A 56,887-nucleotide genomic window follows, 5' to 3' on the forward strand; every position below is an offset into this window, starting at 1 on the left:
GAACAGCGGGAAGACGATAAATGCGGCATCCGGCGTGACGGAAAGAAGCGCGGCCCAGACGCCGGTGAGCAGGGTGACCCACAGCACCGGGACCCAGCGGGACGATGCCACGAACTCCGGTTTGAGGTGGGCGACGAGCGCACCGCCGAGGTAGGTCGCGAGCATGAGCACCGCGAGACCGTGGATGAGCCCGGTCATGGGCGACTCGGCGATCACCGACCGAACGATGACGACGACGATGAGCGCGATCAGCAGCGAATGCAGCGACCAGCGCAATACGGCGAACACCGGGGTGAGGGCGGAGTGATTCATCGTCTCTCTTTCGTTCGAAATCCTACTTCGGCCACCTGTTAAGGGCATCATTCGAAAGTTCGAGGTGCCGATAGGATGAAAGCTCGCCCACCTCTGACAGCGGGGAGACATCCGTGCCCACAATCGTCGTTGACGTCATGCCGAAGGCCGAACTGCTTGATCCGCAAGGCAAGGCAGTCGCAGGAGCGCTCGCCCGACTCGGCAAGACCGAGTTCAGCGGAGTTCGCATCGGCAAGCGATTCGAGCTCACCGTCGATGGTCCGGTGACGGATGCCGTCCGCGCGGACGTCGAGAAGATCGCTGACGAAATCCTCTCAAACGGGGTCATCGAAGACGTCGTCGCCATCACATACCCCGAGGCGGAGTAACCGTGCGCATCGGCGTCATCACCTTTCCCGGGTCGCTCGACGAGCGTGACGCTCAGCGCGCGATCCGCATCGCCGGCGCTGAGCCTGTAGCGCTCTGGCACGGCGAACACGACCTTCACGGCGTCGATGCCCTCGTTCTTCCCGGCGGATTCAGCTACGGGGATTACCTGCGCGCCGGAGCGATCGCATCCGTCTCTCCGATCATGGCCGAGGTCATCGACGCGGCGAACTCAGGAATGCCCGTGCTCGGAATCTGCAACGGATTCCAGATGCTCACCGAAGCTCACCTCCTGCCCGGCGGACTCATCCGCAACGATCACGGTCTGTTCATCCGCCGCGACCAGGCACTCCGCGTGGAGAACACCGACACCGCGTGGTCCACGGGTTTTGAGCTGAACGACGAGATCGTCATCCCGCTGAAGAACGGCGAAGGCGGATTCATCGCCTCCGAAGACGAACTCGATCGACTCGAGGGCGAAGGACGCGTCGTCTTCCGCTACCTCGGCGTCAACCCGAACGGTTCGCTGCGCGACATCGCTGGCATCACCAACGAGCGCGGCAACGTCGTCGGCCTCATGCCGCACCCCGAGCACGCCGTTGAGCCCGGCTTCGGTCCTGACATGACGGATGCCATGCGGTCCGGCGTCGACGGACTCACCCTGTTCACGAGCGCGATCCAGGCGCTGCAGGCGGTCTGACCCCGCCACATCCCTACCAAAAACGGCTCCCTGCCGCGGATTTTTCCGCGGCAGGGAGCCTTTTTTGGTTGATCGGGACGCTACGCGCGCACCACCGGCTGCTGCAGCTCGGTCACCCACTCCTCCTGCGGCAGTGGCTCAGACACCAGGTACACCTCGCGGCACATCCCCACCGGCGTGTAGCCGTTCGCCTCGATCCAGCCGAACAGTGCTTCCCAGACGTCACCGATGGTTGCCATCACCCCGTGATGGACCCAGGTGACGGCGAGATCCGTACCCGGAACTTCGGTGACCGTGTACCCCGGCGCGGATACCGTGGCGGCGGGAACCGGGAACGCCGCGTACGCACGCGCGCCGGCTCCGTCGGTGTCAGGGTCGAGCTCCTCGTACATCGCGAGGGCTTCTTCGCCCGGCGTCACCCCGGCGGACGTGAGGTCGTCGAACAGCCTGTCGAACAACGGCCCGATCACCGGGCTCATGTTCTCGGGCCCGAGACCGGGCGCCGTCGCACTGACCTGGGCAACGACCTGGGGTGGCAGCGGCTTGAGTTCTGGAGACAGGACGGTCATGATCGGCTCTCTTCCGATAGCGAACGTTTGCCCCGATCATCCGCTTCGCCCCTCAGAGGGTCAAGGGGGCGACCGCCGGGTTCTGCCCGGCTCGCTAGGTAACGTCCCGCTTCCACGACACGAAATACCCAACGATCGTGAGCACGAGCGCGAGGGCGGCGAGGAGCAGCCCGCCCTGCCACCACTCGAGGGCCTCCCCCGTCACCCCCATGTTGAAGAAGCTCGGCGCACCCACGAGGGCATCGCTCGCCGCCCCCGGGAGGAACTTGCCGACAGCCGCTGCCCAGTCCGCGAACATGACGATCGCTCGGAGGGTCGGTTCGACCAGCTGGGTGAATACGAGAATGACGACGATCGCGGCCAGCTGGTTGGGGATGAGCGCGCCGAGACCGACCCCGATAACCGCCCACAGGCCGAGGGCGAGCACGCCGCGAGCCATGAGTGCCCAGGTGTCGCTGTCGCCCAACTGGGTTTCCATGCCGAACAGCGCGAGGGTCGCAGCCCCTGCGCCGACGGACGCCAGCACGCCGATCACGCCGTAGACCAGACCGAAGATCAGCAGAGCGACAGTCTTCGCGCCGAGCACGATGCCGCGCTTGGGCGTCGCGAGGAACGTGGGGGTGAGCATCTGGTGCCGATACTCACCGGTGACGGCGAGCGCCCCGAGCAGCACCGGGAAGACGTAGCCGAACGTCGAGACCGAACCGTAGAGCATCGGTGCGAGCACATCGGTCGGTGGCGCCGCGGCTGACTCGACTCCCGCCGCACGGGAGACGAACCCGAACACGACGCCGAGTCCGCCTGAGACGGTACCGATGTAGAGGAACAGGATAATGGCGAGGATCCACCAGATCCGGGTGGTGAGCAGCTTGGTGATCTCGGAGCGGAGTGCCGGCATGAACATGTTCACAGCGATCCCCCCTCTCCGACAAGCGCGAGGAATGAATCCTCGAGTCCCGACTTCTGTCGATGCAGCGAACTCACCTCCACTCCGGCGAGGTAAGCAATATGCCCGACCTCACCGGGTTCGAGGCCGGAAACGAGCACACCGGCCCGTGCGATTTCGAACGTGGCGGATGCCGCGGCGAGCGCCGCCGTCAGGGCATCCCGGTTCGGAGAATCAACGATCACCTTCGTCGCCGCTCCTTCGATCTCGAGACTGGACAGTGGACCACGGTGAACAAGAGCACCCTTGGCGATGATGACGACCTCGTCGACCGACTGCTGCACCTCGCTGAGCAGGTGCGACGACACGAGGACCGTGCGCCCCTCGGCGGCGAGGGTGCGAAGGAATCCGCGGATCCACTTGATGCCCTCGGGGTCGAGGCCGTTGATCGGCTCATCGAGAACGAGAACGCCCGGGTCACCGAGGAGCGCGAACGCCAGTCCGAGCCGTTGCCGCATTCCGAGCGAGTATCCGCCGACCCTGCGCGTCGCATATTCCGCGAGGCCGACGGTCTCGAGCACGATGTCGACGCGCTCCGGCGCGATCCGGCCGGCCTGCGCGTACACCCGCAGGTGGTCACGTGCTGACCGCCCCGGGTGGAAGCTCGCTGCCTCAAGTGCCGCACCAACGGTGGTCAGCGGTGAGGGAAGATCCGGGTACCGGACCCCGCCGATCGTCGCGGAGCCGGATGTCGGAGCAACGAGACCGAGCAGCATCCGGAGTGACGTCGTCTTGCCTGCGCCGTTTGGCCCGAGGAAGCCGGTGACCCGGCCGGGCTCGACGGTGAAGGTCAGGTCGGAAACAGCTGCGACAGGTCCGAACCTCTTGGTGAGGCCGGCGAATTCGATGGGGACTCCCGTTGGCATTCTGCTCCTGAAGTAGATGGGCGGGGGTACATCCCTACTCTGGCAGTTGCGCGCCAGCGGGGATATCCCCCGTGCGGTGGAGATGTCCCCGGATGCTCTCGCTTACGCCGTTCGGACGACGCGCGTTCAGGTTTGCCCTGACAGGATGGAGGCGTCCCTCATCACCCGGCCACTGGCATCCGTCCCCCGGAACGTCCGCTGCGTGCGCCGTCAAACCCTGGAGTGTCTCTGTGTCTCCCCGCCTGTTCTACCGCACCCTCGCGTTCGCCGAAGCGGTGACCTGGACCCTGCTCATTCTCGGCCTGCTCATGAAGTACGTCTGGGTGCCAGGTGAGGTTGGCGATCTCGGGGTTCGGGTCGGGGGCACGATCCACGGGTTCGTGTTCCTCGCGTACGCGATGACCGCCGTTCTCGTCGGGCTGAATCAGCGCTGGAGCATCGGCCTCATCGCCCTCGGCGTGGTCACTGCCGTTGTGCCGTACGCGACCATCCCGTTCGACCTGTGGGCCGACCGCACAGGAAAGCTCAACGGTTCCTGGCGCCGCACCGAGACCGACCACCCCGGCGACAAGACCTGGGTCGACCGTCTGCTGCGCTGGTTCCTCAACCACCCGGTCATCCTCATCGTGCTGTTCGTCGTTGCGCTCGTCGTGATCTTCGCCACACTGCTCCTGGTCGGCCCTCCCGGCGGGGATCGTTAGTCGCGAAACGACCGGGCTGGAGGCATCCGCGCGCCCGATAGAATGGCCCCATCCGGCATCCCTCGATCTAGGAGCCTCCCCTCGTGAGCATCCCCGCAACGTCTGTCGCCGACACTGTCTCGAACGCAATAGCCACTCCCGAGAAAGAGCAGCCGTACGCGGCTCTCGGGCTCAAGCCTGACGAGTACGAGAAGATCAAGGAGATCCTCGGCCGTCGTCCGACGTCGGGTGAGCTCGCGATGTACTCCGTGATGTGGAGCGAGCACTGCTCATACAAGTCGAGCAAGATCTACCTGAAGCAGTTCGGCCAGAAGGTCACCCCCGCCATGAAGAAGAACCTCATGGTCGGCATGGGCGAGAACGCCGGTGTCGTTGACGTCGGCGAGGGCTGGGCCGTCACCTTCAAGGTGGAGAGCCATAACCACCCGAGCTACATCGAGCCGTTCCAGGGCGCTGCGACGGGTGTCGGCGGAATCGTCCGCGACATCATCTCGATGGGAGCCCGCCCCGTCGCCATCATGGACCAGCTGCGGTTCGGCGCGATCGATGACCCTGACACCGCGCGTGTCGTGCACGGCGTCACGAGCGGCATCTCCTTCTACGGCAACTGCCTGGGCCTGCCCAACATCGGCGGCGAGACCTACTTCGACAAGGTGTACCAGGGCAACCCGCTCGTCAACGCGCTCTCGGTCGGTGTGCTCCGCCACGAAGACCTGCACCTCGCCAACGCCTCGGGCGTCGGCAACAAGATCGTCCTGTTCGGTGCGCGCACGGGCGGCGACGGGATCGGTGGTGCGTCGATTCTCGCGTCAGACTCCTTCGACGCTGCAGGCCCGACCAAGCGTCCGGCCGTCCAGGTCGGCGACCCCTTCGCCGAGAAGGTGCTTATCGAGTGCTGCCTCGAGCTCTACAAGGAGAAGCTCGTCGAGGGCATCCAGGACCTCGGCGCCGCCGGAATTTCCTGCGCGACCAGCGAGCTCGCGGCGAACGGCGACGGTGGCATGTTCATCGAGCTGTCGCACACGCTCCTCCGCGACCCCTCGCTTACGCCAGAGGAAATCCTCATGTCTGAGTCGCAGGAACGCATGATGGCCGTCGTCGAGCCCGACAAGCTCGAGGGCTTCCTCGCGGTCACCGCGAAGTGGGATGTCGAAACGAGCGTGATGGGTGAGGTTACCGACACCGGGCGGCTCATCATCAACTGGCACGGCGAGGAGATCGTCAACGTCGACCCGTCGACCGTTGCCGTCGATGGACCCGTGTACGAGCGCCCCGTTGCCTACCCGGCCTGGCTCGACGCGCTGCAGGCCGACACGGCATCCGCCCTCGAACGCCCGACGGATGCCGAGACGCTGCGTTCGCAGTTCTTCGCGCTGCTCGGTTCGGCGAACCTTGCCGACAAGAGCTGGATCACCAACCAGTACGACTACTACGTGATGGGCAACACCGCGCTGGCGTTCCCCGACGACGCCGGGATGATCCGCGTCGATGAGGAGTCCGGCCTTGGTTTCGCCATCGCGACGGATGCCAACGGTCGCTACTGCCAGCTCGACCCGTCGCTCGGCGCGAAGCTTGCCCTCGCTGAGGCGTACCGCAACGTCGCGTGCACCGGTGCAGTGCCCGCTGCCGTCACCGACTGCCTCAACTTCGGTTCGCCCGAGAACCCCGAGGTGATGTGGCAGTTCTCGCAGGCCGTCGAGGGCCTGTCTGACGGCTGCCTCGAGCTCGAGGTGCCCGTCACCGGCGGAAACGTGTCGTTCTACAACCAGACCGGCGACACCCCGATCTTCCCGACCCCGGTCGTCGGTGTGCTCGGCGTGATCGACGACGTCGCCCGTCGCGTTCCGAGCGGCTGGCAGGACGAGGGCGACAACATCTACCTGCTCGGCATCACCCGTGAGGAGCTCTCGGGCTCGGCGTGGGCCGGCACGATCCACGACCACCTCGGTGGCCTTCCGCCCGAGGTCGACTTCGACCGCGAGAAGGACCTCGCAGCGCTGCTGCACGCCGGTTCGCAGTCGTCGATCATCGCGTCGGCGCACGACCTCTCCGACGGCGGACTCGCCCAGGCACTCGCCGAGAGCGTGCTGCGCTTCGGCGTCGGTGCGCGCGTCTGGCTCAGCGAGATCGTCGAGCGCGATGGCGTCGACGTTGCGACCGCACTGTTCTCCGAGTCGACCGGGCGTGTGCTCGTGTCCGTTCCGCGCGAGGACGACGTCAAGTTCCGCGGACTCTGCGAGGGCCGCGACTACCCGGTGCTGCGCATCGGCGTCACCGACAAGGCGTCACCAGCGCTCGAGATCCAGGACCTCTTCACCGCGACGGTCGATGAGCTGCGTTCGGTGCACACGGCGACACTCCCGGCGGCGTTCGGCCCGACCGTCGGCTAGCGCTCCCTCGCTTTACCGACAATGGCTCCCTGAACCGGGTTTTCCCGGCACAGGGAGCCATTGTCGTTCCCAGACGTGCGGTCGGCACAGGGGTGCGACGATGTGACGAACGGATGCCGACAAACATCCGTTCACCCCGCCCCGCTGCTCGGTCACAAACGGTCGCTGACCGGGCCCATCCCACGCTGCTCGGCCAGAAACGGTCGCGATCCCCAAGAAACTCCAGCCGTTTATGGCCGAGCAAGAAGCATCCAGCCATTTCTGGCCGAGCAGTGCTCACGGGCATCCGCTCACCCCGCCTCCTTACTCGGCCAGAAACGGTCGCTGCCCGGGCCCATCCCACGCTGCTCGGCCAGAAACGGTCGCTGCTCGGGCCTATTCCACGCTGCTCGGCCAGAAACGGTCGTGATCCCCAAGAAACTCCAGCCAATTTTGGCCGAGGAAGAAGCATCCAGCCATTTCTGGCCGAGCAGTGCTCACGGGCATCCGCTCAGCCCGCCCCGCTGCTCGGTCACAAACGGTCGCTGCCCGGGCGCATTCCACGCTGCTCGGCCAGAAACGGTCGTGATCCCCAAGAAACTCCAGCCATTTCTGACCGAGCAAGAAGCATCCAGCCATTTCTGGCCGAGCAAGAAGCATCCAGCCATTTCTGGCCGAGCAACCGCGGCGGGTACGGATGCCGCGCTACAGCGCGCGGGTCAGCGACTGGATCAGAGGTGGGAGGGTGCCGAGCACGATGGGCGACCTCGCCATGTTGAGGTCGCCGCTTCCCTCGAGGATGGACTCCTGCATCGCTGCTTCGTAGACGTTGAGGATGAGCCGCGTGACGTCGACGGGATCGATGATGAACTCGAGCCCGACCGACCGAACGGCGTCGTCGAGCCTGGCGGCGAGCTGCGACTGGAAGTTGCGCTGGAACTCGAGGTACGACGAGGCAACGCTCGAGTCGCGCATGGCCAGCAGCCGGAACTCGGACTGCACGAGGCACCACCGCCGGTCGTCGCCCTGCAGCTCGAGGAACTGCATCACGATCTGGCTGAGCGTGCCCTCGGTCACCGCGGCGGCAACGTCGACGCCGGGCAGAATCGAGTCGACGCCCTCCTGCAGGCGCTCGAACCGCAGCCGGTTCTCCCGCTCCGCGAGCGCGAAGAAGAGTTCTTCCTTCGACTCGAAGTTCGAGTAGAAGGCACCCCGCGTGAAATTCGCGCGCTCGGTGATCATTTCCACTGATGCCGCGTGGATCCCGGTTTCGGCGAACACCTCGTATGCGGCGTCGATCAAACGATCCCGGGTTTTGCGACGGCGCGTGGATTCGCCCTGCGCTTCCGATTGTTCGACTGAAAGAGACACCCTGACACCTTACTGAGAGAGTTTTGCGATACACCAGTGTATCGGATACATTCGTGTATTGAATACGCCGGTGTATCTCACGCGTAACCCCACACACCCCGCCCTCCTAGGAGACCCGTGTCCTCACTGCTCTACTCACTCGGCCGCTGGGCGTTCCGCGCGCGCGGCATCGTCGTCGGTGCCTGGATCCTCATCCTTGCCCTCGTCGGCGGTGGCGCCCTCCTGTTCAACCAGGGACTCGACAACTCGATCTCCATCCCCGGCACCGAGTCACAGGAAGCACTCGACTCGCTGTCGACGACCTTCCCGCAGGTGAGTGGTGCATCGGCCCAGCTCGCGGTCGTGGCACCAGAGGGCGACAAGGTCACCGACGAGGAGATCGAGAAGGTCATTACCGAGGGGGTCGACGCCCTCAGCGAGATCGAGGGCATCGAGAGCGTCGTGTCTCCCTTCGATGAGAACATCACCGGCGCCGTCAGCGACGACGAGCGCGCGGCTCTCATCAGCATCCAGCTCGACGGCCCGCAGTACGAGGTCACCGAGGCGACCAAGGATGCCATGATCGCAGAAGCGGATGCCATCGCTGACGCACTCCCGGAAGGCTCCGAATCCGCGCTCGGCGGCCAGCTGTTCAGCGCGAGCTTCCCCGTCCTCACGGCGACCGAGCTCATCGGTGTCGGCGTTGCGCTGGTGGTTCTCCTCCTCACGCTCGGCTCGTTCCTCGCGGCGGGCATGCCCCTGATCACGGCGCTTCTCGGTGTCGGCATCTCTGTTGCGCTCATCTTTGTGGCAACGGCGTTCGGCTCGATCACGTCAACGACGCCGATGCTCGCCCTCATGCTCGGACTGGCGGTCGGCATCGACTACGCCCTGTTCATCATCTCGAGATACCAGGAGCAACTCAGGGACGGTCTGGAGACCGAGGAGTCTGCCGCACGAAGCGTCGCGACGGCGGGAAGCGCCGTCATCTTCGCGGGCCTCACGGTCATCATCGCGCTTGTCGGACTCGGCGTTGCCGGCATCCCCTTCCTCACGATCATGGGTGTTTCAGCGGCGGCCGGAGTCGCCATCGCCGTGCTCATCTCGATCACGCTCATCCCCGCGTTCCTCGGCTTCGCCGGCGAGCGACTGCGTCCAAAGCCCGCCAAGGCGTCGCGCAAGGCGCGCCGCGCGCACGCTGCCGCCCACGCTGAGGGCGGGGCTGCCCACGCAGAGGGTCGTACCGGTGCAACCGATGGGGCCGCGGGCGAACTGGAGCCGCAGGCATCCGCTCACCGTCCCAACCGATTCTTCTCGGGCTGGGTGAAGACCGCGACGCGATTCCCGATTGTCACGGTCCTCGCCGTTGTCGCCGTCCTCGGCCTGCTCTCGGCGCCGGCACTTGGCCTGCGCCTCGCGCTGCCGGATGCCGGTGGCCTGCCAGAGGGCGACCCGGCTCGCGTGACCTACGACATCGTCTCCGACAACTTTGGTGAGGGCTTCAACGGCCCGCTCATCGTCACGGGCAGCATCGTCACGTCGACTGACCCGCTCGGCCTCATGGACGACCTCAAGAGCGAGATCGAAAAGCTCGACGGCGTCGAAGCTGTTCCTCTGGCGACACCGAACGAGACGGCTGACACCGGCATCGTCCAGGTGATCCCGACCGGCGGCCCTGACTCCCCGGAGACCAAGGCTCTCGTCGCCGAGATCCGTGAGATGCACGACTACTTCCTCGATGAGTATGACGTCGACCTCTCGGTCACGGGCTTCACCGCCGTCGGTATCGACGTGTCGGACAAGCTCGGTGGAGCGCTGCTGCCGTTCGGTGCGATCGTCGTCGGCCTCTCCCTCATCCTGCTCACCATGGTGTTCCGCTCGATCTGGGTACCGATCAAGGCGACCCTCGGCTACTTGCTCAGCGTCTGCGCCTCGTTCGGTGTCGTCGCCCTGGTATTCGAGTACGGATGGTTCGCCGAGGCTCTCCACATCCAGCCGGGCAGCCCCGTGATCAGCTTCATGCCGATCATCCTGATGGGTGTGCTGTTCGGTCTCGCCATGGACTACGAGGTCTTCCTCGTCGCCCGCATGCGCGAGGACTACGTCCACTCGGGCAAGGCACGCGAGTCGGTCACGACCGGGTTCATCGGCTCAGCAAAGGTGGTCACTGCGGCCGCGATCATCATGTTCGCCGTGTTCGCTGCCTTCGTGCCTGAGGGTGACACCAACATCAAGCCCATCGCGCTCGGCCTCGCCGTCGGCGTGTTCGTCGACGCGTTCATCGTGCGGATGACCCTCGTCCCCGCCGTACTCGCCCTGCTCGGCGAGAAGGCGTGGTGGATCCCGAAGTGGCTCGACCGTGCGCTGCCGTCGTTCGACGTCGAGGGCGAGGGTGTCGCCAAGGAGATCGAGCTGCGCACCTGGCCGAGCCCGGAGTCGACGGATGTCGCAACGGCTGAGGGCCTGTCCCTCGACGCCGACAAGACCACCCTGTTCGAGAACGTCTCGTTCTCGCTGCCGCAGGACGGCACGCTCGTGGTCTCCTCCAGTCGCGACGCGAGCGTCACCGCGCTGCTGCTGACCCTGTCGGGTCGCATGACGGCGGACTCAGGCATTCTCAAGGTCGCCGGCTACGTAGCCGGCGTTCGTGGGGCATCCATTCGGTCGCGCGTCGCATTCGTTTCGCTCGGTGATGCAACCGACCCGGTCCGCGACCTCACCGATGCGCTCGGGGAGAACCCGCGCCTCGTGGTGATCGACGGCATTGACCAGGTGACGGATGCCGTTGCGCGCCGCAACATCTACGACGCTCTCGTCTCAGCACAGGGTGCGGCCACGAGGAGCGAAACCACTCTCGCGGTTGCCGTCGGCACCGCATTCCCCGAAGCGCTGGCAGACGCCGTTCCTGGCGTCGGAACAGCCGTTCGGGTCGACTTGACACACTCAGAACTCACGCACGAAGCAGAGGTATCCGCATGAGCACCCCACTCGCACGTTTCACGGCCTCACGCGCCACCGGTCGCATCACCTGGCGCTCGGTCCTCGGCATCCTTCTCGTCCCGCTCGTGGTGGCCGGAGTGCTCGTCTGGGCGTTCTGGAACCCGCAGGAGCGACTCGACACCGTGACCGCTGCCATCGTCAACCTCGATGAGCCGGTCGAACTCGACGGCCAGACCGTGCCGCTCGGCCGGCAGCTCGCTGCCGGACTCGTGGGTGGAGGCTCGAGTGACTCCTCGGCAAGTGCCGCCGGTGCTGACCTCGAAGACACCAACTACGACTGGGTTCTCACCGACGAGAAAGATGCCGAGGACGGGCTCAACTCGGGCCGGTTCACGGCTGTTGTGACGATTCCCGAGAACTTCTCCGCGGCGGCCACCTCGTTCTCCGGCGATGCCGCTGAGGCCGAGAAGGCCACCATCGACGTTGAGACGAGCGACAAGAGCCGCCTCGTGGATGACGCCATCAGCTCCGTCATCACGACCACGGCCGCGAGCGTCGTGGGAAACGAGCTGACGACCAGCTACCTCGAGAACATCTACATCGGTTTCAACACGCTCGGCGACCAGCTGGGGACGGCTGCCGATGGCGCGAGGGAACTGGCTACCGGCGCAACCTCGCTCGCCGATGGTGCGGCACAGCTCGCGGCGGGAACCACCGAGTTCTCCGGCGGAGTGTCGAGCCTGTCCACGGGAATCAACGAGTACACCGACGGTGTGTCGCAACTCTCGAGCGGGCTCGCAACGCTGCAGCAGCAGACCAGCGCGCTTCCTGGCGCGACGAGCCAGCTCGCCACCGGTGCAAGCGGAGTCGCTGACGGCATCGACGCACTCGTCGCCGGCATGGGCCAGCAGGGACAAGCGCTAGCTGCGCTCTCCAGCCAGTGCGCGTCAGCGGCCCTTCCAATGCCAGACGGTTCGGAAAATCCTTTCTGCACCAACCTCGCCGCCCTCGCGGCTGGCTCAACGGACCCGGCCGCCGCTGCACAGACGGCGCAGCTCCAGTCCGGCGCTCGTCAGGTCGCGGATGGCGCCACCCAGCTCTCCAGCAACATGCCAGCCCTCGTCTCCGGAATCGACACGATCGCATCCGGCGCGAGCGAACTCGCCGCGGGTGGAACCACCCTCAACGCCGGCGCACTCGAACTCGCTACCGGTGCAGCAGACCTCGCGACCGGTGCCACCGGAGTATCCGACGGCACTGCCGGCCTGGCCGGCGGTGTCGACTCCCTGGCGTCAGGGCTGGGAGAGGCGACCGAGGCCATCCCGAGCTACACCGAGACTGAGCGCGAGACGCTTGCCGATGTCGTCGCGACGCCGATCGTCGCTGAGGGCGAAAGCGGCGGCATCTCCTTCGGCGCGAGCGGTGTTCCGTTCTTCGCTGCTCTCGCCCTGTGGCTCGGCGCGTTCGCGAGCTTCCTGGTGCTCCGTGCTGTGCCGCAGCGCGTACTCGGTTCGACCCGCCCGTCGGCACTCCTCGCGTTCAAGGCGTGGCTGCCGGGAGCGATCGTCGGTGCTGTGCAGGGTCTGCTCGTTGCTGCGATCCTCCAGCCCCTGATGGAGCTCGATGCCGCCGGCTGGTTCGGTTTCGCCGCCATCGCCGCCCTGGCCGGTATCGCGTTCGCGTCGACGAACCAGGCCCTCAACGCCGTACTCGGCGGAGCCGGACGGTTTGTCTCGATGATCGTCGCGCTCGTCCTAATCGCCACGAGTATCATCGCGACGGCACCGGCAGCGCTCGATTCGGCGGTCGGCTTCATGCCGCTGCAGCCTGCGCTGAACGCGTTCCAGTCCATCGTGACGGGTGGCGGTGGCCTCCCGGCCGCGATCACCGGTCTCGTCCTGTGGACGCTTGCCGCCTTCGCAGCCACCACCCTGGCCGTGGTCAAGTCGCGGTCGGTAACCGCGAGGCAACTGGTGCCGCGCCTGGCCTAGCACTGGCGCCGTGTCGGCCCGGCGGTACCCCCGCCGGGCCGCGCACGCAGGACAGGAGATCGCACGGTTTTCAGGACGGCATCAGCACTATCGTCCTGACAATCGTGCGATTTCCTGTTAACCGGATTCGAAGGGCCCAGTGCTGCGACTCGAATGCCGTGAGCCGGATGCCGGTTACCGGCCCGCGACGACGGTCCCCTGGTGAAACCGCATCACCGGTGCGCCGGTCGAGGTATCCCACAGTGACGAGTGGCGACTGTCGCGCTCGTCTCCCCGAATGAGATAGGTGACGAGAGTGAGCCCGTCGGCCAGGTCGGTGAACTGCCAGTCGTCGACGGGCGGGGTCTCGCTCGATTCCTCGTTCACGAGCGCGCCGAGGATCTCTTCGCGGGTCCACCGCCGACCCGAGCGGCCGATCTCGACGAACTCCGGATGCAGCAGAGCGCGCAGCCGATCGGCGTCGCCGCGCACCGCGGGTGACAGAAGAGCGAGTTCGGCGTCACGAATCGCTGAGTAGGTATCCACGGCACCAGTGTGCCAGTGCTGACACGATCAGGCCCGCACAACAGCTCACTACAGCAGCGGCATCCCCGTGGCGACCTCGGCCTCAGCCCAGATGGCGGAGGCGATGCGCGGGTTCGTCGTCACCTTTGCCGGCCGAGCCACAACCGGCTCGCCCCTGACGAGGAACCGCGGTGCGTAGAACGAACCGCCAACGGCATCCGGATCGATCGCAGCCCGAACGATCGGCCACGCACCGGCCTCCTTGCTCTGGGTGAACGGCGTCTGCAGCGTATCGACAAAGCGATCGAACCTCGACGGCTCGTTCACGCCTGGGACCGTTCGAGTCCGACCCGAGATCGAATAACCGGGGTGAGCGACGAGCGAGCGAGTCGTGCTTCCTCGCGCCCTCAGCCGCCGGTCGAGTTCGAAGGCGAATGAGGTGAGCATGATCTTCGACGTGGCGTACGCGGCCCAGGCCGAATAGCGCCGCTCGAGCTGCAGGTCGTCAGTGTCGAGCCGAACGAGCAGGGTCGCGAGGCTGCCGAGCGAGACCACGCGCGAGCCCGCTGTCCGTTCGAGGGCGGGCATGGCCGCCGCCGTCAGCGCAAACGAACCGAAGAAGTTCGTCCCCGTCACGAGTTCGAGGCCGTCCACGGTCTGCTCGCGGTGCCGCGGGGCATGGATGACCCCCGCGTTGTTCACGAGCACATCGAGCCGCGGCAACTCCGCGAGCCGGGCGCCGGCATCGCGCACGCTCGACAGGTCGGCGACGTCGAGGGGCACAACCGTGAGGTCCGCGGCTGGGACGTGTGCGCGGATCGCCCGCACCGCGGCATCCGCTCGCTCGGCGTTTCGGGTGAGAAGAAGAACGGATGCCCCTGCTCCGGCAAGTTGGTATGCCGTCCAGAACCCGATCCCCGCGTTCGCACCACTGACGGCGACGACCGTGCGCGTTGAATCCGGCAGGTCGGCGGGGTTCCAGGTCATCGCTCGCCGTTCGCGATCTGCTCGTGGTGGTGGATGACCTCGGCGACGACGAAGTTGAACCACTTTTCGGCGAACGCAGGGTCGAGGTGCGCGTCTTCGGCGAGCGCACGGAGCCGGGTGATCTGGCGCTTCTCCCGATCGGGATCCGCGGCGGGGAGGTCGTGCTCGGCCTTGAGCCTGCCGACCTGCTGGGTGGCCTTGAAGCGCTCGGCGAGCATGTGGATGAGAGCGGCATCGATGTTGTCGATGGTGGATCTCAGGCTGAGGAGCTCTGCGGTTGCTTCGGTTGTTGCTTCAGTGTCACCCATGAACTCAATCTATCGTGCAGCCCGGCAGTGCCAGCCTCGTCGGCCCACCCAGCGGCCCGCCCCGCTGTGCCCGCCCGAATTGCCTCCCCGCAGTGCTGCCCCGCGCCGACCCGAACAGCGCGGAGCAACACCGGTCTTAGAGCCGCTCGGGCTGGCTGAGCACCCTCGTGAGCACCGGGCTTGTGGCCTTGAGCGAAAGCCAGACCAGCAGAACGCCACCGATGAGGCAGCCGGCGATCACAAGGAGAGACGCCGGCGCGATCACGATGGTGATCCCGACGAGCGGCAGAACGAGCACAGCGCCGATGAGCGCAGATCCGAAGGCGACGAACCGCAGCGGACCCATGACGGTGCGAGAACGGGAACTCTCGATTACCTCGCGCGGCATCCCGAGCCGGTCGAGGCTGACGTAGAGGTCGCGGCGGTCGAGGACCGTCGCTGCCTGGTTCACGCCGACCGAACAGGCCACCATGAGGAAGCTCATGACGACGGTGATGATGATGCCGGTGCGCACGTCGGCGAGCAGCAGCATCGTGGCGTCGTCGTAGTCCCCGGTGAGCGTATTGACGAAGGCGACCCCGGTGCCGGCAACGACAGCGATGAAGCTCGTCATGGCGACGCCAGACACCTGCCTCCACGCGGCCTTGGGAGATTCCAGGATGCCGCGGGAGGCGATCAGTTGCGCTGCCGTCTTCGCGCGGCGCAGCGACAGCTTCGCGGCGATGCCCAGCGCCCATGGGCCGATGAGGTTCAGCACTCCGATGCCGATCCCGATGCCGGTACCGAGAACGAGGATGGTGAGCGCCATGTCCGCGATCCCGGCCATCGAACTCAGGAGGAGATAGGCGACGAGGATCGCAACGACTCCGATCACGAGGCGCATCCAGTGCATCTTCGGAGCGGACTGGCGGGTGCGAACGCCGAGCGGCGAGATCGTCACCTGGCGGAGTCCGATGGCCGCGCTGATCGCGGCGAGCGCGGCAACGGCGACGACGACGAGTGCGAGAACTCCTGGGCCGACCCAGAGCTCCCCAGCACCGATGGCAGCGCCACCGAACGGGATGAGACCCACAAACGGCATCGCGACCAGGTAGAGGACGATTCCGGCAACGGAACCGAGCACGGCAATCGCCGTTGACTCGAGGACGGTCATCTGCGTCACCACACCCGGCGTCGCGCCGAGCAGTCGGAGCGTGGCAAGGCGGTCATCCCGTCGTCGAGCAGACAACCGCGCCGCGGCGCCACCGAGGGAGGCAAGCGGCACGAGGAGCAGGACAAGCGCGAGCACACTGAGCATCTGGTACACCGCTGCGTCAGCGTTGTCCGCGAGAGTCCAGCGCGAGAACATGAGTCCCCCGCCGAGCACAATCAGCATGAGGGCTGTTGTGACCGCGAAAGCAATGCCGGGCAACACGAGCACGGCAGCGCTCTGTGCGCTCGGTCGTGCGAGCAGCCAGGTCAGGCGGGCGATCGGTGCACGTCCCGAAGAACGAGAGGCGGATGCCGTTGGCGGCGAGAACGCGGTGGTTGCGGTCATGCCGACACCCCGGTCGTTCCTGTCGTCGAGCCAGCCGCACCAGCACCGGGGGCACCGGCGACGACCCCGCTCTCATCCGGGAGCACCCGACCGTCGCGAACCCTGACGATCCGCGAGCAGCGTGCGGCAACAGTCTGATCGTGCGTGACGACGACGAGTGCGTGGCCCTGTCCAACCGTTGATCCGAGCAGGGCGCTCATCACGTCATCGCTCGTTGCCGAATCAAGTGCCCCTGTGGGTTCGTCGGCGAACACGACCGTCGCACCGGTCACCTGTGCACGGGCGATGGCGACGCGCTGCGCCTGCCCGCCGGAGAGTTCGCCGATCCTGCGGGTCTCCATGCCGGCGAGGCCGAGGGCGGCGAGCCAGTGCTGCGCTCGCCCCTCTGCTTCACGCCGCGGGTACCCGGCGAGCATGAGCGGGAGGGCCGTGTTCTCGATGGCGGTGAGCTCCGGGATCAGGAGCCCCTGCTGGAAGACGAAACCGAAAGCCTCGCGACGCAGCTTCGAGCGCTCACGCTCATTCATCGCTGTGACGTCGACGGCTCCACCCGGCGACTGGAATTCGACGCGGCCCGAGTCCGGGGAGGTGATTCCCGCGAGGGTGTGCAGGAGGGTGGTCTTGCCTGATCCTGACGCGCCCATGATGGCCACGGATTCCCCGGCCCTGATCTGGATGTCCACTCCGGCGAGCGCGGTGCTCGGACCGTAGGTCTTCACGAGCGCTGAACCGGACAGGATGGCGGGTGCGGAGAACGAGGTGGTCGGGGGTGTTGCGTACTGGCCGGACGGGTATTGGTTAGTCGGGTGCTGTGGCGTCGAAAAAGTCATGGTTCCAGACTCGCCGCCAGCTGGCATCCGCACATCGTGCCCGAGGTTGACCCACGGTCATCCTCGAGGGTGACCTTGGGTCAGGCGGGCCGGCGGGACAGCCGGATTCGCTTCTGGGTCAGCAGGATGCCGACGAAGACGATGACCGCGCCGAGGGGTTCGTTGAAGCCGAGCGTCTCGGAGAGCAGGAGAACACCGAGGATCACTCCGACAACAGGGGTGATGTATGTGACGCTCGAGGTGGCCGTCGGCCCCCACGCCGCGAGAACATTCATGTTCCAGATATAGACGATGCCCGTTCCGAACGCGCCGAGCGCGGCGAGGCTGAGTACGACCCAGATGTCGAGATCGACGCTCTGCCACGCGATGACGGGGGTGAGCAGGAGCATGATCACCCCGGCGATGCCGATGTACATGAATGCCGCGGTGATCGACGGTACGCGATAGGGAGCAAGGAACTTCTTGAGGTAGCCGAAACTGAAGCCGTAGGAGGCGACGGCGCCGATGCAGGCGAGCTGGCCCTGCCAGTTGCCGATCAGGGCACCGGCCTGCCACGGTGCGACGATGATGACCACACCGAGGATGCCAACGGCTACGCCGAGCACCTGACCGGCGCTGAGCTTCTCGACCCGGAAGAGGAGCGTCGCCATGAGCGCCGTCATGATCGGGGTGACAGCGTTGAGAATCGACGCGAGGCTCGAGGAGATGTATTGCTCGCTCCACGCAAAGAGCGTGTACGGGATGACGCAGTAGGTGATGGCGATCACCGTGAAGTGCAGCCAGATCTTCGGGTTGCGCGGGAGCCTCGCACGGGTGGCCAGCGCGATGATGCCGAGGGTGATCGCGCCGAGCAGGATTCTGGTCCACGCGACCTGGCCGAAGGAGACCCCGGTCAGCGCTACCTTCATGAAGAGGAAACTCGCGCCCCAGACCAGGCCCATGCCGATGAACTGGAGGGTGATTCTGCTGGACGCTTGAGGGCCGGTGGACGGATCCTGCGTTACCGGAACTGAGGCGCTGGGAGAGGTGCGTGACACCCACACAATCTACTCTGGCCGACCCGCGTCGACTGGCGGAAATCCGCCATGGAACTTCGACTTCCTGCCCGGTGTTGGCACTACGTCGCCGGACCGGCTGCTGCTACTCCACCCCAGCCTCCCGCGCCAGGATCGCGGCCTGCATACGGGAGGAGCTGTTGAGTTTTGCGAGGACTCGGGAGACATGGGTCTTTGCTGTCGCCGCTGAGATTGTCAGCGCCTCGGCAATGTCCGCGTTGGACATGCCCCTGCCGAGGCACCTCAACACGTCCTTTTCCCGTTCGGTAAGTTCGTCGAGCCAGGCGGGGGCGGTCGCGGCGCGCGCTGGTGGGACCGCAGCAAAGGCTTCGAGCATTCGTCGGGTGACCTCGGGAGCGAGAACGCCTTCGCCGGCGGCGACCCGGCGCACCGCGTCGATGAGGGCGGCGGCCCCCACGGTCTTCAGAAGGAACCCGGCGGCGCCCGCGCGCAGAGCGCCAAACACATAGTCATCGAGATCAAAGCTCGTGAGAACGAGGACCTCCGCCAGATTTTCGGCCCGCACGGCGCGCGTCGCCTCGATTCCGTCAAGTCCCGGCATCCGGATATCCATGAGGATCACGTCGGGAGTCAGCGCCCGCGCGTTACTCACCGCCGTCGACCCGCTGCCGGCTTCGCCGACAACCGTGATGTCATCGGCCGCCTGAAGGAGCAGCCTGAGACCGGAACGGATGGCGGGGTGATCGTCGGCCAGCAACACCCTGATGCTCATGCCATCGCTCCCGGAAGCGGAAGCGTTGCCGTCACCGTCCACTCGTCACTCCCGTCCGTCCAGCCAGCCTCAAATCGGCCGCCGAGCGCTTCGGCGCGTTCGCGCATTGTGGTCAGCCCCATTCCTCCGCTGTGCGTTGAACTCGCCGGCGATACATCCACGGCAGCCCCGCTGGCCGTTCGGGCTGTACTGGTTGTGCTGGCTCGCTCGGCCCGGTCTGCCCAGTCGCCCCGGTCGGCCCGGGGATTGGTTATCCGCAGCGTGAGGGTCGCCGGCGTCGCGCCGATATCGACGCGCACTGTCGTGCCCTGGGCGTGACGGGCCGCGTTTCCGAGCGCTTCCTGTGCAATCCGGTACGCCGCCTGGTCGACGGCGGCCGGCAGCGTCGGCACGCCGGTGAGGCCGTTCACCGAGACGCTCGTCCCCCTCGACCCAAAAGACTCGGCGAGAGCCCCGAGCTCGGCCAACCGCGGTGGAGAGGTCACGGAGTCCGGCCCCGCTCTCAGGAGAAGCACCATCGACCGCATTTCCCGAAGGGACGCGACGCTGGCCGAACGCACAACCCCGAGTGCTTCCCGTTGAAGAGCATCGTCCCCGCCACCGGTCGACGCGAGCGCCGCTTCCGAGTTGATCGCGATGGCCGAGAGATTGCCCGCGAGCGCATCGTGAAGGTCGCGCGCCATTCGCATCCGTTCCTCGCGAATCGCTTCAGACTCGCGAAGTTCCGTCAGCCTCTGCAGGTCGGCCGCGCGCGCCGAGGCCATTTCGGCGATCTCCTTCTGTTGCCGCACCGAAATTCCCCACCAGAGCGGTGTTCCCAGAATGGCAAAGGCCTGCAGGGCGTTGACGACGGCCGCCTGCACCCCGCCTCCAACGATCACTGTGGCCGTCGCTGCACCGGTGACCGCGACCACCACGGCGATGGCAAGCCGGCGAGGCACTTTCGGAGCGGTGAAGAGTGTGGCCGAGTACATCAGGTCGATGAAGCCGAGAAGCACACCGATGCTCCCGCCCGCCGCAGCATCGGCGACGAAGACCAGGCCGCCGGCCAAGAGGGCAAGAAGCGGATGCCTCCGCTTGACGAGCATGACCGCGCAGATTGCCGTAAGAGAGACCACGTGCCACCACGGGCTTACAGACGTTCCGGGAAACGGGGTCCAGGCTCCGGTGACGCCAACCGCAATGAGGAGCAGACCAACGGCGGCGACGAGGCACGCATCACTGACGTCCCTGGCGCGTTCGGTTCCCCGCACCCTCCCTCGCCAGAATTCGATCAACCAGCTCACGCCGCCATTTCAGCACAGCCTGCACTGCGACGGATCGGCCAAACGATGTACAACCCCGCGCAAAGATCGCCCGGAGCGGCGACGAGGGTTCGGTCTTTGCCCAGGAAGCTGGGTTCATGACGACCACCCTCGCCGTTTCTCTCCTCGTACTCGCACTCGTGGACTCGACAAGTTTCGGAACTCTCCTGATTCCGATCTGGCTGATGCTCGTGCCCGGGCGGCTGAGCGCCACTCGCGTCCTCGTCTTCCTCCTGACCGTCGCCGGCTTTTACTTTGTGGTCGGTCTGCTGCTGAGCGCCGGGCTCGGTGTTGTCCTGTCGGATGCCGCGTGGCTGCAGAATCCCGTCGTCTCGCGGGTTCAGGTGGTGGCGGGCATCGGTCTCGTGATCTGGAGCTTCTTTCTCGGGAAGAAGAAGCTCGCCGAGGATGGCACGCCAGTCCAGGGACGGCTGATGCGCTGGCGGGATCGGGCCATGAATGATGACGGCGGGCGCGGGGCGATCACAAGCCTTATCGCGCTCGCGCTCGGTGCCGCGGTGATCGAGGCCGCGAGCATGCTGCCCTATCTTGCGGCGATCGGGCTTCTTTCGTCGGCCGGGCTCGGCGGCGCCGAGCGAGCGCTCACCCTGGCCGTCTACTGCCTCGTGATGATCGCACCGGCGCTCGTCCTGCTCGCCGGTCGGCTCGGTGCGCGGCGCATCATCGAGCCGCTGCTGAGACGAATCGCACGGTGGATGGAAAAGGCAGGAGGCGAGACGACAGCCTGGATCGTCGGGATCCTTGGTTTCCTCATCGCGAGGGATGCCTTTACCCGCTCCCCCGAGATTCTGGCCTTCCTCGACAACCTCTAGAACCGGAGCGCCCGCTCGGCGCCGTGATGTCGGGTCAGCGCAGCGGTCCCCGTCAGCGCAGTACTACCGGGCCGTCGAAGGCGGCAAGCTTCGATTCGAGACCGGCGCGCACCTCCGGCCACTCCTCCACGATCACCGAAAACACCGCCGTGGTCCGCCAGCTGCCGTCTGCACGGCGCTTGTCACGACGGATGAGACCCTCGAATGTTGCACCGATTTTGGCGATCGCGGCGCGGGACCGTTCGTTGCGCTCATCGGCCTGGATGGTGACCCGGCCGAATCCGTTGTCGAACGCGAGTCCAAGCAACAGCAGCTTGGCTTCGGGGTTCACCGCGGTTCCCCAGACCCGCGGGTCGTAGGCCGTCCAGCCGATTTGGGTGTGTTCGCTCGCCTCGTTGAAGTCGCCGAGGGTCGACGTGCCAACGATGACGCCGTCAGACTCACCGCCGACGAGCCGGATGGTGAACGACTGGTTGCTTCCGAGAGCAAAGTACGACCCGGCGAAGCTCCGGAAGGCGGCGAAGTCTTCCGGCAGTCCGTGTGGTCCGCCGCCATACCCGCCGGCGAAGACCTCCGGGTGTGCGATCGCGGAGAACAGGCCGGGATAGTCGTCTGCGGTCATCGGGTCGAGCCGGATGAACCGCCCGACGAGTGGCGCGGGAGCTGGAATGCGTGCGGTCACAATGCCCTCACCAGGCAGGTCGGCGAGCCCGCTTCGACCGAGCCGAGCAGTTTCGACGGGATGCCACGCGAATCGAGAACGAAGGACGACACCTCGTTCGACAGCTGGTTGGCGACATGCAGGAACCGGCCCGACTCCACGTGGTGCCGTGGACCGACGCCACCGGACTCGACATCCGAAATCGCGCGCACGGTTGAACCGTCGCCGCCGATGGAGAGGGTCGATACCCGGTTGGTGCCGCGAATCGACACGTGCAGTTGTTCCCGTGATGCGGCAACGCTGATCTCAGAGGCACTGTCGCCGTCTTCGAGGGAATCTGCTGTTGCCCGCACGGACGACACGACCCGCCAGGCGCCGTCATCGCCCCGCCCGAGGGTGAAGACCTCGTTGGAATACTCGGTGACGACGTGAACGTGTCCTGACGGGTGAGAGACGAGGTGCCGCGGTCCGACGCCGAACGGCAGGACGACCTCCTGGCTCAGGATGGGGCGGGTGCCGGAGCGACGCCAGATCCGCACTGTGTCGTGGCCGAGGTCCGTCGTTGCGAAGCGGCCATCCGGCAGTACCAGCGACGCGTGTGCGCGGGACGGGCGGTCCACTGCGGCGTCATCGACCGCCTTTCGGAGGGCAAGCTCCGCGAATGGGTCATCGCCGAAGTCGGTGTTCTCCAGCTCGGCGGCACGGGCGGCGAGCGGGTCTCCGTATGGATCGTTGGATGCCGGAGCGACGACGCCCTCTCCGGCGAGCGCGCCATTGGCGGCGAGGGGAAAGAGCAGAACACGGCCGTCGCCGTAGCAGCTCGCGATGAGGGTCGAGCCGTCGGGCGTCACGGTAAGGTGGCACACCGAATCTCCCGCTTCGAGGGGCCGGCCGAGCGGGACGAGTCCGGCCTCACCGCGTCTGGCAAGCGCTTCGACCTGGCCGGAGGCCTCGAGCGCGGCGTAGATCACGGGCAGTGCTGGGTGGTTCGCGAGGAACGACGGGGACTCGACCTGCGAGTGCGACAGCGGCTTGAGTGTGCCCGTTTCTTCCTGCCGAAGTGCGCTGATTCCGTCGCCGGAGCCGCCGGCATCCGCTGTATTTGAACCGAGCCAGAAGAGCGGGGTGGGGTCGTCGAGCTGAGCCATGTCTTTCAGTCTGGCAGCAGTTCGTGCGAGCATGAACCATGGCTACGGCGGAGAAGTTTTCGAGGGCGGCTGATGCGTTTGTCGACGTGGTGCGCGGCATCAAGATCGACCAGTGGGAGACGCTCGGACTCGGCGTCTGGAGCGTCCGATCGCTCGTCGGGCATGCGGCTCGGGCACTCATCACGGTGGGCGACTATCTCGAGCTCGACCCGGCAACGCAGGTCGACATGGAGACCGCCGGCGACTACTACGGGCAGATCTACCTCGTCTACACGAACCCCGAGGCGATCGCGCAGCGCGGTGTACAGGCAGGAATAGCGCTCGGAGATCACCCGATCGACCGGATCCAGTCACTCACGAAGCGCGCGCTCGACCTCATTTCCGCGCAGGATGCCGGTCGGCTGGTGTCGCTCGGCGGCATGGGCATCCCGTTGGATGAGTACCTCAAGACGCGGGTCTTCGAGCTGGTCGTCCACTCCATCGACATCGCGCGGGCAACGGGCCAGGTTGCACACTTCGCTCCTGACCTCATCGAGGAGACGGCGTCTCTCGCCGCCGGGATCGCAGCGAGGAAGGGTGACGGCGAACTCGTGCTGATGGCGCTGACCGGTCGGGAGCAACTGCCCGAGCGGTTCAGCGTGGTGTGAAAACCAGCTGGAATTGGTTCTTTTCCGGGAGAGCCGTGCGGGGTATCGTCGAACGATGAGTTTCATCGAAGCTCGCGAGCTTCGGAAGACATACACCCCCAAGGGAGCCGAGCCGGTCCACGCGCTGGACGGGCTGGACCTCTCTGTGCCACAGGGCACGATCACCGCGATTCTCGGTCCGAATGGTGCCGGGAAGACGACAGCGGTGAAGGTGCTCACGACGCTCATCGTTCCCGACAGCGGTTCAGCGACGATCGGCGGCATCGATGTTGTCGCACGCCCGGAGGCCATCCGTCCGATCATCGGTGTCTCTGGCCAGTACGCCGCGGTCGACGAGAACCTCACCGGATTCGAGAACCTCGATATGGTCGGCCGGCTCTATCACCTCGGCGCGAAGGCCTCCCGTGCGCGAGCGCGGGAACTCATAGAACTGTTCGAGCTTTCCGAGGCACAGAACCGTCCGGTGAAGGGATTCTCCGGAGGAATGCGCCGCCGGATCGACCTTGCCGGTGCGCTCGTGACAAGACCGAGTGTGCTGTTCCTCGACGAACCGACCACCGGTCTCGACCCGCGCAGCCGGCTGGGAATGTGGGACATCATCAGGTCGCTCGTCGACGGCGGTACGACGGTACTTCTCACCACCCAGTACCTCGAGGAGGCCGATCAGCTTGCCGACGACATCAGCGTGATCGACACGGGCAAGGTGATCGCGAAGGGAACGGCCGACGAGCTCAAGGCATCCGTCGGTGGACAGCGGGTAGAACTCAACCTGGTGACAGCAGACGACGTCGTGGACGCCGTTGAGGTCCTCCGTCGCTTCGGCACGGTTGAACCAGCGATATCGAACGATTCCCGCACGGTCACCGTCAGTGTTGAGAGTGGGCCGGAAGCCCTGCAGCTCGTCCTCGGTGAACTCAACGTCAGGAACGTCGCACTCTTTGACGCGGGGATGCGACGACCGACGCTCGACGATGTGTTCCTCCGGCTCACCGGTCACATAGCCACGACAGAGCCGGGCGAGGACCCCGACGAAGCGGATGCCGGCGCTCGGAAGAAGACGTCGGCATGACCGAAACACGCACCCCTGGAGTCGACGTCCCGCATCAGCCGGGAGCGATCGCCGGCTGGCTCAATGACGGCTGGATCACGACGAGGCGCAACCTCATCAAGATCAAGCGGGTGCCGGACATCCTCGTCTTCACGACCCTGCAGCCGATCATGTTCGTCCTTCTCTTCACCTATGTGTATGCGGGAGTGATCGAGATCCCCGGCAGCACATACGCCGACTTCATCATGGCCGGAATCTTTGCGCAGACCGTCGTCTTCGGGTCGACCTACTCGGGTTCGGCGATGGCCCAGGATTTGAAGGACGGCATCATCGACAGGTTCCGCACCCTGCCCATGAGTCCGTCGGCGGTGCTTGTCGGACGGACGAACGGGGACCTGCTGATCAACACAATCTCGATGGTCGTGATGATGGCGACAGGCTTCATTGTCGGCTGGCGGATTCACTCGAGTTTCCTCGAGGCCGTTGCCGCCGTAGCACTCCTTCTCCTCTTCGCCTACGCGCTGTCCTGGGTGATGGCGTATCTCGGCATGACCGTGCGGAGTCCCGAGGTGATCAACAATGTGTCGTTCCTCGTCTTGTTTCCGCTCACCTTCATCTCGAACGCTTTTGTTCCCGCCGAGACTCTTCCCGGCCCGCTCAGGGCGTTTGCGGAATGGAACCCGGTGACATCGCTCGTACAGGCGGCGCGGGAGCTGTTCGGGAATGTTCCACCCGGCACTCCTGTCGGTGACAGCTGGGTGCAGCAGAACCCTGCAATTGCGGTCCTGATCGGGGTTGCCGTGATTCTTCTCATCTTCGTACCGCTGAGCGTGCGGCGGTTCTCGCAGGTCACCTCGCGGTAAGACGGGACACCCCCGGGCGAGGGGTATTGTTCCAATCTTGACGAAGCCCCGCAATCTTGCTGAAAACTTGACGGTGAGCATCCGTCAATCCTGCGTCGAGGTGGTGAGAATCAAACCAGTGGCCATTCACGGCCACACCCGGGTGGTTCTCCTGAACGCCCTTCGGGCAGTCGCCCGGTTACACAGAGAGTTGGTGCGGTGCTCTTTCCGCCAAACGACCATCGCGCTCAGTCGCCACACGCCGTCTCTCTCGCCAGCCACCTGCCACTCATCGACGAGGGCCCGCTGAACGACCTGCTGGCAGCGCTCGAGAGCGACATGGCCGCGGTCGTGTCATTCGTGACCGCCTTCATCGAACAGTGGCCCGAGCGCTTCCGACGAATCGTCGAGACTATCGGGGCATGCGACAGCATCGGGGCTGTCACCGCGGTTCTGAGCTTGAACGTGTCGAGCCGGATCATCGGCGCGACGGCCCTCACGGCCATGTCGACCGAGCTCGAGACGGTCGTTCGTCAGGGTGACTTCGACGCTGGACGCTGCCATCTTGGAGCGCTCGAGGTGATGGGATCGCAGACATTGCGTGCCCTGTCGTCGCTCCGGTATGGGACAGAGCTGGCTGTCGCCTGACTCTGCTCAAGCGGATCCACGCTGAGACACGGTGTCAGCTCAGATGGCGTCTTGAGGGTCCTGCGCAGGCGGCAACCGGTATCCGATGCCGCGAACCGTCTCGACCCAGCGTGGACGCTTGGGGTCATCAGAGAGTTTGCGACGCAGGTTGGCGAAGTGAACCTCGATGGTCCGTTCCTCTGATTCACTGACGAAGTCATTGGCGACGTATTCTTCGTCGCGAAGTTCTCGAACCAGGTCTGCCTTGGAGCGGACGCGGCGTTTGCTGCTGAGAAGCGACCTGAGCAGATCGAACTCTGTGCGGGTGAGGTCGAGTGGACTATCGTGCAGTTCCACCGTCCTGGTGTCTGCATTGAGGGTGACCCCGTTGTGATGGAAGATCAATTCACCTGAGTCCGGCTCTGCTGCCTGCGTCGCAGTAGACGGCGGGACCGCGACCGTCGTCTGTGGCGCTTGCGGTGTCGCTGACGCTTCTGAAACCGGCGACGTCGCCGGCCCTCCTCCCACGGCATCTGTCCGGGCAGGAGCGTTGCGTGGACGACGCATCATGGCGCCGATGCGAGCGCGGAGTTCGCGGGGCCGGAACGGTTTGAGAATGTAGTCATCCGCACCGGATTCGAGACCGAAGAGCAGGTCTGCTTCGTCGCCCTGAGCGGTGATCATGACGATGTAGCAGTCGCTGAACAGCCTGATGCGTCTGGCAACCTCGAGGCCATCGATGTCGATGAGGCCGATGTCGAGGGTGACAACGCTTGGCGACAGCGTGCGGACGAGCTCGACGCCCTCGACGCCACTGGCCGTCGACGTTACGTCAAAGCCAGCCTGGCGGAGCACGGTCTCCAGGAGACCACGGATGTCGGAATCATCCTCAATGACAACAGCGGTGCGAGTAGATCGTTCAGACATTTTTATTTTTCCCAGACAGACACACCAACTGACCCAGAAACTGTCCTGATGTGAGGCGTGAACCCCTCACGCCCCCTAAACCTTAGTGGGACTCGGAGGGGCTGTGACTTTTTCGCCTACCCCCCAGAAAGAGGAGGCCAATTGTGCTAGCGACAATCGCGACGATCAGAAGGTTACGGGGCGATGCGCCGGTGGTCGAAAGGAACGGCACGTCAGTGGTGGAGCCGTCGGCGATCGACCCGCCCACGGCCGGCTGCGTTTCCGCGGCGGCGCCGGCCGTGGGGGCCGGGGTCGTGACAGCGGACTCGTCCGGCGTTGCTTGCAGGATGTCTGCGGCTCTGACGATGAGGGAGAGATCGAGGGTTTGCAACATCGTGCTGTTGCTCGAAGAGAAGGGCAGCTCGAGGGTCACCTCGATAGGAACGTCTGTCGGTGCGCTTCGCCCAAGGTCGAACACGGCACCACCCGTCATCAGCTCGCTCGCTGTTGCGGTGAAGTCAGCGCCGATCGTGTGGATGCTGATCAGCACGTCTTCTTCCACCGCGGTGGGGGGTAGCACTATCCCGCCGCTCAACGCGGCGAGGGTAATGAAAAGGGTGGAGTCGTCCTGGCCGGATCTGTGGGCAATGACTGTGGTGCTGACCTTGTCGCCGGGAACCATGACCCAGTCATCGAACAGCGGGTCGACGGTGCCACCATCGAGCCTGGAAAGGTGGATCGTGCGGTCTTCGTTCTCGGCGTATCCTGGCGCTGCCTCGGAGAGGGCGAACAATGTGGCCATTGCGACCACAACGAGACCAGCGACCACTCGGGCGCGGGCGCGTTCGCTCGGGAAAAATCGAGTCAATTGACGAACACCTCTACCTCGAGGTCCGCCGGAGGTTGGGTTGTTCCGCCCCACCATTCGAGCACGACGTACTGGATCTTCGATCCGGTTGTGTCCTGGAGCAGAGTATTGGTCGCCGCTCCGTTCGCCGGGGTGATGAGTGTGCGCTGTGGGGCAATGGTTGACGGCCAGACCCCCGAACCCACGTAATACTTTTCGGCGAGGTACGTCGCGGAGTTGCCGGTCACGGCGTTGGCGGTCGGCGCGGATTCAACACCCGAGAACACCGTGTTCAGGTTCCTGACTCCGTCGGCACCGTCGATGTGGCACGACTTCACCTGACATACGGGATCTGCCGTCGACGTGGCATCCTTGGCGCGACCGGTGCTGAGCAGCCAGCTGTAACGCATGGTCACTGGATCGACGTTGGACACGGGACCGCCGAGCTTGTTGTACTTGCGGTGAAGGTCACGGAGTTCAGTTCCGGCCTTCGTCGTCCTCGTCGTCGCCTGGCTGAGCGCCGTCTCCGAGCGGGCATTCAGGCGCGCGCCTGCGAATGCATTGGTAGCGGGCGCGACATCCCACTCGAACTGCGTGGAAGGGGTCCCCGTGTAGTTGCCGCGCCAGGCGGTGAACCTGACGCTCTGCACAGTGCTCATGTCCTTCGTGCAACTCCACAGCCGCACGCCGAGCTGGTCGGCTGCTGCGCCAGGAACGCTATCCGGGCCGGTTACAGGTGCGAAGCTGGCGTCGTTGACGACCGCGAGAACCAGCATCCGTACCGCTGCTTTGGGTCCGCGCGGGTCACCGCTTTCGGGAGCGCTGATGGCGGTGAAGTCGGACAGCCGGTACACATTCTTTGACACGGCGGGGTTCGGGACCGAGCACCAGTTGCCCACTCCTGCCGAACTGCGAGCAGAGCCGGCCGCAGTGAGGTACGCGCCGGTGGTCGACCCAGGCAGCAGGATAAGAAGCGTGGCCAGCGCTGCGAGAGCGGCGAAGACAACGCGCGGGGGACGGATTGTTGTGCGTGCCATGCTATTTCTCATCCGCCCGCGCAACCTGCGTGACAACGGCATCGGCGATAAAGTCGGCGAGGGGATTGGGGGTGGCGTCGCTGCCACGGCTCGTCTTAAGCGCTCGGGACACATCGACAGCACCCTTCACCGCTGGGACTGAAAGGTCGAGAACGACCGAGCATGACTCCCCCGGTTTGAGCGTCTGACCGCTTGGCGTTGCGAACGTCCAGGTCAGAGCGTTGGCGACCATCGCCGGCGTGGGCTGGACAACACAGCCGCCACTCGAGCTGACGACGGCCGTGAGGTAGCCCGCCGAGTAGATGGCCGGCCACGCAGTTCGGGCGGCAGCTGTAATGGTGCCCGCGATCTTTCCCTGCACGCCGTCGGTTGCACCGGTGGTCATCGTGTAGGTGATCCGGACCCCACGGATGCCGGGGACGAGGCCGCCGGTGGAGGTTGCCTTTGTCGACGTGGGGCGCGTTGTCTGGTCGAGTTCGTAGGCGGCGGAGCTTGACGACATCGCGAGCGAGAGGCCGGTCTGGGAGCTGACCGACTGGACGTCCTGGTTAGACGTGTCGGTCCACGCGGCGAGGGTTGCCTGTCCGCTGAGGAGCGCCACCAGGATAAGAACTGCGAGACCGGCCATCGCGAGCGGCGCAAACGGGAAAGCGCGACGCTTGCGGGACGTGGCCGTCATGCTCAACCCGCGGCGATCTGCGTCAGTGTGTATGCGGCCGCGAGCGAGACCCGTCCGCCCATTGCGCCGTTGTACTGGCCGGGGGTTCCCCACGGGAACTTGACCTCAACGACGACCGGGACGGTTTTCGCGGTTCCCATCGTCGACGGGGTCAGCGTCACTGCTGGGGCCGTTGTCTGCTGCACGCCCTTGATCGATGTGACCGAGATGGAGACGGCGTCGCGAAGCGCGATGTCGGCTGCGGTCGGGTTCGCGGGCGCGGCCTTCGATGGCTGGACCGAGAACTGCGCCTTCATGTTGCTGCCGACGAGCGTCACCGGCACGTTGACTGTGAGGGAGAGGGTGTCTCCGGGGACAATCGCACCGCCGGTGTAGGCGGTCGGAGCCGAACAGACCGGCGTGCACTGGGTGATCGTGGTTGCCGAGAAGTCGGAGAGTCCGACGGTTCCGAGGTCAAGGTTGCCTGACTGAATCTGCTCGGTCGACGTGACGGCGGTGTCGCTCCACCGAGCCATGGTACCGGTGCCGCCCAGGAGGAGGACTGCACCGAGTGTGGCGGCGACGGAGGCCCCGACGAGAGTGCGGATCGACTTCTTCACGGTGGGCTCCTTTCGCCGGCGGGGGTGGTCTTGCAAGTCTTTATGGGTGGAACTGGGTGGATCGGGCGGAAATCAGGCCCTGCCGTGTCAGTACACGACAGGGCCTGTGGGATCAGTCAGTCCTGATCCCGCCTCCGCTGCGGGTGAAGCTCTACGGGGTGACGGTGCCCTTGGCGACCTGCGTCAGGGTGTAGTCGGCTCCGAAGTTGTAGTTCGAGATCAACTTGGTCGTGTTGGCCGCGGCCCAGTTGAATGTGACGACGATCTTGACCTTCGCGTCGGTGGTGACCGCTACCGGTCCTGTCACCTTGGCGTCATTCACGAAGACTTCCTGGGTGAATGCAGAGGTCAGGCTCTCGGGTACAGCAGCGGGCGTAACGGTCAGCTCGGCTGCAACGTTCTGGCCGGTGAGGGTTACGGGAAGAGTGATCTCGCGGGTCAGCACGTCTCCTGGAACGACGGCCATCGTCTTCGCGTTGAAGGCGACCGAAGCGGTCTTCTTGGTCGTGGCGGGAGTACCGCTCGTGACGACCTGCTGGAGGTTCCATGTGTCGGTCGTGATGGTGCCGAGGTCCAGGTTTCCTGCCGTGATGGACTGTGATGCCGTGGTCGCGTTGTCAGACCAGTAAGCCAGCGTGCCAGCACCACCGAGGAGCAGGACCGCTCCAACAGCCGCGGCGGCCGCTGCTGCGGTGGTCTTCTTCATGCTGAACTTCTTCATGCTGTGCTTCTCTCTTCGGGCCAGGCAGCGGAGGGGCTACCGGAGTGTGTGGGGTGTTTTCCGCTTTCGCTTCCAACAAGATCGATAATCCTCGTCCTCGATCAAGAAAACCCTGACTCATCCGCAAGGTTCGGGCAGTTCTTCGATCAACACGCAAGGTTTCCGAAAGATTTGGAAAATGCGGCCGTGAGAGCGTGATCATTGCTTCTTTCGGATCGCTTGAGGAAGGGCCGCGGAGTAGCGGGGGCACGAGAAAGAGGCACCGAACCCGGTATGCGCCGAGCAAGCAGCGTTCCCGCGCAAGGGGTCTCGCGCCGTAGAATGTAACTTCGACATTGGGAGCACTGGGTGCTCTTCCAAGTCGAAGCAATGTCTGTGGTGTCGTGTTGACTTGTGACATGGAAAACAACGACAGAGCAGTCGGTCCTCCAGGCGAGGAGCCGGAGGCCGAGGCCGACGCGGAGCAGGAGCCCGATTCCGTACCGGAGTCTGGGTCCGATCCCCAGCCGCAATCCGACGTCGCGTCCATGCCGGAGAGCGACGCCGATTCCGATGCGGATGCCGATGCCGATGCCGATGCCGATGCCGAACCTGAGCCCGATTCTGATTCCGATTCCGATTCCGAGCCTGAACCTGAGGCTGAGCCGACGTTGTTTGCGCGGATCGCTGACACGTGTACGGCGTTGGTTGACGCGGTCGGCCAGGTGGAACGGTTGGAGGCGCGTCAGGCGGCGTGGAAGGCGGAGTTCATCGACCGGGCCAGGACGCTCGCGCTGACCGCGGAGGAAGGGGTGCTCGACGCCCGGCCACACTCCGCGGCGCAGACCGTGGCGCAGCGCGTGGCGGAGCGTCGGGATGTGGCGTTGCGGTCGTTCACGGCGGAGTTGGCGTGTGTGTTGCGGGTGTCTGAACGCACCGCGACCGCGCTGATCGATGACAGCGAAGCGTTGATGCACCGGCTGCCGGCGACTCTGGCGGCGTTGCGGGAGGGAGAGATCAGTTACCGGCACGCCCAGCAACTGGTCGACCAAATCCAGCACCCTCACCGATGGTGCGGCGGCGGAACTGGAGGAGAAGGCGTTGCCGTTTGCCCGGACGATGCCGGTGGCGAGGTTCCGGCAGAAGACGAGGATGTTGCGGGAACGGTTGTGTCCGGAGTCCGCGGTCGCCCGGTGTGTGAAGTCCGTACAAGATCGTCGGGTGGAGCTGCTGCCGGCGGCGGACGGGATGGCGTGGCTGAACCTGTTCACCACCGCGCCGGCCGCGGAGACGATCTTCGACACGATCCGGGCGCAGTCGATGAAACTGCAATCACCGGCCGAACCACGGACCCTGTCCCAACTCGACGCCGACGTGATCTTCGCGGCGATGATGGAGGCGTTCACCGGCGAGTTCACCCTGTCCGATCCCACCGGAACCCGCCTCTTTGGCACCGGACTCGGCACCCGCAACCCCTACACCGAAACACACAACGGCAACGGCACCAGCAACGGCACCAGCAACCGCAACGGCACCAGTGAGGATGGCGTGACAGCCATCACGTTCACTGGCCGTGACGGTGGCTCGGGTACCGCACCCGCCGACAGTGACAGCGGTAGCGCCACCAACACCGGTGACCGGCCCGGCCCAAGCCGGTCGGGGCCTGGTCGTGACCCGGCGACCGCGTTCCGGAAGATCGTGCCCACCGTGATGGTCACCGTCCCGGCCCTCACCCTCCTCGGTAAAAGTGTCGAACCGGGCAACCTCGACGGATACGGCCCCATCGACCCGGACACCGCCAGGGAACTGGCCTCCCAGGCGCCGGAGTTCAGCCGGATCCTGACCCACCCCGAAACCGGAGTCGCCCTGTCCCTCGGCCACACCAAATACACCCCATCGAAGGCGATGCGACGGTTCCTTCGCTACCGCGACGGATACTGCCGGTTTCCCGGCTGCACCCGCAAAGCGGTGTCGAGTGATATCGACCACACCGAGCCATACGACACCGGCGGAAACACCGACTTCGACAACCTCGCCAGCCTTTGCCCCAAACACCACAAGCTGAAACACGAAACCAACTGGCTGGTCGAGCAACTCGGTGACGGGATCCTGAAATGGACCTCACCCCACGGGCGGCAATACACGACCCACCCCGAGAACCCCGTTCGAAACCCGATCCCACCGGCGAAACCGGCACCACCGAGAGCGGCAGCACGGAAACCCGCCGGGGTTACTGAACCGGGCGACACCCCCGCAACCCAGGCACAGGAGGAAGACGCCCGGCTGAACAACGTCTACACCCGACTCCTCGACGCCCAGAGAGAAAAACGCGAGAGGGAAACAAACCAAAGAAGGAAAGCGGATGCCACTAATGAAGGGGATGCTTCGCAAGATGGCGAACCGCGGGACAACGACAGTCCGCCGTTCTGACTCGTTCCCGGGCTCTTACTACTCTTGGGCAGGCTCTTCGGTTCGAGCACGCCTGAGACTGCGGCGGGTGGGTGCATCTCCGGCGGGAACAACCGGCGCGCCGGTGATCCCCTCAGCTGCGACGGCAGAAGCGGTGGCGGGAGCTGATGCGGATGCGGCTGCGGCTGCGGCTGCGGCTGCGGCTGCGGCTGCGGCTGCGGCTGCGGCGGACCGATTCAGGTCGTCGTCAACCGGCTCGTTCGCACCAACCGGATTCATGAGAACGGCCCCTGTGGCTGCCGATTCGCGATCACCCTCACCGGTCGGCTCACCCTCGGACGTAACCGCCGACTCGCGAACACCCTCACCGCTCGACTCGCCCTCTGGCGCTCCCGCGGACTCGTGTTCAGCTTCTCCGGTCGACTCGCCCTTCGACCCAACCGCTTCGTCCGTGACGCTCTTTTTCCGACGAATCACCGCGACCACGAGTGTGACCAGCGCGTAACCGATCAGGGCAACGCCCAACCCCTGAGCGAGCCAGGTACGAGTGTCGTTCGTGACGCCGTTGCTGAAATATCCGATGATCGGGAGCCAGTACCAGACCTTGCCGCGAATTTGTTCCTCACGGACCAGTCCCGGATCGGGAGCCGGGTTCGCGTCGCCCTGAGTTTCGAGCCGTACGCCCTCGCCACTCACGTTGACGCCGATCACACGGTGCGTCACAACCTCCGGCTCGCCGGAGGAAATCTGGTAGGTGATGACATCACCGACCGCAATGTCGCCAAAATCGACAGGCTTTACCACGACCGTTGTGCCCGGTGGCATCGACGGACGCATTGAGCCGGTCAGCACCGTGTATGGCGTCGAGCCGGTCAGACGCGGCACGAGCACAAAGGCAACGAGGAGCAACCCGCAGACAAGGAGCACAGCCCAACTCACGACGCGAACCAGGTTGCCAGGAAGCCGCGTCAGCAGAGAACCCCTGGATTCTGTGGCAGAGGTATCCGGCAGAGCGGTGTCGGGAGCAGAACCGGACCCATCCGCAGAAGTGCCCGCAGCACCGTTAACAGACGGATGCACCGTTGCATCCGCCACAGGTTCGCCCATCGACCTAGTCGATCAGGTCGTGACGCACCACGATCGCATCGCGACCGGGGCCGACACCGATCGCAGAAATCCGCGAACCGCTCATCGCCTCAAGCGCGAGCACATAGTCCTGCGCGTTCTTCGGCAACTCTTCGAAGGTCCGGCATCCGCTGATGTCCTGCTTCCAGCCGGGGAACTCTTCGTAGATGGGCTTCGCGTGGTGGAAGTCCGACTGCGAGACGGGAACTTCCTCGTGCCGAACGCCATCCACGTCATACGCGACACAGACCGGAATCGTGTCGAGCTCATCGAGGATGTCGAGCTTCGTCAGCACAAAATCGGTCACACCATTGATCCGCGCCGCATAACGGGCGATCGGCGCGTCATACCAGCCGACACGACGCGGACGCCCCGTCGTGGTTCCGAACTCGAAGCCCTTCGACCTCAGGTACTCCCCCGACGCATCGAAGAGTTCGGTCGGGAAAGGCCCGGCTCCGACACGCGTGGTGTACGCCTTGACGATCGCAATGACGCGATCGATCTTGTTCGGCGCAACACCAGACCCGGTCGCCGCTCCACCCGATGTGGCGTTCGAGGATGTGACGAAGGGATAGGTGCCGTGGTCGACATCCAGCATCGTCGCCTGTCCGCCCTCAAACAGGACGGTCTCACCCCGCTCAAGCGCCTGGTGCAGCTCGAGCGCGGTGTCAGCCACCATCGGCCGCAACCGCTCAGTGTAGGAGAGCAGGTCATCCACGATCTCGTCCGGCGAGATCGCCCGGCGGTTGTAGATCTTCAGCAGCATGTGGTTCTTGACGTCGAGTGCACCCTCGACCTTTTGCCTCAGGATGTTCTCGTCGAAGAGATCCTGAATCCGGATGCCGACACGGTTGATCTTGTCTGCGTACGCCGGCCCGATTCCTCGACCGGTCGTTCCGATCTGACGCTTGCCCAGGAACCGCTCGGTCACCTTGTCGAGCGTGCGGTGGTAGTGCGTAATGACGTGCGCATTTGCGCTCACCTTGAGCTTCGACACATCGACACCGCGGGCGCTGAGCGCCTCGAGCTCGGAGAACAGCACCTCGAGGTCGATGACGACACCGTTCGAGATCACCGGCGTGACGCCCTCGGTCAGGATGCCGGACGGCAACAGGTGCAGAGCGTACTTTTCGTTGCCGACAACGACGGTGTGACCGGCGTTGTTACCGCCGTTGAACTTCACGACATAGTCGATTCGGCTACCCAAAAGGTCGGTAGCTTTACCCTTGCCTTCGTCGCCCCACTGGGCGCCGACGATCACGATTGCTGGCATTACGGATGCTCCCTTGTGGCCTGATGTTTCTTGCTGCGGAAAAAATCTGGTGCGTATGGAACGCTTCGCGCCGGGTCGGCGCGGCTGTGACTAGTCCTGACCGCGGATGAAAAACGCCTCTGTGGGCGGCTGCGGTTCGGACGGCTGGCCTTCGCTCTCGATTCGGGCCACAGCCGTCTCGTCGGCGTCACGGAGGAAGTCGGTCAGCCGAGTGACCTCGTCGGTTTCCCCGATGGCATCCGCCGCCTGGCGGAGCGCATACAGCGAGCGCAAAACACCCTGGTTCGGCGTGTGGTTCCACGGGATGGGACCCTGCCCACGCCAGCCTGCCTTGCGAAGCGCATCGAGCCCCCGGTGGTAGCCGACCCGCGCGTAGGCGTATGCGGTGATCGGGTCTGCCCTGTCGAACGTCGCCTCCGCCAGTCGAGCCCATGCCAGCGAGGACTTCGGGTATTTCGCCGCAACCGCGGCGATCTCATCCCTCGTCGTGGCGCGGTCGAGGGCGTCCACGACCTCCGGTTCAAACGGGAGTCGGGTCTCTGGCATTCCGAGCAGATTGTCTCCGGTCACAGAGCTAGCCTACCGCGCCTCGTTCCGAGGGCCACGTCTCTAGATCGAGACACCCTTACCGCGCAGGAACGGAGCCGGGTTTGTGTCGCCGCCATTGATCTTGAGGTCGAGGTGGCAGCCAGTGGCCACGCCGGTCTTGCCGACGCTCGCGATCACCTGTCCGCCGGAAACCTGTTGTCCAACGCTGACCCGGAACGAACCGGTGCTGAGGTGGCCGTAGGTCGAAGTGACACCACCGTGATCGATGATGATTCGCTGGCCGAATCCGCTGGCACTGCCAGCCGAGATCACCCGGCCATCGTGGACGGCCTTGACGGCGCTTCCACACGCGTTGCCGAAGTCGATACCGCCGTGGAACGGTACGGAACATCCGCTACCACCGCAGAGAACCGGGCGGGGTCCGTACCAGGACGTGATCGCACCGGGCAGCGGGCGCCACCAGCCCTGCGACGAGGCCTGGAAGTAGGTACCGGTCGTGCCCGCGTTGGAGCCTCCACCGCCACCGGCGCTTCCGCCACCGCCACCGCCGCCGCCACCGCCGCCACCGCCGCCGGTGCTTGGTTTCTTCTTGGCGGCCTCCGCGGCAGCGGCAGCCGCTGCTTCAGCGGCCTTGCGCTGTTTCTCGGCTTCGATCGCCGCGAGTCTGGCCCGCTCGGCAACGCCGGCTGCGTAACCCTCTTCGACGGATGCCGTCTGCCCCTTGAGCAACGAAAGCTGACCGAGAAGGGTCTCTTCGTGAGCTTCCTGCTCCGCAACAGCGGCCGCAGCAGCTTCAGCAGCAGCGGTCGCCGCCTCGAGCTTCTCCTCGGAATCAGCCCTGGCCTCTTCGAGGATCGTGGCCGCTACTTCGCCTTGCGCGCTCAGCGAGGTGACCTGGTTCGCGTCCTGTTCGGCAGAATCAAGGAGCTGCGTCGACAGGGCTGTGAGCTTCGAAACCGCACCGAGTTTGTACAGGGTGTCGTCAGCTTTGTTCGAGTCGAGCAGCAGACTTGCCGTCGTGTCGAAGGTGCTCGTGCGACCCATCTGCGCGAACAGGGCACCAGCCTGCTTTGACGAGTCGGCCGCCTTGGCCTGGGCATCCGCGAGCTGCAATTTGAGGTCTTCCGACTTGATCAGAGCTTCCTCAGCAACCGCGAGTGCGACCTGGTATTCGTCTGCCGCGGCGACAGCGGCGAGCTGCGCTGTTTCAGCGTTGCTCCGAAGCGTCGCGATGAGACCCTCGATGCGCGTGATCTCCGCAGCCTTGGCCGACTCGCTCGCGCGCGCGTTCTGAACGTCTTCCCAGGACGGGTAGCTTGTCGCAGCGGTTGCGGGTGCCGAAACTCCCATGGAGGCGACGACTACCCCGAGGGCGATCGTCGCGATGAGGGTCCGAAGTCGCATGCGCATTGCTCCATGGTGTCAGAGAACAGCACTTTCGATCGTAGGCAGCGCCGAACTGGGGGTAGTCACTCGAGTAACACTCGTCACATCTGTAACAAGGCTCTTGCGCCCTATGCTACGGACGACCTGGCGCTCTTGGCAATCAATCGGCGTCAACCCGGGCCGTGACAGCTCCCATTCCGAAAACGACACAGCCCGATGGCCGAAGCCACCGGGCTGTTTCGATTCAGTGCTTTTAGAAGAGGTCCTTCTCCTCAAGCCAGTCGCGCGCAAGAGCCTCAGGCGACAGCTTCTCATCGCCCTGGTTCATGGCGTTGAGCTCGATCAGGTCTTCCGTGGTGAGCTCGGCGGACACGGCGTCGAGCACCTCGACCACCTCATCACTCGCCTTCTCCGCGTTGATGAGCGGCAGGACGTTCTGCGGCAGGATCAGGTTTTCAGGATCCTCAAGGGTCACGAACCCGAACTCCTCGATCGACGGTGTCGTCGAGTAGATGTCCGCGATGTTCACCGTGCCGTCAACGAGCGCCTGGGAGGTCAGCGGCCCACCGGAGTCACTGATCGGAACGAAGGTGATCCGCGCTGCGTCCACCCCGTACACCTCGGTCAGTCCGGTCGGCCCGTATGGGCGCTCCGCCAGCTCGGGGTTGCCTCCGAGAACGAGAGGAACGTCGATTCCCGCCAGGTCGGCGAGGCTCGTCACCCCGTTCGTCTCACTGAACTCCTGCGTGACGTTGTAGCTGTCCTTGTCCTCGGCTTCAGCCTGGTTGAGTACCTCGAGGTTGTCCGGAACGACCTCCTGAAGGGCGGCGAACACCTCGTCGCTTGTCCTGGCATCCGACGAATCGTCAAAGAACTGCAGCAGGTTGCCGCTGTACTCGGGAATCAGGTCGATCGAGCCGTCTTCGAGCCCCTCGATGTAGACATCGCGCTGACCGATCTGCCCCTTGAAATCGACGGTGATGTCGTTCGCCTCGAGTGCCTGCGCATAGATCTGCGCGATGATCTCGGATTCGGCGAAGCCGGCGGCACCAATCGAAATGGTGTCGCTCTCGCCGCCCGTCGAGTCGTCGCCGGCGAGCGGGTCGCCGCTCGAGCACGCGGCCAGTGTCAGGACGGCACCGGCGGCAAAAACACCTGCCGCGGTTCGTCCGCGTCGTGAAGTGAACATCTGTCTTCCTAACTGTGGGTGAAAAAGTGGGGAGAGTCGTGGCGCAGCGCGTCTTACGCCGAAGCTGACACCGTGCGCGCCGACTTCGTTGTGCTTCGTTGCTCCGGTGATTTTCGGATTGCCCTGACCCCTGCGGGAACGGTAAGGCGCTGACACACAACGAGGATGCCGTCGAGCACCAGGGCGAGGATCGTCACGAGCAACGCCCCAACGAGCACCTCCGTGTAATTGCGAAGCGGAAGCGCGTCAATGATGTATCGACCGAGACCTCCCAACGAGATATAGGCGGCAACCGTTGCTGTTGCCACAACCTGCAGCACCGCCGACCGTATTCCCCCGAGGCTGAGCGGAAGCGCCAGGGGCACCTCGACCTTCCACAGGATCTGCCATTCGGTCATGCCCATCGACCTCGCCGCATCGACGGTTCGCCCATCGACGGACTCGACTCCTGAATAGGCACCGGCGAGCAATGGCGGAATCGCGAGCACGACGAGCACGATGATGGTCGGCACGAGCGCGAAGGAGATCCCCCCGCCGAACAGCACGGCCAGGTAGACGAGCAGTCCGAGAGTGGGCAGGGCACGGAGTGCGCCCGTCACCCCGACAACGAGACCGCGAAACCTGCCGGTGTGGCCGATGTAGAGACCGAGCGACACGGCGATGAGAGCGGCAATGACCACGGTGAGTGCCGTATAGCCGAGATGTTCGGCGACCCGGTTCGGGATGCCGTTTGCCCCGGTCCAGTGCGCCGGATCCATGATCCACCTGATGGCATCGGCAAACAGGTTCATGCCGTTGCCGCCTTCACTGTGACGCTGCCTGCGCCTCGCCTGGCAGCCTCATCGACACGGGCCCACGGCAGGAGCACCCGCCCGAGGAGCACGAGGAGCACGTCGAAGACGACGGCGATCAGCACGGTCCCGACGATTCCGGTCAGAATTTCGGTCGGAAAGTTGCGCTGGTACCCATCGGTGAAGAGGTACCCGAGTCCGCTCATCCCCACCAGGGCACCGAGCGTCACGAGGCTGACGGTACTCGTCGACACTACGCGGAGCCCGGCGAGAAGAACCGGACCGGCCAGCGGCAGCTCGACCTGCCAGAACCGGCGCCACGCTCCAAAGCCAACGGCGGTCGACGACGAAATGACGTCCCGCGACACCGCCTCGAAGGCATCCGTCGCCGTTCTCACCATCAGGGCAATCGCGTAGATCGTCAGCGTGACGATGAGGTTGAGCGGATTGAGAATCTTCGTCCCGAGGAGAGTGGGCATGGCAACGATGAGCGCGAGCGATGGAATCGTGTAGAGCAGGCCGCAGACGGTGAGCACGACACCTCGCGACACTCTGAACCGGTAGGCGAACCAGCCGATCGGCACAGCGATCACAAAGCCACAGATGATGGGTGCGATGCTCAGCAGAACGTGGGCAACCGTGAGGCTCCAGATCTGCTCGAAGTTCGCGAAGACCCACGTCATGCCGGGGTACTCGGCTCTCGCTCAGGACGCTTGAGGACGCCGGCGAGCCTGCCTGTGCCGTCGAAGACGACGTCCTTTCCGTCCACGGTTCGGATCGAGAGCGACCGACGCCCCCGTTCCGCCCCAATAAACGTGTCAACGAACTCATCGGCCGGGTTGGCCAGGATCTCGTCGGGCGTCCCCATCTGCGCGATTCGCCCTCCGGCCTTGAGAATGACCACCTGGTCGCCGAGCAGGAACGCCTCGTCGATGTCGTGGGTGACGAAAACAATGGTCTTCGCGAGGTCGCTTTGAATCCGCAGCAGTTCCTGCTGCAGTTCACTTCGCACCAGCGGGTCGACGGCGCCGAACGGTTCGTCCATCAGCAGGATGTTCGGGTTGGTGGCGAGGCCCCGCGCCACCCCGACCCGCTGCTGCTGCCCGCCGGAAAGCTGCGATGGGTAGCGGTGAGCAATCGCACGGTCGAGCCCGACGGTGTCCATGAGCACAAGCGCGGCCTCTCGCGCTGGCCCCTTTTTGACACCGGAGAGCAGCGGAACCGTCGCAACGTTATCGACGACCGTCCGGTGAGGGAGGAGTCCGGAGTTCTGCATCACGTAACCGATCCGCCGACGAAGGGCGACGGGCTCGAGCGTGGAAATGTCGTCGTTGTCGATATGAATGGCGCCGCCGCTCGGGTCGACCATCCGATTGATCATGCGGAGCAGCGTGGTTTTTCCGCAACCGGATGACCCGACGAAGACCGTTGTCGTGCGTGACGGAATCTCGATGCTGAAGTCATCGACCGCGAGGGTTCCGTCGGGGAACCGCTTCGATACTGCGTCAAAAGTGATCATGTCGTTGAACCCCCTGAGCACACTGCTGTCGGTGACTCCGGTTCAGCGTATCCAGAACTGCCCCGAGCGCACCAGCTACTTATGACTGATGGACCCGGAAACTGCGACAGGCTAGGGTACTTCGCTGGCTCAGGCGGGCGTTTGCTGGTGTGCAGCAACCTGCCACGAACCGTCGCCGTAGAGATAGGTCGTTGTCATGCGCAACTGCACCGTCTCGTCGCCGCGGGTCGCGACGGCACGATACGCGAGGATCCCGCTGTGCTCCTCCAGCCGGATGAGGGCTGGTTCGTGGATTTCGTAGGAGTCCCACGGCGTGACACCGGCAAAGGCTTTGGCCACATCGTCGCGACCGAAAACCGCACCTTCAACGATCATGAGCGCATCGCGGGTCATTTCGCGTGCGTAGTGGTGGCCGCCGTGTCCGGCCAGGATTGCTTTCCAGCCCTCGTGCTCTTCGCGGAGGAGGATGGCGGGCAAATCATCGGTGATCAGAGTCATGGCCTCACGCTACCCCCAGGCACCGCACCCGTGTCGAGGCTTAAGTCGCGCGGCCGGTCACAGCGTCGAAGCTCACGTGCTGCATCACCCAGGAGTGCATCGCGACAGCCGCGGCCGCCGATGCGTTGATCGATCGGGTCGACCCGAACTGACTGATCTCGAGAACAGCATCCGACGCTTCGATCGCCTCGGGCGACAAGCCTGGCCCCTCCTGGCCGAACAGCATGACGCACCGCTCAGGAAGCGCGAAGGTCTCGATGAGCACCGAGCCCGGCACATTGTCGATCCCGATCACGGGCATGCCCTCGGCCTTCGCCCACTCGACGAGCGCCGCGATATCCGGGTGGTGAACGACGTGCTGGTAGCGATCGGTCACCATCGCACCCCGCTTGTTCCACCGCCGGCGCCCGACGATGTGCACGGTATCTGCGGCGAAGGCGTTCGCGGTGCGCACGATCGACCCGATGTTCATGTCGTGCTGCCAGTTTTCGATGGCGACGTGAAACGGATGCCTGTGCTCGTCGAGGTCAGCGACGATGGCGTCGAGTTTCCAATAGCGGTACCGGTCGATCACATTGCGGGTGTCACCGTGTGCGAGCAGTTCGGCGTCGTAATAGTCCTCGACGGGCCACTCACCACTCCACGGACCTACTCCGTTGGTCGATAACTCGTGGGTGGGGGTGTTCGTCGTTTCAGGCACAAAGACAGGGTAGCCGGGCAGCCTGAATGGGAGACACTGGGGTATGGAGTCCCTGCCGAAAACCCCGCGTGACCCGTCACTCGCCCCCTCCCTGGAGTTGGCGGACCAGCTCGGCGTTGATCCGACCGTTGGGCTGACCTCCGATGAAGCAGCGCGGCGGCTCGCGGCAGACGGCCCAAACGAACTTCGCGGCAAGGCGCCCATCCCCGTCTGGCGGAAACTGCTCGCCCAGTTCGAGGACCCTCTGATCTATCTGCTGCTCGCTGCAGTGGCCATTTCACTCGCCGCCTGGATCGTTGAGGGAGCCCACGGCGTTCCGATCGACGCGGTCGTCATCTTCGCGATCGTTCTGCTCAACGCGATCCTCGGTTTTGCGCAGGAAGCCAGGGCCGAAGATGCTGTGGCAGCGCTCAGCACCATGACCGCGGCGACGTCGACAGTCCTCCGGGACGGCAGGCTCGCCACGATCCCATCGTCAGAACTCGTTCGCGGGGACATCCTCGTGCTCGGTGAGGGCGACGCTGTCGGCGCCGATGGTCGCCTGCTCTCGGCGAGCGGGCTGAGGATCGCGGAAGCATCGCTCACGGGTGAGAGCGAGGCCGTGACGAAACATCCGCAGCAGCTCACCGCCCCTGCGCCACTGGGCGACCGGATCAACATGGTGTTCAAGGGCACAGCCGTCACCCAGGGGGTCGGCAGGGCGGTCATTACCGGTACAGGCATGAACACCGAAGTCGGCTCGATCGCCGACATGCTTGACGCGACTGTCGAGGAGCCGACGCCCCTGCAAAACGAGGTCGCCCGCATCGGCAGGATTCTCGGCATCATCGTCATTGCGATCGCGATCACCGTGATGGGCACGATCATCATCGTGAACGGGGTGTCGTCGATCAGCGACCTCGTCATCGTTCTCCTGCTCGGCGTCTCCCTCGCCGTCGCCGCCGTCCCCGAGGGTCTCCCGGCGATCCTGAGCGTCGTCCTCTCGATCGGTGTACGCCGCATGGCGAAACGCAACGCGGTGGTCAAGCAGCTGAGCTCAGTCGAAGCGCTCGGATCGGCATCCGTCATCTGCACGGATAAAACGGGCACACTGACCCGAAACGAGATGACGATCGAGCGCGTTGTCACGTCGTCGGGATCCGTCGACGTCACTGGGGTCGGCTACCGCCCCCAGGGTGCTGTGCTCCACAACGGTGCGCCCCTCTCCGACCCTGCACTGCGTCTGGAGACCGAACTCCTTCTCGGTGCCGGCTCACTTGCCAACAACGCCCAGCTGGCCGAACGCAACGGTCAGTGGGAGATCCAGGGAGACCCCACCGAGGCGGCATTCCTCGTCGCCGCTGCCAAGCTCGACGACACAGCAACCCGGATCGACCGGTTCGAACGTACCGCCGAGATCCCCTTCACGTCCGACCGCAAGATGATGTCGGCGGTGTGCCGCGAAAAAACCGACGGTGCCCCTGTGCTCTTCAGCAAGGGCGCACCGGACGTTCTGCTCGACCGGTGCACCCGGATCCAGGTCGGCACCGAGGTCGTCGAACTCACCGACGACCTCAAGCGGCGAGCGCTTGATGACGTCGAGGCGCTGTCGGCTGAGGCTTTCCGGACTCTTGGCGTTGCGTACCGCGCGCTATCGGACGACGACCAGCCCCTCGATGAGGTCGACGAATCAATCGAGAACGGACTCGTCTACGCCGGTGTCGTCGGCATCATCGATCCCCCGAGGGATGAAGCGGGTCGCGCCATCGCCGAAGCCCACCGTGCAGGCATCCGCGTCATCATGATCACGGGAGACCACCCGTCAACAGCGGCACGCATCGCTGCCGACCTGGGGATCATCGCGCCGGGACAGCGCGCCGTAACCGGTACCGAACTCGACGCCCTCGACGACAACCAGCTCAGGGAAAAGGTCAGAGAATTCTCGGTGTACGCCCGGGTTGCCCCAGAGCACAAGCTCAGACTCGTCGATGCGCTGCAGGACGATGGCCAAATCGTCGCGATGACGGGGGACGGTGTGAACGACGCCCCGGCGCTCAAGTCCGCCGACATCGGCGTCGCCATGGGCATCACCGGTACCGAGGTCACGAAGGAAGCGGCGCGGATGATCCTCGCCGACGACAACTTCGCAACCATCGTCGCGGCCGTGCGCCAGGGCAGGGTGATCTTCGACAACATCAGGAAGTTCCTGCGCTACCTGCTCTCCTCAAATATGGGTGAGGTGCTCACCGTGTTCCTTGGTGTGCTCCTCGCCGGCGCCATCGGCCTGTCGGAGGCATCGAACGAGGCCATCGTGCTCCCCCTCCTCGCCACCCAGATCCTCTGGATCAACCTGCTCACCGACTCAGGGCCTGCACTCGCGATGGGTGTCGACCCCGAAATCGATGACGTCATGGCTCGAAAACCGCGAAAGCTCTCCGACCGTGCCATCGACGGGCGGATGTGGGGAGGGATCCTCTCGGTCGGCTTCGTGATGGCCGTTGTGACACTGCTGACCATCGATCTGTTCCTGCCAGGCGGGTTCGTGCCTGGCGAGGATTCACTCGAGGTCGCCCGCACCGCCGGGTTCACCACGCTCGTGCTTGCCCAGTTGTTCAACGCACTCAACGCTCGTTCCGAGGTCACCTCCGCGTTCCACGGCCTGTTCACCAACGGCTGGCTCTGGGGAGCGATTGCGCTCAGCCTCGTGCTGCAGATCGCGGTCGTCAATCTCCCGTTCCTGCAGGTCGCCTTCGGAACAGCTCCGCTCGGCCTGCATCACTGGCTCATCTGTACCGCGCTCGCCTCCTGCGTGCTGTGGTTCGACGAGCTACGGAAAATCGTCCTTCGTTCGCCCCTTTTCGGCACACCGAAATAGCATTAGGGTTTCGGTATGCCGAAGCCTCTCGCCGACGTGGAGCCAGCTCAACCCGCTGCGCCGAAGCGCGCAACGCGGCCTCGGCTCATCTGGCTGCTTGGCCCTGCGCTGGTTGCCGGCGTTGCCTATCTCGACCCGGGCAACGTCGCGAGCAACATGACGGCAGGCGCCCAGTACGGGTACCTGCTGGTGTGGGTGGTCGTCGTCGGCAATGTGATGGCGTGGCTCATCCAGTACCTCTCCGCCAAGCTCGGCATCGTCACGGGCAAGAGCCTTCCCGAGGTGCTCGGGGAACGCATCAAGAACCGACCGGCACGCATCGCGTACTGGGTCCAGGCCGAACTCGTCGCGATGGCGACCGACCTCGCCGAGATCATCGGGGGCGCCGTTGCCCTCTACCTCCTGTTCGACCTCCCCCTGCTTCTCGGCGGCATCATCACCGGCACCGTCTCGATGGTCATGCTCGCGGTGCAGTCCCGTCGGGGACCCCGTGCGTTCGAGGGCATCATCGTCAGCCTGCTCGTCATCATCGCCATCGGATTCAGCGCTGGCGTATTCATCTCCCCACCGGATGCCGGCGGCGTGGTCGCGGGGCTCGTGCCGCGATTCGACGGCGCGGGTTCTGTCCTGCTCGCCGCATCCATCCTCGGCGCAACGATCATGCCGCACGCCATCTACGCGCACTCGGCCCTCACCCGCGATCGTTTCGCGGTGCGCGCCGCGGGCCTCACGACGGCGCGACTTCTCCGCGTGACCCGCTGGGATGTCTCCATCGCCATGCTCATCGCGGGCAGCGTCAACCTGGCGATCCTCCTGCTCGCGGCCACCAACCTGGCGGGCGTACCAGGAACCGACAGTCTCGAGGGAGCGCACGCCGCCCTCGAGGCCTCGATCGGCCCCGTCGTCGCGACGTTATTCGCGGTGGGACTGCTCGCCTCGGGCCTCGCGTCAACGTCCGTCGGAGCGTACGCGGGTGCCGAAATCATGCAGGGACTGTTGCGCGTCCGCATCCCGCTTCTCCTTCGGCGCCTCATCTCCCTCATCCCTGCGCTGCTCCTCCTCGCGTCAGGCTTCGACCCCACCCTCGCCCTCGTGCTCAGCCAGGTCGTGCTGTCGTTCGGAATTCCGTTCGCCCTCATTCCCCTGGTGTTCATCACGGCGAAGCGGCCGATCCTCGGTGGGTTCGCGAACCGCTGGTTTACGACAATCGGGGGCGCCGTGGCATCCGTTCTTCTCGTCGGCCTCAATGCCCTGCTGCTGTTCCTGCTGCTCACCGGTGCCGAATAGGGTGGGTTGCCATGAAGCTGTCGAAGTCGGTGATCGAGAACTACCTCAAGACGATCTACGCGCACACCGAGTGGCAGGCTGACCCGATCACCCCGTCGGTTCTCGCCGAGCGGCTCGGTCTGGCACCGTCGACGGTCACCGAGATGGTCAAGAAACTCGCCGCAGCCGGACTCGTCACCCACGTTCGCTACGGCGCGATCACACTCACCGATTCCGGGAGGCTCGAAGCCGTCGGCATCATCCGTCGGCACAGGCTCGTCGAGACCTGGCTCGTGCGCGAGATGGACTACGGCTGGGACGAGGTGCACGATGAGGCCGAGATCCTCGAGCACGCCATCAGCGACAGGCTGCTCGAGAGCATCGATGCCAGGCTCGGTCACCCCGACCGTGACCCGCACGGAGATCCGATCCCGGCCAGCGATGGCACGGTGAGGCGCGAGGATGCCGTCATGGTCGGCGCCGCGGCGACCGGTCACACAGGGGTCGTTCTTCGGATCAGCGATCGTGACCCGGCACTCCTGCGGACCCTCGACGCTGCGGGTGTCGACATCGGAACAACGGTGACGGTCGACGACAGCGGTGTCGTCGCCAGCGATGTTCGAATCCCCCTCGACGGTGCCGCGGCATCCGCCATCTGGGTAAGCGCCTGATCCCCGCCCCCTCGACAGGTCCCCGCCTTACACTGAAACCACAACCGAAGGAGCCGAATGACCCGTCGCGATGAAGTTGAATGCTGGTTGACCGATATGGATGGCGTGCTCGTCCACGAGAATCGCCCACTCCCCGGAGCCGCCGAGCTGCTTCAGCAGTGGCGCGACCAGGGCAAGCCGTATCTCGTGCTCACCAACAACTCGATCTTCACCCCTCGGGATCTGAGCGCACGTCTTCGCTCGTCAGGGCTGGAAGTGCCCGAGGAATTCATCTGGACCTCGGCGCTCGCCACTGCCGCCTTCCTCAAGGACCAGATGCCAGGCGGATCAGCCTTCGTCATCGGCGAGGCCGGCATCACGACGGCCCTGCACGAGGCCGGGTTCATCATGACCGAGACCGCTCCCGACTACGTCGTCGTCGGCGAGACCCGCAACTACTCCTTCGAGGCGATCACGAAGGCGATCCGGCTGATCAACAACGGCGCCAGGTTCATCGCGACGAACCCGGATGCCACAGGCCCGAGTGCCGACGGCCCGATGCCAGCGACCGGAGCGATCGCTGCCCTCATCACGAAGGCAACGGGCAAGGAGCCGTACATCGTCGGCAAGCCGAACCCGATGATGTTCCGATCGGCCCTCAACAAGATCGGCGCCCACTCCGAGAACACCGGCATGATCGGTGACCGCATGGACACCGACGTCGTCGCGGGAATCGAGGCCGGGCTCCACACGATTCTGGTGCTGACCGGGATTTCAGATGAGAAGGAAATCGCCAGGTACCCGTTCAGGCCATCCGAGATCCTCGGCGGCGTTGTCGACCTGCTCGAGCACAATCCGATCGAGTCAGAGGTCGTCTAGTCGACCAGGTCGCTTGGGCCGTCTAGGTCGCCGGCTGTGCGACGGCGAGCGTTCCGGTGAGCGGCTCGCCGGTTGAACGGCTGATGAAGCAGTAGTAGTTGCGCTCTCCCTCGGCCCATTGCTCCGCGGAGACCGGGTAGGTGCCCTGCACCTGGAGGTCGGAGTATGCTCCTGCCGCCGCGGAATCGAGGACGCCGGGCGCGCTGCACCAGAGCGAGATCTCAGCGGCGATCTCGGCCTCACCGGGATATGCCGCCGCTGGATCGGAGGTGACCGGGGCCGTGAACACCATCTGGGCGGCGTGTGCTGTCGCGCAGTCCACGACCGCGAACTTCTCGGCCCACGGTGTCGTGTACGGCTCAAGGCACTCGCCGCCGAGCAGGGCGTTCCACTTGTGCTCGCCAGGTGCGACCGGACCGATGGCTGCCACTGTTTCCACCGGCGGTGTCGTGGGCGTCGGAGTGGGGCTTGGCGTTTCGGTCGGCGTGGCCGTAGTCGTGGTGGCCGCGGCCGCCGGGGTCGACCCGGAGCTTCCGAAGAGACTCGGCAGTCTCGTACCCAGGAAGAACAGGGCCACGAGTACGAGGACGACAGCAAGCCCAAGCGCCACCCACTTCACGACCGGAGGCAGTGGCGGTGTCGCCGGTCGACCCGAGCGGCGCTCGGCGCGCTCGGGCCGCTCAGTTCGTGCAGCGCGCTCTGGACGCTCCCGCTCCTGCGACGTCGGCCCAACGCCCGATGGTGGGACCAGCCCACCGAAGGTCTCCTGGTTGAACTCAGATGTCGGCAACCCCGCGGCCGAGATGGGGCCGCGACGCGCATCAGCGGAACTGCCCCTGATGCCGGTCTCGGGCTTGGCATCGGTGTCGGGGGTGGTGTTGGTGGCACGGTCGGCGTCAGGGTCGGAGTCGGGGTCAGCGTCCGACGCGGCTGATGCTGAGGCCGCGGCGGCCTCGAGCTCCATCAGGAACGCGAGGCTGTCTGTGTCGTATCCGGCAGAGCCGCGTTTCGCGGGGCGGGACTCTGATGACTCGGGTTCGTCGGGGAGCTGGGGGAGCTCGGGGTCGGTCCCTCCGCGTGGGTCCGCGACAGCCTCACCCGTGCCGGGATCCAGTTCAGCGGGCTCAGCCTCGGTCGGTTCCGCCTCGGCCGGCTCAGTGTCAGCGGGCTCAGTGACAGGCGGCACAGTGCCGGCGGGCTCCCTCCTGGCCCGCAGTGGCTCAGGCGGCGCGGTGGGCTCTGCGGGCGCGGTGAGTGCGGCGGAGCCAGCGGGCTGCGGCGACGATGGTGCATCCGACGAGGATAAGTGAACTATCGGGTCGAGTTGATCATTGGGAGTGAGCGACCAGCTGAACGGCGCGCTGTCGCTGGCGCTGTTGCTGGCACCGTCTTGAGCGATGTCGTCGACACTCGCGGTCGAACCATCAGTCGAACCATCAGTCGCGCCGTCATTCCCGCTGTCAGCGACGGCGGGCTCGACCGGTACGCCGGACGATCGCCTCAGCCAGGGCCGTTCAACATCGGGGCGCGGCTTGAAAAGCGCCGGCTGGGGCGCCGCCGGCAGCTCTGACGTTGCGGATTCTGGTGCGGCGGATTCTGGTGTTGCGGGTACTTCAGGTCGTGATGTCGCAGGCGCTGGAGTTGCGGCCCCGTCCACCTGCGCCGGCTCGACAATTGGTTCGGCACGGGGCTCGACGATGTGCTTGGCACTGGGTTCGGCACCGGACCCGACCAGCGCCTGGAATGAACTCCGGCGACGCGGAGCGGGCTCCGGCGACGAGTCGTCGCCATCGGAATCGGCGGCGTCACCGGCATCCGCATGACGGGAATCGGCGAGGCCATCATCATCCACGGCGGCGGCACGAGCGCCAACGGGCGCCCCTGCGTCACGGCCCTGGCTGTCATCACCCGCACCCGCAGCGGGTGCCGGTTCCGGTGCACTGCTCCGCCACCACGGCGTCAACTCAACCGCGGGTTCCTCGGTCTGGTCATCGTCCGTGGACTGATCGTCGGAGCGATCGCCCGAGCCGTCGGCAGGATCGGAACCGCGGCGTCGTCGCCGGCGGAATGACGACTCGTCGTCGACCACTATTCGAGACCCAGGTCAGCGAGCCCAATCGCGGCGAAGTAGGGGTAACCCGCCGCTTCGATCACTTCACGTGCTCCCGTGTTGCGGTCGACAACCACGGCAACGCCGGCGATCTCGGCCCCAACTTTCTTGAGCGCTTCGATCGCGGCGAGGGGCGAACCGCCAGTGGTCGAGGTGTCCTCGAGCACAATTACTCTCTTGCCCTCGAGGTCAGGCCCTTCGACCTGCTTGCCTCGCCCGTGATCCTTGGGCTCCTTACGAACCACGAATGCGTCATACGCCAGTCCGCGCGCGGCACCCTGGTGCAAGACAGCCGCGGCGACCGGGTCAGCACCCATCGTCATTCCACCGACAGCGACCACGTCGGGAACCTCGGCGATCAGGTCGATCATGACCTGGCCGATCAGCGGCGCGACCCGGTGGTCAAGGCTGACCTTTCGAAGGTCGACGTAGTAGCTCGCCTTCTTACCGCTCGTGAGGGTGAAGTCCCCGTGGAACACGGCCTCGGCCGAAATGTACTTGATGAGTTGCTCGCGTGCGTCGGTCACGCGCCAAGTTTAGCGATGCGGTGTTCCGCTGCCGCGATGGGCACGCCAGACGCAACAGTGCCGGCTCGCTTAACAGAAAAACGCGCCGCCCCGGAGATCGACCGCATCTGGCGCTGCGGGATTCGCCCGGGAGGGCGCGGATTTCTGTTTGTGCTGCCTTACGGAAGCGGCGCGTAGGTGCGGGTGGGCACCTTGCGGTAGCCGTCGCGCTGCACCACAACGAGGCTGCCGATAGCGGCGGCAACACTCAGGACGGTGATTCCTGCAAAGAATACGAACATGAATCCCAATCCTTTCTGCGGTGGTCGGCAACAGCCGTTGGATACGGTTCAATCCTGCCTGCGCCGACTATTCAGAACAAGCGCATAATTCTTATCCGAATCGGTAGCATGGCTACATGGACGTACGTCGGCTCGAACTGCTGCGCGAACTCGCCGATCGCGGCAGCATTGCCGCCGTTGCCGCGGCGACCCACCGCACCCCGTCCGCGGTTTCGCAGCAGCTGAAGGTGCTCGAGCGCGAGGCCGGGGTGCCGCTGACCGAGCCGGACGGTCGCGGGATCTCACTGACGGATGCCGGCAGGGCGCTGGCGGCGACATCGCCATAGCGCTCGAGCGCGCTCACGCGGTCTGGGACGAATACCGCAACGATGCAACCGGGCAGGTGACGGTCGCAACGTTCCCCACGGCGGGTCAGATGCTCCTCCCCGCGGTGATCTCCACCCTGACCGCCGCACACGGGCCGACCGTCACGCTGGCCGACCGCGACCCGGAGAGCGGCGACTTCCCCGCACTCACCATGGACTTCGACATCGTGCTCGCACATTCGATGCCGGGCACCCGCGCCTGGAGCGGCAAAGGCCTTCGAAACCTCCACCTACTCACCGAACCGCTCGACATCGCCCTGCCCATCGGCCACCGGCTCGCCGGCGTCAGCGAACTCACACCGGAACAACTCGTCGACGAAGCATGGATCGGAGTCCCCATCGGCTATCCCTTCGACGGCCTGATGCACGACATCGAGGTCGCGACCGGCACGCCGCTCAACGTGGTTCAGCGCGTCACAGACAACCGCATCTCGGAAGCCCTCGTCGCCGCCGGGATCGGAATCGGCATCGTGCCCCGGTTCACGGCATCCGGTGCCGAACGCGGCATCGTCACCCGCCCGCTCACCGGAGTGGACGCATCCAGGCACATCGTCGCGCTCATGCGCCCCGAAAAGGCCGAGCGGTTCGCGGTGAGAACCGTGGCCGAGGCTCTCAGAGCCGAAGCGGTCCGACTGCAGAACGCCCACAACCCGGTCGAGGATCCAGCGCCGTACACAACACCCCGCTGGACCTGACGCCAAGCGCCGGCTGCGGTGGCAGCCGGCGCCTGGTACGTCAGTCGTGCTCGGGTCAGTCGTGCTCGGGGAAGCCGAGGTTGAGGCCGCCGTGGCTCGGGTCGAGCCACCGACTCGTGATCGCCTTCTCCTGTGTGAAGAAGTGCACTCCCTGCGGCCCGTACGCCTTGGAGTCCCCGAACAGCGACTCCTTCCACCCGCCGAACGAGTGATACGCAACGGGCACAGGAATCGGCACATTGATACCGACCATGCCGACGGTCACCTCGCGCTGGAATCGCCGTGCGGCGCCACCGTCGTTGGTAAAGATGGCGGTGCCGTTGCCGTACCGGCTGGAGTTGATGATCTCGAGTCCCTCCGCATAGCTCGAGACCCGGACCACACTCAGGACCGGCCCAAAGATCTCGTCGGTGTAGACGGTGGAGCTGAGCGGCACCTTATCGAGCAGCGTTGGACCGAACCAGAAGCCGTCGGCATCACCGTCGACCTCCACGTCGCGCCCGTCGACAACGACCGTTGCTCCGTCTGTGTTCGCAACGTCGAGGTACGACGCGACCTTGTCGCGGTGCGCCTTCGTGATCAACGGCCCCATATCGCACGACCGTCGGCCGTCACCGGTCTTGAGCGTCGACATCCGTTCGGCAATCCTGGCCACCAGATCATCAGCGATGGTGTCGACCGCGAGCAGGACGCTGATCGCCATGCACCGTTCTCCCGCCGAACCGAAGCCGGCGTTGACGGCGGCATCGGCGGCGAGGTCGAGGTCGGCGTCGGGGAGCACGAGCATGTGGTTCTTCGCTCCACCGAGCGCCTGCACCCGCTTGCCGTTTTTCGCCGCGGTCTCGTAGATGTATTTCGCGATGGGCGTTGAGCCGACAAACGAGATCGACCTGACCACCGGATGCTCCAGCAGTGCGTCGACCGCCTCCTTGTCGCCGTGGACCACATTGAAGACGCCGTCGGGCAGCCCGGCCTCCGTGAACAGCTCGGCGAGCCAGTTCGCTGCCGACGGGTCCTTCTCACTGGGCTTGAGGACGACCGTGTTGCCGGCGGCGATGGCGATCGGGAAGAACCAGAGCGGCACCATCGCGGGAAAATTGAACGGGCTGATGATGCCGACAACACCAAGCGGTTGCTTCACCGAGTACACATCAACCCCGCTCGACACGTTCTCGGAGTACTCTCCCTTGAGCAGGTGCGGGATCCCCGTCGCGAAGTCGACGACTTCGAGACCGCGGGCGATCTCACCCGCCGCGTCGGAGAGGACCTTGCCGTGCTCGGAGGTGAGGATCTCGGCGAGTTCTCCCTTGCGAGCGTTGAGCAACTCGCGGAAGGCGAAGATCACCGACTGGCGCTTGGCGAGCGAGGCATCCCGCCAGGCGGGGTACGCCGCGGCGGCCGCCGCGACAGCGCTGTCGACGTCGGCAACGCTGCCGAGGCGGACCTCCTTATCGCTCGTGCCCTTTGCCGGATCGAACACCGGCGAGGTTCGCTGTGACTCCCCCTCGACGAGCGTTCCGCCGATGAAGTGGTTGATGTAGCTGGTCATGACTGTCCTTTCGAAAGTTCTGTGAGCACGGCGTCGTAGCTGTCCATCGCTTCGCCGACCTCGTCCGCCGTCACCGTGCACGGCGGCACCACGTGAATGCGGTTGTCCTGCACAAACGGAAGCAGCCCGCGCCCGACGAGTGCGGCCTTGATGCTTCCCACCACCGGGGCGGGAAGCGGCTCGCGGGTGGCGGCATCCGCGACCAGTTCGATCGCCCAGAACACCCCTTCGCCGCGCACCTCGCCGATGAGATCGTGCTTGTCGGCGAGTTCCGCGAGCGCTGGTCCGATGGCCTCGCGCCCGATCGTCGCCGCGTTCTCGACGATGCCTTCAGTGGCCATCGCGTCGAGGGCACCGACGATCGAGGCCATGGCGAGCGGATGCCCGGAGTATGTGAGTCCCCCCGGGAAGACCGTCTCGTCGAAATCGGATGCGATCTCGTCGGAGATGATGACGCCTCCCGCTGGCACGTACCCCGAGTTCACCCCCTTGGCGAACGTGATGAGGTCGGGAACGACGTCGTAGCCCTCGAACGCGAACCAGCGTCCGGCCCGGCCGAATCCCGCCATCACCTCGTCGAGAATGAGCACGATGCCGTAGCGATCGCAGAGTGCGCGCACTCCGGCGAGATAGCCGGGCGGTGGAACGAGCACACCGGCGGTGCCGGGGATGGACTCGAGCAGGATTGCGGCGATCGTCTGGGCGCCCTCGCCCTGGATGACCCGCTCGAGGTGGTGAAGGGCCCGCGCCGATTCTTCCTCCGGGCTGGCCGCCCAGAACTCGGAGCGGTAAAGATACGGGCCGAAGAAGTGCACGTGTCCGCGCGCGAACTCGTTGGGCATTCGCCGCCAGTCCCCCGTCGCGACAATGGCAGCGCCGGTGTTGCCGTGGTACGACCGGTAGGTGGAGAGGACCTTGTCTCGCCCCGTGTGCAGGCGCGCCATCCGGATGGCGTTTTCGTTGGCATCCGCACCGCCGTTGGTGAAGAAGACCCGCGAGAACCCAGCGGGGGCGAGATCGGTGATGCGCCTGGCTGCTTCGCCGCGCGTGAGGTTGGCAGTCGACGGTGCAACCGTCGTGAGCTGGTCGGCCTGTTCCTTGATCGCGGCGATGACAGCCGGATGCTGGTGGCCGATATTCACGTTGACCAGCTGGCTCGAAAAGTCGAGGTAGCGGTTGCCCTCGAAGTCCCACACGTGCGTACCGAGGCCGCCAGCGACGACGAGGGGTTTCAATGTTCCCTGGGCCGACCACGAGTGAAAGACGTGGGCGCGATCGAGATCGACCGTTGTCTGATTGCTTTCTGATGTGAGCGTGAGTGCCACGACATCTCCTTTGTGCGTTGCTGCGTGTGCCGGGCCCGGGCGAGAAGCGAGAGCTCCCCGCCCGGGACCGGCTTGTGGTGCTTCTAGTTGCCGCCCTCCTCGAGGGTGACCTCGATCGGAGTGAAGCCGTCGCCTGTGGTGTCGACGCCGTCCTCCTCCAGCTCGTCGAGCGCCTCCTGGATGTACTCGTTCGTCCAGACGCCCGCCGGCGGTTCTTCGGTGATGAGCGCGGCGCCTGACTCGTTGACCGCGGAGAGCGCACCCTCCACCGTCTTGTTGAACGCCGCTTCGTCGATGATTCCGATGCCGTTCTCGGCCGGCCAGATCAGCTTGTTGGTCTCATTGACCATCCACAGTTCGTGGCTCGGGCCCCAGCCGGAACCGGCGTCGAGGGTGATTTCCGATGCCTCTTCCGGGTTCTCGGCCGCATAGACCCAGCCCTTGATGACGGCCTTGAGGAACGAGACGGTAGTGTCCTGGTACTCCTCGTCGCTCTCGAGCTTCTCGGTGTCTGCCCAGATGGCATCCTGCAGCATCGCGCCGACGGTGTCTTCGTAGCTGATGACGTTGAAGTCATCCTCGGTGTACAGCTCGCCCGTGTCGGGGTTCGGCGTCTCGAGCAACTGCGCGTACTCGTTGTAGGTCATGGCCTGCGCTGCGTCGATATCGCCCTGCAGGAAGGAGTTCATGTTGAAGTCCTGGGTGATGATCTCGACGCTCGAGGAGTCGAGGCCCTCTGCGGCCATGGCCGCGAAGATCTCCCACTCGTTACCGAATCCCCACGAGCCGATCTTCTTGCCTTCGAAATCCGCGACCGATTCGATCCCCGAATCGGCCCACGACACCTGGAGCGTTCCTGAGCGCTGGAAGATCTGGGCGATGTTCGTGACGTTCGCACCGGCCTCGATCGAACCGAGCACCTTGGGAACCCAGGCGATCGCATAGTCGACATCACCGTTGGCCAGGGCATCCTGCGGGACGATGTCACCGCCGGACGGGATGATTTCGACGTCGAGGCCCTCCTCCTCGAAGTAGCCCTGGTCGAGGGCGGCGAAGTACCCGGCGAACTGGCCCTGCGGCAGCCACTGCAGCTGCAGCTTCACCTCGGTGAGCTCGCCTGGACCGTCGGCGTCGGATTCGGACCCTGTGTCTGCTGGTGCTGAACACGCGGAGAGTACGAGCGCCGCTGAGACGGCGAACGCACCCACCGTCGCGAGGCGACGTGTGCTGTGTTTCATGGTCTGTCCTTTCATGCGTGGTGCTTGAAGGTGGTGCAGGATAGGCCGTCAGCCCGGCGGGCTGAGGACACTCATGAGCGCTGCCTTCCCCGGGTGGCAAGCCGTTCGAGAGCGAGCGTGACGAGGAAGAAGAGCAACCCGAGCACGATCGACGCGACCACGTATGCCCACGCTCTCGGGTAGGCGCTCGACGCGGCCGAGGTCGAGATCAGCCCGCCAAGCCCGCCGCGTGGGCCACCGAAGTATTCGGCGACGAGCGCGGAGATGACCGCGAGGCTCGATGCGATCCGGATGCCGGTGAACACGAAGGGGACGGCCGTCGGCAGCGTCACCGTGCGAACGACCTGGGCGGAGCTCGCCGCGTAGACCTTCATCAGGTCACGGTGAACGGGCAGGGTTTGCCGGAATCCGCGAAGGGTATTGATGAACACGGGAACGAAGGACGCAAGCCCCGCGATCGCCTGCCTGCCGAACTGGCTGTCCGCTCCGAACATCGAGTTGAGCACGGGGGCGAGCGCGACGATCGGAATGACGGCGAGCGATGCAACGACCGGTGCGCTCATCCAGTCAATCGGGCGCGACGCCGCAGCGAGAGCCGCGAGCAGGATCCCGAGGATCGAGCCGACAACGAGGCCGAGCAATGCGTTCAGCCCGGTGATACCGGTGGCGGAGACCATTGAGGGAAAGAACTCGACAAACTGGCCGGCGATGGCGGCAGGGCTCGGCAGCAGGTAATCGCTGACCCCGCCGACGCTGACGAGAAGCTG

The 56,887-nt window shown here is 65.2% G+C and carries 56 protein-coding genes and 1 pseudogene (2 of these 57 only partly in view); 19 read left to right on the forward strand and 38 right to left on the reverse strand.

Going from position 1 to position 56,887, the window contains the following annotated elements; translation table 11 throughout:
• Positions 1 to 312 carry the start of a sensor histidine kinase gene (locus tag C3E77_RS12530; RefSeq protein ID WP_108391950.1) on the reverse strand. The gene continues 939 nt to the left of window position 1, outside the view, so the window shows 312 of its 1,251 coding nt (coding positions 1-312); its start codon is at positions 310 to 312; the stop codon falls past the left edge of the window.
• A 113-nt stretch (positions 313 to 425) separates the two neighbouring features.
• Between C3E77_RS12530 and purS the strand changes: the two genes are divergently transcribed.
• Together purS and purQ are read left to right on the forward strand one after the other, a co-directional pair.
• Positions 426 to 680 carry a phosphoribosylformylglycinamidine synthase subunit PurS gene (gene purS / locus C3E77_RS12535; protein WP_108391952.1) on the forward strand — a complete coding sequence of 85 codons (255 nt, stop codon included), beginning with the start codon at positions 426 to 428 and terminating at the stop codon, positions 678 to 680.
• A 2-nt stretch (positions 681 to 682) separates the two neighbouring features.
• Positions 683 to 1,378, forward strand: coding sequence for a phosphoribosylformylglycinamidine synthase subunit PurQ (gene purQ, locus C3E77_RS12540; RefSeq protein ID WP_108391954.1), 696 nt, complete (start codon positions 683 to 685; stop codon positions 1,376 to 1,378).
• 80 nt (positions 1,379 to 1,458) lie between these two features.
• Here purQ and C3E77_RS12545 read toward each other — a convergent pair whose 3' ends face one another.
• The 3 genes from C3E77_RS12545 to C3E77_RS12555 all read right to left on the reverse strand — a co-directional run bounded on the left by C3E77_RS12545 (position 1,459) and on the right by C3E77_RS12555 (position 3,759).
• Complete coding sequence (locus C3E77_RS12545) at positions 1,459 to 1,947, reverse strand: GyrI-like domain-containing protein (RefSeq protein WP_108391956.1); 489 nt, start codon at positions 1,945 to 1,947, stop codon at positions 1,459 to 1,461.
• Between the two features lie 94 nt (positions 1,948 to 2,041).
• Positions 2,042 to 2,851, reverse strand: a complete 810-nt coding sequence (locus C3E77_RS12550) for an ABC transporter permease (protein WP_108391958.1) — start codon at positions 2,849 to 2,851, stop codon at positions 2,042 to 2,044.
• 2 nt (positions 2,852 to 2,853) lie between these two features.
• Positions 2,854 to 3,759 (reverse strand): ATP-binding cassette domain-containing protein, encoded by a 906-nt coding sequence (locus tag C3E77_RS12555; RefSeq protein ID WP_108391960.1) that lies wholly within the window; start codon positions 3,757 to 3,759, stop codon positions 2,854 to 2,856.
• A 230-nt stretch (positions 3,760 to 3,989) separates the two neighbouring features.
• On the opposite strand from C3E77_RS12555, the gene C3E77_RS12560 reads away from it, so the two are divergent.
• The gene (locus C3E77_RS12560) at positions 3,990 to 4,460 is read left to right on the forward strand and encodes a DUF3817 domain-containing protein (RefSeq protein WP_234031209.1); all 471 of its coding nucleotides are present in this window, start codon (positions 3,990 to 3,992) and stop codon (positions 4,458 to 4,460) included.
• An 83-nt stretch (positions 4,461 to 4,543) separates the two neighbouring features.
• Positions 4,544 to 6,850: a phosphoribosylformylglycinamidine synthase subunit PurL gene (purL, locus tag C3E77_RS12565; protein ID WP_108391964.1), complete on the forward strand. Its 2,307-nt coding sequence runs from the start codon at positions 4,544 to 4,546 to the stop codon at positions 6,848 to 6,850.
• A 684-nt stretch (positions 6,851 to 7,534) separates the two neighbouring features.
• On the opposite strand, the gene C3E77_RS12570 is transcribed toward purL, so the two are convergent.
• Positions 7,535 to 8,200 (reverse strand): TetR/AcrR family transcriptional regulator, encoded by a 666-nt coding sequence (locus C3E77_RS12570; protein WP_108391966.1) that lies wholly within the window; start codon positions 8,198 to 8,200, stop codon positions 7,535 to 7,537.
• A 117-nt stretch (positions 8,201 to 8,317) separates the two neighbouring features.
• On the opposite strand from C3E77_RS12570, the gene C3E77_RS12575 reads away from it, so the two are divergent.
• Complete coding sequence (locus C3E77_RS12575) at positions 8,318 to 11,158, forward strand: MMPL family transporter (RefSeq protein WP_108391968.1); 2,841 nt, start codon at positions 8,318 to 8,320, stop codon at positions 11,156 to 11,158.
• On the forward strand, positions 11,155 to 13,110 hold the full coding sequence (locus tag C3E77_RS12580) for a YhgE/Pip domain-containing protein (RefSeq protein WP_108391970.1): 1,956 nt from the start codon (positions 11,155 to 11,157) through the stop codon (positions 13,108 to 13,110). Before C3E77_RS12575 ends, C3E77_RS12580 begins: the two co-directional genes overlap by 4 nt.
• A 174-nt stretch (positions 13,111 to 13,284) precedes the next feature.
• Here C3E77_RS12580 and C3E77_RS12585 read toward each other — a convergent pair whose 3' ends face one another.
• The 8 genes from C3E77_RS12585 to C3E77_RS12620 form a co-directional block, all read right to left on the reverse strand.
• Positions 13,285 to 13,635: a nuclear transport factor 2 family protein gene (locus C3E77_RS12585; protein ID WP_108391972.1), complete on the reverse strand. Its 351-nt coding sequence runs from the start codon at positions 13,633 to 13,635 to the stop codon at positions 13,285 to 13,287.
• Between the two features lie 48 nt (positions 13,636 to 13,683).
• Positions 13,684 to 14,601, reverse strand: coding sequence for an SDR family NAD(P)-dependent oxidoreductase (locus tag C3E77_RS12590; RefSeq protein ID WP_108391974.1), 918 nt, complete (start codon positions 14,599 to 14,601; stop codon positions 13,684 to 13,686).
• Positions 14,598 to 14,909 (reverse strand): chorismate mutase, encoded by a 312-nt coding sequence (locus C3E77_RS12595; protein ID WP_108391976.1) that lies wholly within the window; start codon positions 14,907 to 14,909, stop codon positions 14,598 to 14,600. The genes C3E77_RS12590 and C3E77_RS12595 overlap by 4 nt, the downstream gene beginning before the upstream one ends.
• A 136-nt stretch (positions 14,910 to 15,045) precedes the next feature.
• Complete coding sequence (locus C3E77_RS12600) at positions 15,046 to 16,446, reverse strand: FtsX-like permease family protein (protein WP_108391978.1); 1,401 nt, start codon at positions 16,444 to 16,446, stop codon at positions 15,046 to 15,048.
• Complete coding sequence (locus C3E77_RS12605) at positions 16,443 to 17,276, reverse strand: ABC transporter ATP-binding protein (protein ID WP_108391980.1); 834 nt, start codon at positions 17,274 to 17,276, stop codon at positions 16,443 to 16,445. The genes C3E77_RS12600 and C3E77_RS12605 overlap by 4 nt, the downstream gene beginning before the upstream one ends.
• A gap of 80 nt (positions 17,277 to 17,356) precedes the next feature.
• Complete coding sequence (locus C3E77_RS12610; RefSeq protein WP_232529023.1) at positions 17,357 to 18,313, reverse strand: DMT family transporter; 957 nt, start codon at positions 18,311 to 18,313, stop codon at positions 17,357 to 17,359.
• A 103-nt stretch (positions 18,314 to 18,416) separates the two neighbouring features.
• Complete coding sequence (locus C3E77_RS12615; protein ID WP_108391984.1) at positions 18,417 to 19,064, reverse strand: response regulator; 648 nt, start codon at positions 19,062 to 19,064, stop codon at positions 18,417 to 18,419.
• Complete coding sequence (locus C3E77_RS12620; RefSeq protein ID WP_162925005.1) at positions 19,061 to 20,350, reverse strand: sensor histidine kinase; 1,290 nt, start codon at positions 20,348 to 20,350, stop codon at positions 19,061 to 19,063. The genes C3E77_RS12615 and C3E77_RS12620 overlap by 4 nt, the downstream gene beginning before the upstream one ends.
• A 116-nt stretch (positions 20,351 to 20,466) precedes the next feature.
• Here C3E77_RS12620 and C3E77_RS12625 point away from each other — a divergent pair, with 116 nt between their 5' ends.
• Positions 20,467 to 21,201, forward strand: a complete 735-nt coding sequence (locus tag C3E77_RS12625; RefSeq protein ID WP_108391988.1) for a GAP family protein — start codon at positions 20,467 to 20,469, stop codon at positions 21,199 to 21,201.
• A 52-nt stretch (positions 21,202 to 21,253) separates the two neighbouring features.
• Here C3E77_RS12625 and C3E77_RS12630 read toward each other — a convergent pair whose 3' ends face one another.
• On the reverse strand, positions 21,254 to 21,883 hold the full coding sequence (locus tag C3E77_RS12630; protein WP_108391990.1) for a GNAT family N-acetyltransferase: 630 nt from the start codon (positions 21,881 to 21,883) through the stop codon (positions 21,254 to 21,256).
• Entirely contained in the window at positions 21,880 to 23,010 is a 1,131-nt protein-coding gene (locus C3E77_RS12635; RefSeq protein ID WP_162925006.1) for a lactonase family protein, read from the reverse strand. Before C3E77_RS12635 ends, C3E77_RS12630 begins: the two co-directional genes overlap by 4 nt.
• A 38-nt stretch (positions 23,011 to 23,048) precedes the next feature.
• On the opposite strand from C3E77_RS12635, the gene C3E77_RS12640 reads away from it, so the two are divergent.
• From C3E77_RS12640 to C3E77_RS12655, 4 genes are all read left to right on the forward strand, one after another.
• Positions 23,049 to 23,657, forward strand: coding sequence for a maleylpyruvate isomerase N-terminal domain-containing protein (locus C3E77_RS12640; RefSeq protein WP_108391994.1), 609 nt, complete (start codon positions 23,049 to 23,051; stop codon positions 23,655 to 23,657).
• A 55-nt stretch (positions 23,658 to 23,712) separates the two neighbouring features.
• On the forward strand, positions 23,713 to 24,726 hold the full coding sequence (locus tag C3E77_RS12645) for an efflux ABC transporter ATPase subunit, DrrA-related (protein ID WP_108391996.1): 1,014 nt from the start codon (positions 23,713 to 23,715) through the stop codon (positions 24,724 to 24,726).
• Positions 24,723 to 25,568 carry an ABC transporter permease gene (locus tag C3E77_RS12650; protein ID WP_108391998.1) on the forward strand — a complete coding sequence of 282 codons (846 nt, stop codon included), beginning with the start codon at positions 24,723 to 24,725 and terminating at the stop codon, positions 25,566 to 25,568. Before C3E77_RS12645 ends, C3E77_RS12650 begins: the two co-directional genes overlap by 4 nt.
• Positions 25,569 to 25,766: 198 nt before the next feature.
• Positions 25,767 to 26,195: a hypothetical protein gene (locus C3E77_RS12655; protein ID WP_108392000.1), complete on the forward strand. Its 429-nt coding sequence runs from the start codon at positions 25,767 to 25,769 to the stop codon at positions 26,193 to 26,195.
• 39 nt (positions 26,196 to 26,234) lie between these two features.
• Here C3E77_RS12655 and C3E77_RS12660 read toward each other — a convergent pair whose 3' ends face one another.
• From C3E77_RS12660 to C3E77_RS12685, 6 genes are all read right to left on the reverse strand, one after another.
• A complete protein-coding gene (locus C3E77_RS12660) occupies positions 26,235 to 27,101 on the reverse strand; it encodes a response regulator transcription factor (RefSeq protein ID WP_108392002.1) in 867 nt (288 codons plus the stop codon).
• Positions 27,102 to 27,183: 82 nt separating this feature from the next.
• Positions 27,184 to 27,948 (reverse strand): hypothetical protein, encoded by a 765-nt coding sequence (locus C3E77_RS12665; RefSeq protein WP_162925007.1) that lies wholly within the window; start codon positions 27,946 to 27,948, stop codon positions 27,184 to 27,186.
• Entirely contained in the window at positions 27,945 to 28,964 is a 1,020-nt protein-coding gene (locus C3E77_RS12670; RefSeq protein WP_108392006.1) for a hypothetical protein, read from the reverse strand. Before C3E77_RS12670 ends, C3E77_RS12665 begins: the two co-directional genes overlap by 4 nt.
• 1 nt (position 28,965) lies before the next feature.
• On the reverse strand, positions 28,966 to 29,643 hold the full coding sequence (locus tag C3E77_RS12675; protein WP_108392008.1) for a SipW-dependent-type signal peptide-containing protein: 678 nt from the start codon (positions 29,641 to 29,643) through the stop codon (positions 28,966 to 28,968).
• 2 nt (positions 29,644 to 29,645) lie between these two features.
• Entirely contained in the window at positions 29,646 to 30,242 is a 597-nt protein-coding gene (locus tag C3E77_RS12680; protein WP_158270311.1) for an alternate-type signal peptide domain-containing protein, read from the reverse strand.
• Positions 30,243 to 30,393: 151 nt separating this feature from the next.
• Positions 30,394 to 30,963, reverse strand: a complete 570-nt coding sequence (locus C3E77_RS12685; protein WP_108392012.1) for an alternate-type signal peptide domain-containing protein — start codon at positions 30,961 to 30,963, stop codon at positions 30,394 to 30,396.
• Between the two features lie 527 nt (positions 30,964 to 31,490).
• Between C3E77_RS12685 and C3E77_RS15810 the strand changes: the two are divergent.
• Together C3E77_RS15810 and C3E77_RS12695 are read left to right on the forward strand one after the other, a co-directional pair.
• Positions 31,491 to 31,982: pseudogene (locus tag C3E77_RS15810) on the forward strand (DUF222 domain-containing protein); the annotation flags it as partial.
• Between the two features lie 181 nt (positions 31,983 to 32,163).
• Positions 32,164 to 33,372 (forward strand): HNH endonuclease signature motif containing protein, encoded by a 1,209-nt coding sequence (locus tag C3E77_RS12695; protein ID WP_234031210.1) that lies wholly within the window; start codon positions 32,164 to 32,166, stop codon positions 33,370 to 33,372.
• 18 nt (positions 33,373 to 33,390) lie between these two features.
• On the opposite strand, the gene C3E77_RS15540 is transcribed toward C3E77_RS12695, so the two are convergent.
• The 10 genes from C3E77_RS15540 to C3E77_RS12745 all read right to left on the reverse strand — a co-directional run bounded on the left by C3E77_RS15540 (position 33,391) and on the right by C3E77_RS12745 (position 42,381).
• Complete coding sequence (locus C3E77_RS15540; protein ID WP_198412147.1) at positions 33,391 to 34,458, reverse strand: signal peptidase I; 1,068 nt, start codon at positions 34,456 to 34,458, stop codon at positions 33,391 to 33,393.
• Between the two features lie 4 nt (positions 34,459 to 34,462).
• Positions 34,463 to 35,749: an adenylosuccinate synthase gene (locus C3E77_RS12705; protein WP_108392016.1), complete on the reverse strand. Its 1,287-nt coding sequence runs from the start codon at positions 35,747 to 35,749 to the stop codon at positions 34,463 to 34,465.
• Between the two features lie 90 nt (positions 35,750 to 35,839).
• Positions 35,840 to 36,319, reverse strand: coding sequence for a DUF3151 domain-containing protein (locus C3E77_RS12710; RefSeq protein ID WP_232529024.1), 480 nt, complete (start codon positions 36,317 to 36,319; stop codon positions 35,840 to 35,842).
• 39 nt (positions 36,320 to 36,358) lie between these two features.
• Entirely contained in the window at positions 36,359 to 37,702 is a 1,344-nt protein-coding gene (locus C3E77_RS15545; RefSeq protein WP_198412148.1) for a M23 family metallopeptidase, read from the reverse strand.
• 235 nt (positions 37,703 to 37,937) lie between these two features.
• Complete coding sequence (locus C3E77_RS12720; protein ID WP_108392020.1) at positions 37,938 to 38,873, reverse strand: ABC transporter substrate-binding protein; 936 nt, start codon at positions 38,871 to 38,873, stop codon at positions 37,938 to 37,940.
• Between the two features lie 53 nt (positions 38,874 to 38,926).
• Positions 38,927 to 39,664, reverse strand: a complete 738-nt coding sequence (locus C3E77_RS12725; protein WP_108392022.1) for an ABC transporter permease — start codon at positions 39,662 to 39,664, stop codon at positions 38,927 to 38,929.
• Positions 39,661 to 40,347: an ABC transporter permease gene (locus C3E77_RS12730; RefSeq protein ID WP_108392024.1), complete on the reverse strand. Its 687-nt coding sequence runs from the start codon at positions 40,345 to 40,347 to the stop codon at positions 39,661 to 39,663. The genes C3E77_RS12725 and C3E77_RS12730 overlap by 4 nt, the downstream gene beginning before the upstream one ends.
• Positions 40,344 to 41,183, reverse strand: a complete 840-nt coding sequence (locus C3E77_RS12735) for an ABC transporter ATP-binding protein (protein WP_108393338.1) — start codon at positions 41,181 to 41,183, stop codon at positions 40,344 to 40,346. Before C3E77_RS12735 ends, C3E77_RS12730 begins: the two co-directional genes overlap by 4 nt.
• 129 nt (positions 41,184 to 41,312) lie before the next feature.
• Positions 41,313 to 41,681 carry a DUF4440 domain-containing protein gene (locus tag C3E77_RS12740; RefSeq protein ID WP_108392026.1) on the reverse strand — a complete coding sequence of 123 codons (369 nt, stop codon included), beginning with the start codon at positions 41,679 to 41,681 and terminating at the stop codon, positions 41,313 to 41,315.
• 40 nt (positions 41,682 to 41,721) lie between these two features.
• On the reverse strand, positions 41,722 to 42,381 hold the full coding sequence (locus C3E77_RS12745) for a TrmH family RNA methyltransferase (protein WP_108392028.1): 660 nt from the start codon (positions 42,379 to 42,381) through the stop codon (positions 41,722 to 41,724).
• 43 nt (positions 42,382 to 42,424) lie between these two features.
• On the opposite strand from C3E77_RS12745, the gene C3E77_RS12750 reads away from it, so the two are divergent.
• The 4 genes from C3E77_RS12750 to C3E77_RS12765 are packed head-to-tail and all read left to right on the forward strand — an operon-like array spanning position 42,425 to position 48,030.
• Entirely contained in the window at positions 42,425 to 45,235 is a 2,811-nt protein-coding gene (locus tag C3E77_RS12750) for a cation-translocating P-type ATPase (RefSeq protein ID WP_108392030.1), read from the forward strand.
• Positions 45,236 to 45,250: 15 nt separating this feature from the next.
• Positions 45,251 to 46,522, forward strand: coding sequence for an Nramp family divalent metal transporter (locus C3E77_RS12755; protein ID WP_108392032.1), 1,272 nt, complete (start codon positions 45,251 to 45,253; stop codon positions 46,520 to 46,522).
• An 11-nt stretch (positions 46,523 to 46,533) separates the two neighbouring features.
• Positions 46,534 to 47,172 carry a metal-dependent transcriptional regulator gene (locus C3E77_RS12760; RefSeq protein ID WP_108392034.1) on the forward strand — a complete coding sequence of 213 codons (639 nt, stop codon included), beginning with the start codon at positions 46,534 to 46,536 and terminating at the stop codon, positions 47,170 to 47,172.
• A gap of 57 nt (positions 47,173 to 47,229) precedes the next feature.
• Entirely contained in the window at positions 47,230 to 48,030 is an 801-nt protein-coding gene (locus tag C3E77_RS12765; protein ID WP_108392036.1) for an HAD-IIA family hydrolase, read from the forward strand.
• A gap of 22 nt (positions 48,031 to 48,052) precedes the next feature.
• On the opposite strand, the gene C3E77_RS15755 is transcribed toward C3E77_RS12765, so the two are convergent.
• From C3E77_RS15755 to C3E77_RS15735, 3 genes are all read right to left on the reverse strand, one after another.
• Complete coding sequence (locus C3E77_RS15755; RefSeq protein WP_162925010.1) at positions 48,053 to 50,119, reverse strand: hypothetical protein; 2,067 nt, start codon at positions 50,117 to 50,119, stop codon at positions 48,053 to 48,055.
• Entirely contained in the window at positions 50,119 to 50,667 is a 549-nt protein-coding gene (gene pyrE, locus C3E77_RS12790) for an orotate phosphoribosyltransferase (RefSeq protein WP_108392044.1), read from the reverse strand. The genes C3E77_RS15755 and pyrE overlap by 1 nt, the downstream gene beginning before the upstream one ends.
• Positions 50,668 to 50,825: 158 nt before the next feature.
• Complete coding sequence (locus tag C3E77_RS15735) at positions 50,826 to 50,948, reverse strand: hypothetical protein (protein ID WP_257790993.1); 123 nt, start codon at positions 50,946 to 50,948, stop codon at positions 50,826 to 50,828.
• Positions 50,949 to 51,064: 116 nt separating this feature from the next.
• On the opposite strand from C3E77_RS15735, the gene C3E77_RS15780 reads away from it, so the two are divergent.
• Together C3E77_RS15780 and C3E77_RS12795 are read left to right on the forward strand one after the other, a co-directional pair.
• Positions 51,065 to 51,274, forward strand: coding sequence for a LysR family transcriptional regulator (locus tag C3E77_RS15780; protein WP_335583233.1), 210 nt, complete (start codon positions 51,065 to 51,067; stop codon positions 51,272 to 51,274).
• Between the two features lie 56 nt (positions 51,275 to 51,330).
• Positions 51,331 to 52,008: a LysR substrate-binding domain-containing protein gene (locus tag C3E77_RS12795; protein ID WP_335583234.1), complete on the forward strand. Its 678-nt coding sequence runs from the start codon at positions 51,331 to 51,333 to the stop codon at positions 52,006 to 52,008.
• Positions 52,009 to 52,063: 55 nt separating this feature from the next.
• Here the strand turns inward: C3E77_RS12795 and C3E77_RS12800 are convergent, their stop codons facing one another.
• From C3E77_RS12800 to C3E77_RS12815, 4 genes are all read right to left on the reverse strand, one after another.
• Positions 52,064 to 53,557, reverse strand: a complete 1,494-nt coding sequence (locus C3E77_RS12800) for a CoA-acylating methylmalonate-semialdehyde dehydrogenase (protein ID WP_108392046.1) — start codon at positions 53,555 to 53,557, stop codon at positions 52,064 to 52,066.
• The gene (locus tag C3E77_RS12805) at positions 53,554 to 54,882 is read right to left on the reverse strand and encodes an aspartate aminotransferase family protein (protein WP_108392048.1); all 1,329 of its coding nucleotides are present in this window, start codon (positions 54,880 to 54,882) and stop codon (positions 53,554 to 53,556) included. The genes C3E77_RS12800 and C3E77_RS12805 overlap by 4 nt, the downstream gene beginning before the upstream one ends.
• 83 nt (positions 54,883 to 54,965) lie before the next feature.
• Positions 54,966 to 56,120 (reverse strand): ABC transporter substrate-binding protein, encoded by a 1,155-nt coding sequence (locus C3E77_RS12810; RefSeq protein ID WP_108392050.1) that lies wholly within the window; start codon positions 56,118 to 56,120, stop codon positions 54,966 to 54,968.
• A 71-nt stretch (positions 56,121 to 56,191) separates the two neighbouring features.
• Positions 56,192 to 56,887 carry the 3' portion of an ABC transporter permease gene (locus tag C3E77_RS12815; RefSeq protein WP_108392052.1) on the reverse strand. 105 nt of this gene lie beyond the right edge of the window, so 696 of the gene's 801 nt are visible here — the last part of the coding sequence; the start codon falls outside the window, past its right edge — the gene reads right to left on this strand; it ends in the stop codon at positions 56,192 to 56,194.

The sequence above is a fragment of the Mycetocola zhujimingii genome (genome assembly GCF_003065425.1).
In the GTDB taxonomy this organism is placed as follows: Bacteria; Actinomycetota; Actinomycetes; order Actinomycetales; family Microbacteriaceae; genus Mycetocola_A; species Mycetocola_A zhujimingii.

Excerpts from the sequence above, each read along its gene's own strand:
- C3E77_RS12675 (WP_108392008.1), bottom strand. The coding sequence starts at position 29,643 with ATGACGGCCACGTCCCGCAAGCGTCGCGCTTTCCCGTTTGCGCCGCTC.
- C3E77_RS12590 (WP_108391974.1), bottom strand. The coding sequence starts at position 14,601 with ATGACCTGGAACCCCGCCGACCTGCCGGATTCAACGCGCACGGTCGTC.
- C3E77_RS12545 (WP_108391956.1), bottom strand. The coding sequence starts at position 1,947 with ATGACCGTCCTGTCTCCAGAACTCAAGCCGCTGCCACCCCAGGTCGTT.
- C3E77_RS12550 (WP_108391958.1), bottom strand. The coding sequence starts at position 2,851 with ATGTTCATGCCGGCACTCCGCTCCGAGATCACCAAGCTGCTCACCACC.
- C3E77_RS12670 (WP_108392006.1), bottom strand. The coding sequence starts at position 28,964 with ATGGCACGCACAACAATCCGTCCCCCGCGCGTTGTCTTCGCCGCTCTC.
- C3E77_RS12800 (WP_108392046.1), bottom strand. The coding sequence starts at position 53,557 with ATGACCAGCTACATCAACCACTTCATCGGCGGAACGCTCGTCGAGGGG.
- C3E77_RS12685 (WP_108392012.1), bottom strand. The coding sequence starts at position 30,963 with ATGAAGAAGTTCAGCATGAAGAAGACCACCGCAGCAGCGGCCGCCGCG.
- C3E77_RS12625 (WP_108391988.1), top strand. The coding sequence starts at position 20,467 with ATGACGACCACCCTCGCCGTTTCTCTCCTCGTACTCGCACTCGTGGAC.
- C3E77_RS12720 (WP_108392020.1), bottom strand. The coding sequence starts at position 38,873 with ATGTTCACTTCACGACGCGGACGAACCGCGGCAGGTGTTTTTGCCGCC.
- C3E77_RS12735 (WP_108393338.1), bottom strand. The coding sequence starts at position 41,183 with ATGATCACTTTTGACGCAGTATCGAAGCGGTTCCCCGACGGAACCCTC.
- C3E77_RS12730 (WP_108392024.1), bottom strand. The coding sequence starts at position 40,347 with ATGACGTGGGTCTTCGCGAACTTCGAGCAGATCTGGAGCCTCACGGTT.
- C3E77_RS12645 (WP_108391996.1), top strand. The coding sequence starts at position 23,713 with ATGAGTTTCATCGAAGCTCGCGAGCTTCGGAAGACATACACCCCCAAG.
- C3E77_RS12650 (WP_108391998.1), top strand. The coding sequence starts at position 24,723 with ATGACCGAAACACGCACCCCTGGAGTCGACGTCCCGCATCAGCCGGGA.
- C3E77_RS12705 (WP_108392016.1), bottom strand. The coding sequence starts at position 35,749 with ATGCCAGCAATCGTGATCGTCGGCGCCCAGTGGGGCGACGAAGGCAAG.
- C3E77_RS12750 (WP_108392030.1), top strand. The coding sequence starts at position 42,425 with ATGGAGTCCCTGCCGAAAACCCCGCGTGACCCGTCACTCGCCCCCTCC.
- C3E77_RS12760 (WP_108392034.1), top strand. The coding sequence starts at position 46,534 with ATGAAGCTGTCGAAGTCGGTGATCGAGAACTACCTCAAGACGATCTAC.
- C3E77_RS12580 (WP_108391970.1), top strand. The coding sequence starts at position 11,155 with ATGAGCACCCCACTCGCACGTTTCACGGCCTCACGCGCCACCGGTCGC.
- C3E77_RS12740 (WP_108392026.1), bottom strand. The coding sequence starts at position 41,681 with ATGACTCTGATCACCGATGATTTGCCCGCCATCCTCCTCCGCGAAGAG.
- C3E77_RS15735 (WP_257790993.1), bottom strand. The coding sequence starts at position 50,948 with ATGTTCGTATTCTTTGCAGGAATCACCGTCCTGAGTGTTGCCGCCGCT.
- C3E77_RS12725 (WP_108392022.1), bottom strand. The coding sequence starts at position 39,664 with ATGAACCTGTTTGCCGATGCCATCAGGTGGATCATGGATCCGGCGCAC.
- C3E77_RS12660 (WP_108392002.1), bottom strand. The coding sequence starts at position 27,101 with ATGTCTGAACGATCTACTCGCACCGCTGTTGTCATTGAGGATGATTCC.
- C3E77_RS12600 (WP_108391978.1), bottom strand. The coding sequence starts at position 16,446 with ATGACCGCAACCACCGCGTTCTCGCCGCCAACGGCATCCGCCTCTCGT.
- C3E77_RS12605 (WP_108391980.1), bottom strand. The coding sequence starts at position 17,276 with ATGACTTTTTCGACGCCACAGCACCCGACTAACCAATACCCGTCCGGC.
- C3E77_RS12640 (WP_108391994.1), top strand. The coding sequence starts at position 23,049 with ATGGCTACGGCGGAGAAGTTTTCGAGGGCGGCTGATGCGTTTGTCGAC.
- C3E77_RS12555 (WP_108391960.1), bottom strand. The coding sequence starts at position 3,759 with ATGCCAACGGGAGTCCCCATCGAATTCGCCGGCCTCACCAAGAGGTTC.
- C3E77_RS15545 (WP_198412148.1), bottom strand. The coding sequence starts at position 37,702 with ATGCGACTTCGGACCCTCATCGCGACGATCGCCCTCGGGGTAGTCGTC.
- C3E77_RS12765 (WP_108392036.1), top strand. The coding sequence starts at position 47,230 with ATGACCCGTCGCGATGAAGTTGAATGCTGGTTGACCGATATGGATGGC.
- C3E77_RS12635 (WP_162925006.1), bottom strand. The coding sequence starts at position 23,010 with ATGGCTCAGCTCGACGACCCCACCCCGCTCTTCTGGCTCGGTTCAAAT.
- C3E77_RS12810 (WP_108392050.1), bottom strand. The coding sequence starts at position 56,120 with ATGAAACACAGCACACGTCGCCTCGCGACGGTGGGTGCGTTCGCCGTC.
- C3E77_RS15540 (WP_198412147.1), bottom strand. The coding sequence starts at position 34,458 with ATGGGCGAACCTGTGGCGGATGCAACGGTGCATCCGTCTGTTAACGGT.
- C3E77_RS15780 (WP_335583233.1), top strand. The coding sequence starts at position 51,065 with ATGGACGTACGTCGGCTCGAACTGCTGCGCGAACTCGCCGATCGCGGC.
- C3E77_RS12755 (WP_108392032.1), top strand. The coding sequence starts at position 45,251 with ATGCCGAAGCCTCTCGCCGACGTGGAGCCAGCTCAACCCGCTGCGCCG.
- C3E77_RS12595 (WP_108391976.1), bottom strand. The coding sequence starts at position 14,909 with ATGGGTGACACTGAAGCAACAACCGAAGCAACCGCAGAGCTCCTCAGC.
- C3E77_RS12615 (WP_108391984.1), bottom strand. The coding sequence starts at position 19,064 with ATGAGCATCAGGGTGTTGCTGGCCGACGATCACCCCGCCATCCGTTCC.